42 protein-coding genes and 2 pseudogenes (2 of these 44 only partly in view) are annotated in these 57671 nt (G+C 35.8%); 17 read left to right on the top strand and 27 right to left on the bottom strand.

All coding sequences use genetic code 11. The features are described 5' to 3' along the window. Positions 1-499: the 3' portion of an energy-coupling factor ABC transporter ATP-binding protein gene (locus tag MOK21_RS09795; protein ID WP_249073745.1), read on the top strand. Its footprint begins 338 nt before the window's first position; the window shows 499 of its 837 coding nt (coding positions 339-837); its start codon lies beyond the left edge, outside the window; the stop codon is at positions 497-499. 262 nt (positions 500-761) lie between these two features. Next, positions 762-4247: a S8 family peptidase gene (locus MOK21_RS09790; protein ID WP_249073744.1), complete on the top strand. Its 3486-nt coding sequence runs from the start codon at positions 762-764 to the stop codon at positions 4245-4247. Between the two features lie 196 nt (positions 4248-4443). On the opposite strand, the gene MOK21_RS09785 is transcribed toward MOK21_RS09790, so the two are convergent. Next, positions 4444-4884 (bottom strand): GNAT family N-acetyltransferase, encoded by a 441-nt coding sequence (locus MOK21_RS09785; RefSeq protein WP_249073743.1) that lies wholly within the window; start codon positions 4882-4884, stop codon positions 4444-4446. Positions 4885-4997: 113 nt separating this feature from the next. Then, positions 4998-6095 (bottom strand): glycosyltransferase family 4 protein, encoded by a 1098-nt coding sequence (locus tag MOK21_RS09780; protein ID WP_249073742.1) that lies wholly within the window; start codon positions 6093-6095, stop codon positions 4998-5000. Between the two features lie 269 nt (positions 6096-6364). Here MOK21_RS09780 and MOK21_RS09775 point away from each other — a divergent pair, with 269 nt between their 5' ends. The 3 genes from MOK21_RS09775 to MOK21_RS09765 are packed head-to-tail and all read left to right on the top strand — an operon-like array spanning position 6365 to position 8862. Continuing rightward, a complete protein-coding gene (locus MOK21_RS09775; protein ID WP_249073741.1) occupies positions 6365-6964 on the top strand; it encodes a glycosyltransferase family 2 protein in 600 nt (199 codons plus the stop codon). Between the two features lie 21 nt (positions 6965-6985). Next, complete coding sequence (locus MOK21_RS09770; protein WP_249073740.1) at positions 6986-8014, top strand: polysaccharide biosynthesis protein; 1029 nt, start codon at positions 6986-6988, stop codon at positions 8012-8014. Next, positions 8011-8862: an SDR family oxidoreductase gene (locus tag MOK21_RS09765; RefSeq protein WP_249073739.1), complete on the top strand. Its 852-nt coding sequence runs from the start codon at positions 8011-8013 to the stop codon at positions 8860-8862. The genes MOK21_RS09770 and MOK21_RS09765 overlap by 4 nt, the downstream gene beginning before the upstream one ends. Before the next feature lie 310 nt (positions 8863-9172). Here MOK21_RS09765 and MOK21_RS09760 read toward each other — a convergent pair whose 3' ends face one another. From MOK21_RS09760 to MOK21_RS09730, 7 genes are all read right to left on the bottom strand, one after another. Then, positions 9173-10546: an MFS transporter gene (locus tag MOK21_RS09760; protein ID WP_249073738.1), complete on the bottom strand. Its 1374-nt coding sequence runs from the start codon at positions 10544-10546 to the stop codon at positions 9173-9175. Between the two features lie 64 nt (positions 10547-10610). Further along, entirely contained in the window at positions 10611-11894 is a 1284-nt protein-coding gene (locus tag MOK21_RS09755) for a (Fe-S)-binding protein (RefSeq protein WP_249073737.1), read from the bottom strand. Next, the gene (locus MOK21_RS09750) at positions 11887-13299 is read right to left on the bottom strand and encodes an FAD-binding oxidoreductase (RefSeq protein ID WP_249073736.1); all 1413 of its coding nucleotides are present in this window, start codon (positions 13297-13299) and stop codon (positions 11887-11889) included. The genes MOK21_RS09755 and MOK21_RS09750 overlap by 8 nt, the downstream gene beginning before the upstream one ends. 133 nt (positions 13300-13432) lie before the next feature. Next, positions 13433-14125, bottom strand: a complete 693-nt coding sequence (locus tag MOK21_RS09745; protein ID WP_249073735.1) for a FadR/GntR family transcriptional regulator — start codon at positions 14123-14125, stop codon at positions 13433-13435. A 472-nt stretch (positions 14126-14597) separates the two neighbouring features. After that, positions 14598-15710: a DUF4261 domain-containing protein gene (locus MOK21_RS09740; RefSeq protein ID WP_249073734.1), complete on the bottom strand. Its 1113-nt coding sequence runs from the start codon at positions 15708-15710 to the stop codon at positions 14598-14600. A gap of 486 nt (positions 15711-16196) precedes the next feature. Then, positions 16197-17546, bottom strand: a complete 1350-nt coding sequence (brnQ, locus tag MOK21_RS09735; protein ID WP_249073733.1) for a branched-chain amino acid transport system II carrier protein — start codon at positions 17544-17546, stop codon at positions 16197-16199. A gap of 28 nt (positions 17547-17574) precedes the next feature. Continuing rightward, on the bottom strand, positions 17575-18555 hold the full coding sequence (locus tag MOK21_RS09730) for a proline racemase family protein (RefSeq protein WP_249073732.1): 981 nt from the start codon (positions 18553-18555) through the stop codon (positions 17575-17577). Positions 18556-18893: 338 nt separating this feature from the next. Here MOK21_RS09730 and MOK21_RS09725 point away from each other — a divergent pair, with 338 nt between their 5' ends. Further along, positions 18894-19868, top strand: coding sequence for a proline dehydrogenase family protein (locus tag MOK21_RS09725; RefSeq protein WP_249073731.1), 975 nt, complete (start codon positions 18894-18896; stop codon positions 19866-19868). 50 nt (positions 19869-19918) lie between these two features. On the opposite strand, the gene MOK21_RS09720 is transcribed toward MOK21_RS09725, so the two are convergent. Further along, the gene (locus MOK21_RS09720; protein WP_249073730.1) at positions 19919-21250 is read right to left on the bottom strand and encodes an AAA-type ATPase lid domain-containing protein; all 1332 of its coding nucleotides are present in this window, start codon (positions 21248-21250) and stop codon (positions 19919-19921) included. Positions 21251-21435: 185 nt separating this feature from the next. Here MOK21_RS09720 and pruA point away from each other — a divergent pair, with 185 nt between their 5' ends. Then, entirely contained in the window at positions 21436-22980 is a 1545-nt protein-coding gene (gene pruA / locus MOK21_RS09715; RefSeq protein WP_249073729.1) for an L-glutamate gamma-semialdehyde dehydrogenase, read from the top strand. A gap of 337 nt (positions 22981-23317) precedes the next feature. Here pruA and MOK21_RS09710 read toward each other — a convergent pair whose 3' ends face one another. After that, positions 23318-23764, bottom strand: a complete 447-nt coding sequence (locus tag MOK21_RS09710; RefSeq protein ID WP_249073728.1) for a YfmQ family protein — start codon at positions 23762-23764, stop codon at positions 23318-23320. Between the two features lie 171 nt (positions 23765-23935). Next, positions 23936-25366: a MocR-like pyridoxine biosynthesis transcription factor PdxR gene (gene pdxR, locus MOK21_RS09705; RefSeq protein ID WP_249073727.1), complete on the bottom strand. Its 1431-nt coding sequence runs from the start codon at positions 25364-25366 to the stop codon at positions 23936-23938. A gap of 579 nt (positions 25367-25945) precedes the next feature. Here pdxR and MOK21_RS09700 point away from each other — a divergent pair. The 3 genes and pseudogenes from MOK21_RS09700 (at position 25946) to MOK21_RS09690 (ending at position 27653) form a co-directional block, all read left to right on the top strand. Then, on the top strand, positions 25946-26554 hold the full coding sequence (locus MOK21_RS09700) for a transglutaminase-like domain-containing protein (protein ID WP_249073726.1): 609 nt from the start codon (positions 25946-25948) through the stop codon (positions 26552-26554). Between the two features lie 184 nt (positions 26555-26738). Next, positions 26739-26938, top strand: a pseudogene (locus tag MOK21_RS09695) (hypothetical protein); the annotation flags it as partial. Positions 26939-27119: 181 nt separating this feature from the next. Continuing rightward, positions 27120-27653, top strand: a complete 534-nt coding sequence (locus MOK21_RS09690; RefSeq protein WP_132358150.1) for a hypothetical protein — start codon at positions 27120-27122, stop codon at positions 27651-27653. Between the two features lie 202 nt (positions 27654-27855). On the opposite strand, the gene MOK21_RS09685 is transcribed toward MOK21_RS09690, so the two are convergent. The 3 genes from MOK21_RS09685 to MOK21_RS09675 form a co-directional block, all read right to left on the bottom strand. Continuing rightward, on the bottom strand, positions 27856-28647 hold the full coding sequence (locus tag MOK21_RS09685) for a putative hydro-lyase (protein WP_249073725.1): 792 nt from the start codon (positions 28645-28647) through the stop codon (positions 27856-27858). 65 nt (positions 28648-28712) lie between these two features. Then, positions 28713-29930: an NRAMP family divalent metal transporter gene (locus MOK21_RS09680; RefSeq protein ID WP_249074090.1), complete on the bottom strand. Its 1218-nt coding sequence runs from the start codon at positions 29928-29930 to the stop codon at positions 28713-28715. A gap of 40 nt (positions 29931-29970) precedes the next feature. Beyond that, positions 29971-30735, bottom strand: coding sequence for a LamB/YcsF family protein (locus MOK21_RS09675; protein ID WP_249073724.1), 765 nt, complete (start codon positions 30733-30735; stop codon positions 29971-29973). A 276-nt stretch (positions 30736-31011) separates the two neighbouring features. On the opposite strand from MOK21_RS09675, the gene pxpB reads away from it, so the two are divergent. Further along, positions 31012-31752: a 5-oxoprolinase subunit PxpB gene (gene pxpB / locus MOK21_RS09670; RefSeq protein WP_249073723.1), complete on the top strand. Its 741-nt coding sequence runs from the start codon at positions 31012-31014 to the stop codon at positions 31750-31752. Then, the gene (locus tag MOK21_RS09665; protein WP_249073722.1) at positions 31743-32732 is read left to right on the top strand and encodes a 5-oxoprolinase subunit C family protein; all 990 of its coding nucleotides are present in this window, start codon (positions 31743-31745) and stop codon (positions 32730-32732) included. The genes pxpB and MOK21_RS09665 overlap by 10 nt, the downstream gene beginning before the upstream one ends. A 267-nt stretch (positions 32733-32999) precedes the next feature. On the opposite strand, the gene MOK21_RS09660 is transcribed toward MOK21_RS09665, so the two are convergent. From MOK21_RS09660 to MOK21_RS09610, 10 genes are all read right to left on the bottom strand, one after another. After that, on the bottom strand, positions 33000-33758 hold the full coding sequence (locus tag MOK21_RS09660) for an IclR family transcriptional regulator (RefSeq protein WP_249073721.1): 759 nt from the start codon (positions 33756-33758) through the stop codon (positions 33000-33002). 194 nt (positions 33759-33952) lie between these two features. Then, positions 33953-35224 (bottom strand): MFS transporter, encoded by a 1272-nt coding sequence (locus MOK21_RS09655; RefSeq protein ID WP_249073720.1) that lies wholly within the window; start codon positions 35222-35224, stop codon positions 33953-33955. Between the two features lie 378 nt (positions 35225-35602). Beyond that, positions 35603-36748, bottom strand: coding sequence for an alanine dehydrogenase (gene ald, locus MOK21_RS09650; RefSeq protein WP_249073719.1), 1146 nt, complete (start codon positions 36746-36748; stop codon positions 35603-35605). A 140-nt stretch (positions 36749-36888) separates the two neighbouring features. Then, entirely contained in the window at positions 36889-38199 is a 1311-nt protein-coding gene (locus MOK21_RS09645) for an aminotransferase family protein (RefSeq protein ID WP_249073718.1), read from the bottom strand. A gap of 158 nt (positions 38200-38357) precedes the next feature. Further along, positions 38358-39611 carry an ArgE/DapE family deacylase gene (locus tag MOK21_RS09640; protein WP_249073717.1) on the bottom strand — a complete coding sequence of 418 codons (1254 nt, stop codon included), beginning with the start codon at positions 39609-39611 and terminating at the stop codon, positions 38358-38360. Between the two features lie 72 nt (positions 39612-39683). Further along, a complete protein-coding gene (locus MOK21_RS09635; protein ID WP_249073716.1) occupies positions 39684-41072 on the bottom strand; it encodes an APC family permease in 1389 nt (462 codons plus the stop codon). A 13-nt stretch (positions 41073-41085) separates the two neighbouring features. Beyond that, entirely contained in the window at positions 41086-44139 is a 3054-nt protein-coding gene (locus tag MOK21_RS23880) for an amino acid permease (RefSeq protein ID WP_308221904.1), read from the bottom strand. A 157-nt stretch (positions 44140-44296) separates the two neighbouring features. Next, positions 44297-44953: a GNAT family N-acetyltransferase gene (locus MOK21_RS09620; protein WP_249073715.1), complete on the bottom strand. Its 657-nt coding sequence runs from the start codon at positions 44951-44953 to the stop codon at positions 44297-44299. A gap of 566 nt (positions 44954-45519) precedes the next feature. Next, the gene (locus tag MOK21_RS09615) at positions 45520-46941 is read right to left on the bottom strand and encodes an NAD-dependent succinate-semialdehyde dehydrogenase (protein ID WP_249073714.1); all 1422 of its coding nucleotides are present in this window, start codon (positions 46939-46941) and stop codon (positions 45520-45522) included. A 60-nt stretch (positions 46942-47001) separates the two neighbouring features. After that, positions 47002-48378, bottom strand: coding sequence for an aminotransferase family protein (locus MOK21_RS09610; protein ID WP_249073713.1), 1377 nt, complete (start codon positions 48376-48378; stop codon positions 47002-47004). Positions 48379-48518: 140 nt separating this feature from the next. On the opposite strand from MOK21_RS09610, the gene MOK21_RS09605 reads away from it, so the two are divergent. The 5 genes from MOK21_RS09605 (at position 48519) to MOK21_RS09585 (ending at position 55988) form a co-directional block, all read left to right on the top strand. Further along, a complete protein-coding gene (locus MOK21_RS09605) occupies positions 48519-49430 on the top strand; it encodes a LysR family transcriptional regulator (RefSeq protein ID WP_249073712.1) in 912 nt (303 codons plus the stop codon). A 963-nt stretch (positions 49431-50393) separates the two neighbouring features. Then, entirely contained in the window at positions 50394-51098 is a 705-nt protein-coding gene (locus tag MOK21_RS09600; RefSeq protein WP_249073711.1) for a response regulator transcription factor, read from the top strand. Between the two features lie 3 nt (positions 51099-51101). After that, positions 51102-52520, top strand: coding sequence for a sensor histidine kinase (locus MOK21_RS09595; protein ID WP_249073710.1), 1419 nt, complete (start codon positions 51102-51104; stop codon positions 52518-52520). Between the two features lie 190 nt (positions 52521-52710). Next, positions 52711-53463, top strand: a complete 753-nt coding sequence (locus tag MOK21_RS09590) for an ABC transporter ATP-binding protein (protein WP_249073709.1) — start codon at positions 52711-52713, stop codon at positions 53461-53463. Then, entirely contained in the window at positions 53460-55988 is a 2529-nt protein-coding gene (locus tag MOK21_RS09585; protein WP_249073708.1) for an ABC transporter permease, read from the top strand. Before MOK21_RS09590 ends, MOK21_RS09585 begins: the two co-directional genes overlap by 4 nt. A 109-nt stretch (positions 55989-56097) precedes the next feature. Here the strand turns inward: MOK21_RS09585 and MOK21_RS09580 are convergent. Continuing rightward, a pseudogene (locus MOK21_RS09580) lies at positions 56098-56367 on the bottom strand (MFS transporter); the annotation flags it as partial. Between the two features lie 31 nt (positions 56368-56398). After that, on the bottom strand, positions 56399-57671 hold the 3' portion of the coding sequence (locus MOK21_RS09575; RefSeq protein ID WP_249073707.1) for a histidine--tRNA ligase. 8 nt of this gene lie beyond the right edge of the window; the window shows 1273 of its 1281 coding nt (coding positions 9-1281); its start codon lies off the right edge, out of view; the stop codon is at positions 56399-56401.

Genomic DNA, 57671 nt, shown 5'->3' with positions numbered 1-57671 from the left:
GACAACCGAAAAAATTGAAGAAAAAATGGCATGGGCTGTCGCTCAAACTGAAGTCGAAGCACTACTAAATAAACCAATCCATTTTTTGAGTGTTGGACAGAAAAAACGTGTCGCTATGGCAGGAGTTCTGGCAATGGAACCATCCATTTTATTATTAGATGAACCGACAGCTGGACTTGATAATTATTTCAGTGCTCAAGTTTTACACTATTTAGCCTCGTTAGAGAACGGTGAAAGAACAATTTTACTAGCTACTCATGATATCCCATTAGCCTATGAATGGGCAGATCAAATAATCGTGATGGAAGCTGGGAGAATTATTTATAATGGAGATCCAGTCGACATGTTTTTTCAAGAGGATTTGCTTGAAAGAGCTCATCTTGAACGCCCTTGGGTTTTCGAAATGGCCCTTGCCCTACAAAATAAAGAACTATTTGAGAAAAACATCAAAATGCCTCGTTCGAAGGAAGATTTACACAGACTTATTGAACAGCTGTAAGGCAATTTGACCAACGCCAATTGTGCCAAACCACTCCCCTACTCTCATCTCACAAATCAAGTAGGAATGGTTCCAGCAGACTATATATATTTATGTGCTGTTTTTAGTTCTAATCGTAATAGCACTTTTACAAAAATTTATTATGGAAAAATATAGAATGGTTCTTTTGGAAAAATATACGCTATTTACGAAACTTTTCTATTACTCATTCGTAATAGTATAGATGGCTCAAATAATGAACACACCCAAGGAGGAAAAACAGTTGAAGAATTGGAAAATGAAATCATTCGCTATAGTAGCTTCTGCAGCACTAATGGTTCCTGCTACTTCAGCCTTTGCCGAAACACCGCAAAAAACAGCAAAGAACCAAGAGTTAGTGAAATTAGCTAGTAACAAGGACCAAGCATTCAAGAATCAAAAGGAATGGATTAATAAAGATACTATTATCGTAAAACATTCCGGTCTTGATAAAAATGTGCACAAAAAAATTGGCTCAAAAGTGATTCGATCTATTCCTTCATTAGGTTACGATGTTATCCAACTTAACAAAGGAACAAGTTTAGAAAAAGCAGTTTCATATTATGCTAAACAAAAAGGGGTTAAAAGTGTATCTCCAAGCTATGTTTATCATTCCTTTGGCACACTAGAAGATCCGAAGAAAAAAGATATGTATCACTTAAACTTACTTCAAATTGATAAAGCACTAGAATTGGCAGGTAACAATGAGGTAAAAGTGGCAGTTATTGATTCTGGTGTGGATTTTAAACATCCAGATTTAAAATCTCAAGTACTTCCATCCTATAATGCAGCAGCCCCTGCCAATACTCCTATTCCTAGTGAGCACGGAACACATGTAGCAGGAATTATTGGTGCAGCAAAAGATAATGGCATCGGAGGACATGGGATTAATCCTAACGCTAAGCTTCTTCCAATTGATGTATTCAACGGAAAAGATGGTATATATGATTTCGACATTGCACAAGGAATCCTTTACGCGATCGAGCAAGGCGCTGATGTGATCAATATGAGCCTTGGTGGTTACGGAGAATCTCCTTTAATGCAGGAAGCAGTTCAAAAAGCAATTGAAAAAGGCGTTACCATTGTAGCAGCTGCGGGAAATGAATCGACAGATCAATACTCCTTCCCTGCTTCTTACGAAGGCGTTATTAGTGTAGGTTCTACGAATGATAGAAACAAACTATCAAGTTACTCTAACTTTGGTCCATCGGTTGATCTAGTAGCTCCAGGTGAAGAGATTTATAGTACAGTTCACGATCAGAAAGGATCATCCTATGTAAAATATAGTGGAACATCGATGGCATCTCCTGTTGTTGCTGGTGTAGCATCCCTATTAAAATCAAAACATCCGGATTTAAAACCTTATGAAATAGAAGCAATTCTAGAAATGACTGCAAAGGATTTAGGGGACAAGGGCTATGATCTTACTTACGGAAATGGCCTTGTAGATCCTGTGAAAGCATTACAGTTTAATATTAAAAATCTACCTAAACAGTATTCAGAAACAAAAGAAGAGCGTCTGAAAAACGCAAAAGTCCTTAAAAAGGATATATTTAATACTGAAAAAGGTGCATTTAAGCAACCTGACGAAATAAACTGGTACAAAGTTGATTTAGAAGCAGATGAGTACGCTCAACTGACATTAAAAGGTGCAAACAAATATGACTATGCATTTGATTTGTATTTCTACCCTGAAGGTAACAACGAAGAAGTAGAACCAATAAACATCAATGATGTTCGTGTAGGCAAGCAAGAAGGATACCTATATAAAGCAGATCAAAAAGGAACCCTTCTTATTGGCGTGAAGGATCATAATGGTAGCTATAGTTTAAAAGGCGAATCTAACTACACTTTCACAGCCCAAACGACTAATAAATTACCTATTGATTCATTAGATATGGATCATATGGATACTATTGAAAAATTCCCCTTCAGTACAGCTGGGAAAAACTATACCCTACTTTCTGAAGATCATCTAGGTGACAAAGATTATTTTACATTTTCAGTGAAAGAACCAACGACATTGAAATTTGATTTAACTGGTATTCCAGGTGTTACAGCATCTATGGAGCTATATCTAAAAGAAGATATGGTTAATGATGAAGTCGATGATGAAGAATTCGATGAGGCCTATCCAATCCGCACATCTTATGGCACGGATAAAGGCGAAGGAGTAAACTTAGTTGTCGATGCTGTGCCTGGTGAAGAGTATGTAATAAGTGTATCTAATACAAATAGTAGCACTTTTTCACTTGATATGTTCTTTAGCGGGGGTATTAATACCGAAGAAACTATTAGTGAATCAATCATTCCATACACATTAAAAGGTGAAGTGGTTACCCTTCCAAAAGATGAAGACGGCCTTTCATTTAATGGAGAAACGCAAGAAATCAATGTACAAAAGGATGTTTTACCTTTAACTGAATATAATACTAAAAAACGTAATCAACTAAATGATTTCATGAATATCTTCATGAATCCAGGTGCTATGGAATTACCGGAAAACGTGGACCAAATTATGGACCAAGCGATTCGTTTTGATATTGGTCAGGATCAAAAGGCATACTTCCAAACAGAAGATGATGAAGATTACTTCACATTTACAGCTAAAGAAGATGCGGTATACGGTTTCAAAATTCAAAAAGGTATGAACCAATCACCAGCTGGTACGATATTTGAATACGATGAGGAAACAAATGCATTAAACCCAGTTACTTCTTTAACGAATGACATGGGGATACTTGGTCTACTTTTTGGATCAACAAGTGATCCAAACGATGCGAAGACAGTTGCATTGAAAAAGGACAAAACTTACGTTGTAAAAGTAATGAATCTTGGTGACCGTTCCGCTGAGCCATATACACTTAAAACAAGTAAAATGGCCGCTGTTCCAGAGGAGGATAATCGAAATAATAATTCACCAATAGCTGCTAAAACAATTCGACCTGGTATCACTTACAAAGATCACCTTATCTATCAAGATGATACTGATTTCTACTATTATAAACAAAAGGGCAAAGATGAGGTAATGAGTCTTCTTGTTTCATCTGTACCATTTACGAAAGAACAGCTAGATCAATTACCTAAAGAACTTCAACATGACTTAAAGTTTTCAGGCTCTATTATAGAAGATACAAATGGTAATATGGAAATTGATCCAAAAGAAATGGCCACAGAAATTCCATTTGGACAAGGTGAGGACCTTCTTCAAATACTGCTTGGTCTTGGCGGGACAACAGATCTAAATACTTCTTTTAAAGCAAAAAAAGATCACGGTTACTTTATTGTTCTTAACGGCAGTAATGTTGGACAACTATCAATCCAACCATATAATTTAACTTTGGTTGATCATAAAAATGTAGATGAAGATGCAGATTCCAAGTTAGTTAACGGTATACCGACAAAACCAAACGCACTTAAGAAAAAAGACGGTAAATGGGTTGCGACTCAATATCTAAATGCTGGTGTTCCATTTGGAGATAAGGACTATTTTGTATTTACAAACGACAGCAAACGCAATGTATTCTTCTCTCTTCAAACAGAGAAAGCACTAGATGGTGTCATCCGTATTATTGATGCAAAAGGTAAAACAGTCGAAACGTTAGATCTTTACGGAGCAGGAGATGCTGAGGTAGGTACAGTCGAACTGGATAAAGGAACTTACTATATTGAAGTGAGTGAATATTACGGTAAAGCTAGTACTCAACCTTATACACTCGAAGTAAAATAAGACATCCTTGGACTGAAAATTAGTAGAAAAATAGAATTTTCGGTTGAAGAGAATGTAGAAAGACTGAGGCTGGGACAAAACTGGCCAAAACTTTAAAAAGCGCAAGAAATCAATTTTTGATTTCTCGCGCTTTTTTGATGTGAAATTTTTATCCTTTAGCTATAACGTTTAAATGACTACTTCTAGATCATCTTTTCTAGCTAAAATATTTAACATAGTTACTATATTGATCCTGCATCATTTCAAGCTTTTCATATAGCTTCCGCGCATTCACATTATCAGGTGCCGTTTGTAGTGTTACATAACGAGCATACTGCTGCTCACAATATTGAAATACCTTTTCCATTAATGCCTTCCCCACCCCTTGGCCTCTAGCATCTTCGGTTACATATAGATCATTCAATATATATGCGCGCTGCAGTGCAATGGACGAAAATGTTGGATATAATTGTGCAAATCCGATTGCTTTGTTCTTTTCCACAACTATAAAAATAATAGATTCTTGTAAGGCCATTCGTAGTTGTAAAAATGCCTTGGCACTGCTTACATCTGATTCAATCCCATAGAACTGGCGATATTCATCGAAAAGTATTGTTAGCTCCTCTAGTTCCTTCATTGTTGCCTGAAGTATTTCCATCTTATTCTCCCCTTGTGTCTGCCCTTGATTGTCAAAATATGAATCTAACTTTATTATAAAGAAAAAAGTAGAACAAAGGAAAGAATACCATCTTTTTCGAGCAAAAATACGCCTTAACTCGGTTTTCCCTCTAAATACATCGCCACTTTTTGCACAATCTGCTTCCAATTTAATTCCGCTCTTGCGAATGCTTGGAGGTGTTCGCAAGTATCAGCCAATAAAGCTTCCTGGTTTGTTACTTGCTGCAATGTCCGTCCAACACTTTGCCAATCATGTGTCGGATGTATTGTTCCGTAGCGTTGATGATGAGTAATATCTGAAGCCCCATCTACATCGGTCGTCACAATATAACAACCATTTTTCGCTGCTTCAGCAAAGACATGAGCATAGCATTCTACTAAGGAAGTTAGGCAAAAAATTTTAGCCTTTCTATATTCCTCCTCCAATCGCACCTTATCATAAATCGGTCCCAAAATTTTGACATTCGCTGCAAATGGACTTCCATCAAGTACGTTCAACAGCTCCTGTCTAAACGCCTCTGACATTGGACCTATTAAACGAAACTCCCAATCTGAAAGTTGTGCTGCTAAAAATGCTTTTACTGCTAATAGAATTTGTTTTTCAGGAGCATCCAAACGACCAACCGTTACGATTCTATTTTCTTTCTCTTTAAATGAAACAGGGACTGTTTGGAACATTTCATAAAAGCCGTTAGGAATATGTTTAATATCCAAATTCGAAAATTCATGAATTGCATTTTGAATGGATTCACATTCAGAGGATAATACATCACAAAGTTGGAGTAACTCCAAAAAATAAGGATACGTTTTTAATCGATTTAACCAAAACCGATTAACATCTAGTTTCATATAAATTTTTCCATTCGGGTTAAATTTTTTATACGTTTTTAATATCGATAAATACGATGGGTATGGCCCTATTGCAAATGCAATATCGATGTCCTTTGCATGCTCTATTAAATAGCTATTCATATTTGCAACATAGTCATCCTCAAACGGGATATGTTGAAATGTGACAGCAGGAAAGGTTTGTTTCAATAATTCTTCATTCATTTCAGTTGCTAAAATACTAACATCATAGCCTAAATATTCACCTAACAAAATAGGCACTAGGCACAAATCCTTGAAAAGATGTGCGTCGGAGAGCTTATACGATTCCACACTACATATGAAGGCTATCTTTTTTGACATAATATCCCCCTCTTTTAAATGAAACGTTTTATTAAATTATGATTTCTTGTTCAATAATGTGAAAAGATTAGTATAAGTACCATTAACACACTAGTAAAATTGCCTTTCTCTCTTATCAATAACTAACAAATGTCAGCAATTGCCTACAGAACAACTCTTTCAACGCATATAGTAATAATGAATCCTTTATGTCAATCAAAGTAACCGTATAGACTTTATAAAACTCCTGCTAAACACTTCTACTAATAATAAAAGAATCGAGGTTTTACATGAAAATTAGCTTTTTATCACCAGCCTACAATAGTGACGAGTGGATATTGACAATGTTAGAAAGTATTCCTAAAGAATACGCCTATGAAATTATCGTGTGCGATGATGGCTCTACCGACAATACATTAGCCATATTAAAGGACTATCAAAAAAACTGTCCTGCCTTAAAAATTATTACTCACCCAACTAATTTAGGTGCTAGTGTAGCCTATAATCGATGTATCGCAGAAGCTACTGGTGATTACGTAGCTATCATTGATAGTGATGATCACTACTTACCCGCTATTCGAAACGTCTTAGCTCAAGTAGATGGTCAGTTTGATATTTACTATTACAACATGTTAATAAAGGACGGCTATGCATTTATAAAGGATGAATCAAACCAATACACATTACCTGGACAATTTAAAATTATCCGAAGAAGTTTTATAGGTGATGCAACCTTTACTGTAAGGAAAGATATTGCCGGGGATTGGGATTTTAATTGTGCTTTAATGGATAAAAATCCGACAAGTAAATATACAAATGAATTGGCATACTGGTATAACTTCCCTAGGGAAAATTCTGAATACGATTTACATCGAAGAGGATTAAAATGATTCATTACTTGAGGTGTGACAATGTTTAAAGATAAAGTTCTTCTCATTACAGGGGGTACTGGCTCTTTTGGTAATGCAGTATTAAAGAGATTTTTGAATACAGACATTAAGGAAATACGCATCTTTTCAAGAGATGAGAAAAAGCAAGATGATATGCGTAAACTCTATCAACATCCGAAAATTAAATTTTATATTGGTGATGTACGTGACATTCAAAGCATTCACAATGTAATGTATGATGTCGATTTTGTTTTTCACGCTGCCGCTCTTAAGCAGGTCCCCTCTTGCGAATTTTTTCCAATAGAAGCCGTTAAGACGAACATTCTAGGTACTGATAATGTTTTAACTGCGGCTATTCAAGCAAGTGTTAAAAAAATTATTTGCCTATCTACTGATAAGGCTGCATATCCAGTAAATGCAATGGGCATTTCGAAGGCAATGATGGAAAAAACGTTTATTGCTAAGTCAAGAATGGTTAATCCAGATAAAACATTGATTTGCGGGACACGATACGGAAATGTCATGGCTTCACGAGGCTCTGTTATCCCTTTATTTATCGAACAAATTAAAGCTGGCAAGCCTTTAACGATTACAGATCCAAAAATGACACGCTTTATGATGAGTCTTGATGAGGCAGTAGAATTAGTTTTATATGCCTTCTCACACGCTGACAACGGGGACATTATGGTACAAAAATCCCCCTCTGCACATATCGAGGATTTAGCACAGGCTTTACTAGAAGTTTTTCAAGCTAAAAATAAGATACAAACAATCGGAACACGACATGGCGAAAAGATGTACGAAGTATTATTAACAAAAGAAGAAGCTGCAAAGGCCATTGATGTGGGGAATTTTTATAGAATCCCTGCAGATAACCGAGATTTAAATTATGGAAAATATCTTGATGAGGGCTCTCCTAAAATTACGTTAACCGACGAATACAACTCTACTAATACGAAAATACTGTCCGTCGCTGAAATAAAAGAAAAATTATTAAAGCTTCCTCTCATTCAAGAAGAATTACAAAATTGGACAGGAGGAAAACCTTGAAATTTTTAGTACTTGGAGCTACTGGAATGGCAGGCCACACAATTTCACTCTATTTGTACGCCCAAGGACATGAGGTAACAACCTATTCACGAACTGCCTTTTCATGCGGCAATAATATTACGGGAGATATTACAGAAACAAGTTTTTTAAAGGCACTTTTATTCGATCACGAATATGATGCTGTAGTCAATTGCATCGGTGTGTTAAATGACGCTTGTGAAACGGACCGCGAAAAAAGCGTATATCTCAATAGTTATTTGCCTCACGCCATAGAAACTTTATTAAAAAACAGTAACACCAAGCTTATTCATTTGAGTACAGATTGTGTATTCTCAGGAAAAGCAGCCCCCTATCATGAAAAAAGCCTTCGCGACGGGGAAACCTTTTACGATCGTTCGAAGGGACTAGGAGAAATCGAAAGCCCACAACATCTGACATTTCGTAACTCTATCATCGGCCCTGATCTGAAGGAGGATGGCATTGGCCTTTTTAATTGGTTTATGAAGCAGCACGATACTATTCACGGCTATACCGGTGCAATATGGACCGGGGTTACGACCCTAACGTTAGCAAAAGCAATTGAACGTGCAGCAATTGAAGGAACAACTGGCCTCTACCACCTCGTCAACAATAGCAGTATTTCAAAATTTGAGCTGCTGAAATTATTCAATACGCATTTCAAGGAAAATAAAGTAACAATCCAACCATATCCCCTCGTAAACATTGATAAAACACTAGTCAACACTCGAAAAGACTTTTCATTTACTGTTCCTAGCTATGAAGACATGATCCTTGAGATGAAAAACTGGATATGGCAACATAAAGATTTATACCCCCATTATTTTTAAATGGAGGTTCAAGTTGCTAAAGAGAAAGTACGGAGACCATGCAGAATGGCCACGAGCTATAGAAAGAACGTATAGTCAGTCATACCTTGATTAACTAAATCATAGCACCGTCATTTAATTCAAGTGGAGCACCGTCTTTTTTGAAAATAGCTGAAATTCGGTTGTACGTCAAAAGTGGCAAAATCGCATTAAAACGACGGAAATTTCCATTTCTATTTCTATTGAACTCTTTAGTAGGATGAAGAAAGACTAAAAAAACAGCTTGTTGGATTTTAATAATCACAAGCTGTTTTAATAATTTAATAGTTATTTATGAGAAAATATTAACACTATCTTCTTTTACATTCCTTTTAACTTTTTCTGTTTCTTTTACTTTATTTTTATCCCCTTTTTTCTCAACGTCTTTTAAGAAAATAATCATGATAGAACTAATTAATAATAATGTACTTAAAAAATATAATCCGACCGTCGTTGTATTAAATGTATCTTTTAAATACCCCATCATATATGGTCCAACAAAACCACCTAAGTTACCAAATGAGTTAATCATGGCAATACTTACCGCAAGTAAAGACGGCGCCAATAACAACTGTGGATAAGTCCAGAATGGTCCTTTGAAACTATACATTCCTGTTAAAGCAAATGTAATCAATACCATAGATAAAACAGGATATGCACTAAATACCCCTGCACCAGCTAGCGTAATAGCAGCAATCAATAAAGGGAAAGCAGAGTGGAACTTTCTTTCTTTCGTACGATCTGAGTTACGTGACCATAAAATCATCACAATTGTCGCTACGATATAAGGCACCATAGCAATAAATCCAACTTGTGTATTTGATAAGTCATCTGAGAATCCTTTAATAATTTGCGGCATCCAATAACCTACGCCCAAACTTCCTGTCAAATAAACAAAGTAAATAATTGATAAATACCATACACGCCAATTTTTAAATGCTGCAAAATGACCATCTTGTTTTACAGCTTTACTTTGCTTTACATTTTTCTCATTTTCAATTGTCTTCGTTAACCAAAGCTTTTCATCATCATTTAACCATTTTGCATCCATTGGCTTGTCTGTTAATAATTTAAATGCAATAAATCCACAAAGAATAGCTGGAAATGCCTCTAAAATAAACATCCAACGCCATCCTTCAAAACCTAAGAAATAGAAATTATCCATAATAAGAGTTGATAGCGGTGCTCCTATGATATATGAAACTGGAATGGCCACTGAGAAAATAGCAATGGCAGAGGCTTGTTCCTTACCTCTGAACCAATAGGTTAGATACAAAATAATTCCAGGGAAAAATCCCGCTTCTGCAACCCCTAGCAAGAATCGAATAATATATAATTGCACTTCAGTTTGTGCAAAAGCCGTACAGCCCGAAATGATACCCCATGTAATCAAAATACGCGCAATCCAAATACGTGCGCCAAACTTCTCCATTAAAATATTACTTGGAATTTCAAATACAAAATATCCTATGAAGAAAATTCCTGTTGCTAAACCGAAAACCTGGCTTGTTAAACCTAAATCTGCATTCATTTCTAAAGCAGCATAACCTATATTTGCCCGGTCTAAGTATGCTAAAATGTAACATAAAATCAAGAACGGCAAAATACGTATAGATACTTTTTTCATTAATTTACGCTCGTCAACTTGTGGTAAATTATTTTCCATAAACTATATCCCCCACTTACCTATTTTCTATATTTAAGCCCCTTTGTGAGAAGCAAAATACCAATTATATATGGATATCACATGCATCAGCTAGAACTTCTACTAGATGATAAACTTCTACTTTGTCATTCATTTTTTCACGTTCAATACCAAGCTTCATTTGCAAATGACAGCCCGGATTCGATGTAATAATCCATGCTTTTTCTTGATGTAGTGTATTTTTTACATGAAGCATCTTTTTATCTAAAATCGCCATTGATGCTTCATAATTTATAAAATTATAAATTCCAGCTGAGCCACAGCACATATCTTTTTCAAGTAATGGTACATATGAAATACCCGGAATTTTCTGAATTAATTCAACAGGCGGTGTAACACATTTTTGAACATTTGTCATATGACATGAAGGTTGATAGGTGACAAGCTGCGAAAACGATTTTTCAAATGGTAATTCTACTTGATTTAAAAGGACACTTATATCGACAACTTTTTCAGCAAAGGCCTTTGCACGTTCTGCCCATTTACTATCATTTTTCAATAAAACATCATATTCAATGAGCATTGCTCCACAACCACCAATACTATTAACTATATAATCAAATTGATATTTTTCAAAAATTTCAATATTATGCTTCGCTAACTGTATGGTTAAATCATGTTCACCGCTATGATTATGCAATGCTCCACAACAACCTTGCTTTGGAACTACACTTACATCACAATGAGCCATCTGCAATAATTTAATACTTAACGTATTAATTTTTTTAAACATCGTATCCATTACACAACCTGTAAAAAATCCTACATTAAACTTTTTAATTTGCTTAGATTCATAAAATGATTGTCTTTTGTGACGTTCTACTTCTGGTAATATGTTTTCAAACGCTTTCATTTTTTCTGGAAATACATTCAATATATTTGATTTACGAACTACTTTTTGTACTCCTGTTTTTTGATAAAGACTTAACCCGACTTCGCCAATTTTTAGTATTTTTTTATTTGGAATGATATGTTCAAACAACATATACTTAATAAGTTTTTGACGTTTTTTCATTCTCTCTTCATTATAAGTCACTAAACTTGCAACAGCCGATTCTAAGATCGTGCCATATGGAACATTGGAAGGACACGCTGTTTCACAAGCCCTACACCCAAGACAAAGCTCAATACCTTGTTCCATATCTTCATAAGAAATTTTCCCTTCAGCAGCCATTTTCACTAAATTAATACGGCCACGTGGTGAGTGTTTCTCTTTTTTAAAGGTAATATAAGTTGGACAAGCAGGTAGACAATAGCCGCATTGTACACAGCTAAGCGTTTCTTTATAAGCAAGTTCTTGTTTAACCATTTGTTAACGAAAATTTTTGCCCTTTTTCAGCAAAAATCTTTCCTGGATTTAAAATATTATTTGGATCCCATGCTTGTTTAATTCGTTTCATCATATCTACCCCTACCTCACCTAGTTCCATTTCTAAAAATGGTGCCTTTAATGTACCTATTCCATGCTCACCAGAAAGTGTTCCACCAAGTTCGATGGCTGCTTCAAAAATTTCTGTTACCGCTTTTTCTACCCGTTTCATTTCCTCCAAATCATTTGCATCTGCAATAATATTTGGATGTAAATTCCCATCACCAGCATGACCGAAAATAACTAGCTCAACGTCGTATTTTTGACGAATTTCTTTTAATCGCGTAAACATCTCTGGAATTTTACTTCTCGGAACCGTTGCATCTTCTGAAATTTTTGTCGGTTTATTACGAACAATTGCTGGTGACACTAGCTTACGTGCCTTCCATAAAGCAAGAGCTTGCTCTTCTGTGTTAGCAATTTCTACTTTTCGAGCGTTATACTTTGTACATACTTTTCTAACAACTTCAATTTCTTGTTCAATTGCTACTGGATGCCCATCTAGTTCTATTAAAATCATAGCCTCTACATCTATTGGTAGCCCTGTCGGTTGATATTCTTCAACAGCTTGAATAGACGCTTGATCCATAATTTCTAATTTAGCAGGTATAATGCCTGCACTTAAAATATTAGAAATACTATGCCCAGAATCTATCAAATTGTCAAATAATGCCATTAATGTAACTGTGGCCTGTGGTTTCGGATAAAGTCGTAGCGTTGCTTCTGTTATGACAGCAAGTGTACCTTCTGATCCAACAATCAAATTCGTCACATCGTAACCGGTTACATTTTTAATCGTTTTTCCACCTGTACGCATTACATTTCCCTCAGGCGTTACGACTTCTAAGCCTACTACATAGTCTTTCGTCACTCCATACTTCAACCCTTTAGGTCCTCCGGAATTTTCCGCAAGATTACCACCAATCGTAGCAATATTCATACTACTTGGATCTGGTGGATAAATTAAGCCATGTTTGAGTGCGGCATCATTAATTTGCTTCGCTGTAACACCTGGTGAAACTACCACAAGCATATCCTCTGGAAAAACTTCTAATTTCGATATCCATTGAGAACAATCTAAAACAATACCGCCTTGTACAGGTAAAGGTCCACCACTCAAACTCGTTGATTGCCCTCTTGGATACACTGGCACTTTATAATGATTCGCTATTTTCATAATATTTACTACTTCATCAGTTGTTAAAGCTTGTACAGCGATATCAGGCATATACGAACCAAAAGAGGCATCATATGAATAACTTACTAAATCTGCTGGATCTCTCATAACTCGTTCTGCGTCTAAAATAACTTTTCTAATTTCACTTTCTACTTTCTGTAGCTCCATTTAATTCCTCTCTCTTCTATTAGTAATATGAGCTCTTTTCAATTAAGCCTGAAAACTAATCACTTCATGAAAGCCGTAAAGGACTTCAAAAATAATTTTTTGTTTACATTTATAAAACACATTCAATACTGTGTTATTTCAAGGATTCCAATTTATTACGGGCATTTGTTAAATGTAAAATCATCGCACTACTTGCCGCGCGTGCATCTTTTCTCTCAATTGCTTCTACAATTTTTCTATGCTCTTCTAATACTTCATTACGCTTTTTTTCTAACCCTAAGTTTTTTGATAAAGAAAATTGTAGCGCCTTTATATACAGTTCTGAGAGATTATTTTGTGTATCTATAAAAAATTGATTGTGAGAAGCTTGCATAATTAATTTATGAAAAGCAAAATCAATTTGTTGCCCCGTCTCATAATCACATTTATAAACCTCTTCAAATTGTTGAACTGCTTCTTTTAAAGCTTCTACTTCTTCTTCTGTACGACGTTCAGCTGCCAAACTTGCTGCACTGGACTCAATATGTATACGAAACTCTAATAAATCAAGAATTTCCTCTAAAGAAATGACTTCAAAGCGAATTGGCTCTAACATATCTGATAAATTGACCGAATTAATACGACTTCTCCCACCCTGTTTACCGGAAATGATACCAGATACCTCCAGAACCTTTAAAGCTTCTCGAATAGGTGCCCTACTTACACCAAAATGTGTAACTAAATCATGTTCACTTGGCATTAAAGACCCGACAGATAATTCATCATTTTTTATCATTTCTAATAATTCTTCCAACACCTGATTTGAAATACTTTTACGTTCAATCATCATATAACCCTCTTTCTAATACATCGATACACTCGAGTTGTTAACTTGTAATACAAGTATACAAATTATTACCTTATTTTTCTACATCTTTTTATGAATTTTCTTAATTTTTTTACTTCACTTTTAATGACAAAGGATTCACTTCGGCTAATTGTATGCGAATAGTTACACTTAACATTTTTGCAGCATTGTGAAAAAACAAACTAGAAGTCTGTAGAAACAATTTCATTTTTCTATCCTTTTTAACGTGTTTCAAAAAGGAAAAAGCACTTCAAACCCTTGTTACCAAAGATTTGAGGTGCTTTTCAATTGTTTTAAACGTTTTCGCTGGGACATTGGCATTACTCGGATTGTTGAAGTTTAGGTGTATAATTCACGGACATACAATATGTATGTATTCAAATGCCTCGTACAAAATATTTTTGATATTGCAGCAAAAAAAACACCTGCTACGGTGTCTTTTGGCACGAGACTAATAGTTGATTTTGAGCGTATCCCCATCGACATAAACTCCCTTGGAACGGGAAATCGGCAACTTTTGCTCTGCTGAAAAGCCGATCGTTTCTCCATCCCTTAAAGTGACGTTCTCTTCTACTATATATCCAGAAATAGCAATCAAAAAATCACGCAGCTCGGCAGGAGATGCTTGGCTGTCCAAGATTTCAATTTCATCCTTGCCAAAGGCTTTTAGCCCATAAGTATATCCATCTACCCCGGTTTCCGTTCCGACCAGGCCGAAATAAACCAGATTCAGTAAAGGAAACATGTCGTCATTCTTCATGACTTCAGCCATATCTAGAAAAAGTTCAGGCTGATATACGGTGCCGCCTGTATAGATCCCTATTGCATTAGGAAGCTTCAAACAACTAGCCGCCAGCTTAGTGTAAAGCTTGCCACTGTCCAGCGGAGAGCCCGAGCGAGTAATTGCCGCCAGAATGATTTGAGCTACATGCGTTTGAGTAACCTCCACGGCTTCCTTCCATATGTAGTTTCCCTGTGCATAATGCTCAGCTTCACCATCTGGGACGGGAGCATCGACAAAACTAACCGCTAACATGCAGTCGTCCACTTCAAAGACTAAAGTGCCTTCCTTATCCTCATCCTCTGCCGACGAGCAGGAGATGTTCCAATCACTCAAAAGATTGGCCTTGATCTGATCAATGTCACATTCTCCAGTGTTAAGCAGAACAAACCCATTAAAAATACCAGATCCATCGTCTTGGGTTTCCGTCTCGTCCTCCATAGATTGCGTAGCTTCATAATCTGCAGCCTGTTGCATCCAGTATTCTCGGATCATTTCTACCATCTTTACAGCTTCTTGCTCTGCGGTCGCAGGGTCATATGGTTGCATTTCGCTAAATATATGGCCGCAATGCTCGGTGTCAGACGGGTCCTCATAGCCCCCACATACGCCAAGGAGCCATTTTCCGAGCATTGTTTGTTTATACTTGAATATGTAATAGTGCATATCATATAAATCAAACTCTCCTGCAATTTCTATTTTCCTCGGTTGTTGCCCAAGTTCGCGTTCATCTGCAAGCCAATCAATCATAGATTGCATTGCTGCTTGTTGTTGAGCCGTCATTAATTTCTCCCCTTTATGAATGTATGATTCTACAATTATACTACCAACTTTTAGGAAGATGAATAATGCATCGATAATTTCCCTAAAAATTAGTAGATTACTTCTATTTTTGTTTCTCTTCCATCCGGGGCTTTGGGCCGACTAATGTCTTTTATGCGAAAGCGAAGCGGCAGCAACAACAGTACGATGTTAAATTCTTAGCCTGCGTTTCCCCTCTAAAAGGGAGCTTAAATCAAATCTATAGTTCTTGACATTGAAGTAAAGCTCTAGTTAGTTAAATAGGTATTATTCATTACGTTTAATTAGTTTAGTTTTAGTGAAAACACCTGCAACGATTGTGACATTCTACCAAACGATATAAGAAGATGAAAAACAATTAAAGAACCTGTTCCTTCTAAACGATTCCAATTAAAAATGTGCCTTTTTAAGTAAAAAGGCACATTCAACAACTTTTTAAATGCAATTATTATAATACTATCGTTTCACTTAATTGGATACACTATTACTACTTTGTACAACATTTTTATTGCTAAAAAGATAGCCAATAATAGCACCTAACAGACCTGTAATAAGCCAACCTGCACCTGATGTGAATAATGGAATAAAGGCAAATGTAGAGTTAATTTGTTCTACCAAAATATTAGCATCCTTTAATGCATCTAATACTGCTATAAAAGCAGTACCTATCATCGTTCCTACATATACGCTTTGTGCTCCCCCAAACCATTTCTCTGTAAAAATAAGGATGATTAAAGTAATAGCAATTGGATATAAAAGCATTAATACTGGTGAAGCCATCGATAAAATCTTTGTTAAACCAAAGTTTGTAAATACAACACCTAGTAAGGAGAAAATAATTAACCACTTTTTATATGAAATACTTGGCATAATGCGGCCAAAATATTCAGCAGTGGCAGCTAAACAAGCGACGTTTGTTGTAATTCCTGTTAAGAAAATTACGATTCCAATTAAATAAATTCCGATTTGACCAAATAAAGTTTTCGCCGCTAAGGCTATAAGCTCTCCTCCATTTGATACATAACCAACAGAACCTACACTCGAAACGCCAATCCAAGCCATAGATACCTGTAAAGCAACTAAACCAACAACCGTAATAATCCCTGCTTGAAAAAATACTTTGGAAACGTCTTTTTGTGTCTTCAAATTCAACGATTCAATTGATTTAATAAAAATTCCACCAAAAACGAAGGCAGCAAGTACATCCATTGTGTAATAGCCTTGTGTAAAGCCCTTTAAAAAAGCAGCCATCGTTGTTTCATAGCCAGCCGACTCTACAGGTGCTTGTGCAGAACCCATTGGTGTAATAATTGACTTTGTCACAATAATAACTAAAAGCACTGTAAAAATAGGTGTCGCAATTTTCCCTAAACGTTCGACAAGCTTAGATGTTTCCCAAGATAAATAAATTGTCAAAGCGATAAAAGCAACTGAAAAAAGGAGTAAAAATAATGTATGGTTCGCATCACTTGGGAACAATTGTTTTAATGCAATTTCATATACAACCGATGTTGTACGTGGAATCACATAGAACGGTCCTAATGCAAGGAATAGTAAAATAGAAAAAGCCACTGCAAACTTTGGCGAAACGCGATTCGCTAAACTTTCTACTGTACCGCCACCTTTATTTAATGCAACGATTGCTAAAAGAACTAAGCCCACCCCTGTAATTAAGAAGCCTGCCATTGCAATTGGCGTATTGTTTCCTGCCTGCTGCCCTACAATCGGTGCAAAGATAACATTTCCTGCACCTAAAAACATAGCAAACAACATGAATCCAATGACTAGAATTTGAACAAAGGATACCTTATTACTCATATAACCGCCCCTTTTCCTGTTATTTTATTTAAACAACAAAACCTTCTGGATAAATATCTTTATTTTGAAGTATGAATTTATGCTCCCCAGTAATCCAAGCTGCACCGCGAATAGCTGGAATGATTGCCTCATAATCTCCCACATTCGTTTTGCCTAAAATTCTGCCTGTAAACTGTGAACCAATAATACTTTCTTGAATAATCGTATCTCCTTCTTCCAATGAAAGCGTTGCCATTTTTGCGCATGTACCTGTTCCACAAGGAGAGCGGTCAATTTGTTCATTCCCAAAGACAACAACATTTTTATAGTGGCTATTTGTAATTTTTTCTGAAATCTCTACTAAGTCAACGGACTTGATGGCGTCAATCGACGGATGTTGAATATCGATGTTAGCATTGACATAATCCCTTATTTTTTTGGCGTACTTTAATATTTCTTGTTTATTTTGTAAATCTATTACTATCTTTAACTCGCTTGCATTTACTATAGCGAAAAAACTTCCTCCGAAAGCAATATCAAGCTGAACTGTACCTAGCTCATTCAAATCAATTTTTAAATCCTTATGTAGTACAAAGGCAGGTACATTTTTAAATTCAACTGCTTCAACTTCATCACCGTTATAATAAACAGAGCATTCCACAATACCTGATGGTGTATCCACTAATACTTTATCTTTCTTTTCAATAAGCCCTTTATTAATACACATAGTGACTGTACCAATAGTTCCATGCCCGCACATATTCAAATAAGCACCACTATCCATGAAAATAACGCCAATATCACACTGTTGATTAATAGGCTCAACTAGAATAGATCCAAACATATCTTTGTGCCCACGAGGTTCATTCATTAGTAACATTCGTAAATGATCATAATTTTCCTTTACGAAATTTTTCTTTTCCATCATTGTTTTGCCAACAATTTTTGGAAACCCATCCACAACAATACGTGTTGCCTCCCCTACAGTATGTGTATCAATTGTTTTGATTTCATACTTATAACTACTCATATAATTCCCTCCCCAAAAATCAAAAAATATTTTAAAAAAATAATAAAATATACAAAATAGTAAATTTAGGAAATTCTATTTTAAAAATTATTCACCCCTTTTAGAATTTTCTAATAAATCTATACATCACAACATAAAGCATAATCACTCGTTTGAAAAGTTTTTTTTCGTCAAAAAATTATTTTTTACTTATTTTCAAGTCTGTAGAAATTCAATAAACACAATAACCCACGACCCGAAAACACTCTGTAAAATAATTTTTTGAAATTTTACAGTTTTCTTTTTTTAGTGTTATAATCGCCAAGAAATTTAAATTCATTGTTTTAGGAGGATTTTATATGGCATTACGTGACTTTTTTATTTACTTATCAGAGAACCAAATGCTTAATGGTGCAGCTCAAAGATATGGTTTACGAATGGGCGCACAAAGCGTTGTAGCAGGCACAACAATTCCAGAGGTCGTTCAAACAATTAAAGAATTAAACAAAGCAAACATTTCTTGTACAGTAGATAATCTTGGCGAATTTGTCTTTGAGAAACCTGCAGCAACAGCAGCGAAACAAAATATTTTAGCCGTGATACAAGCTATCCATGATGAACAATTGGATGCACATATTTCCCTTAAGCCTTCACAGCTAGGTCAAGATATTGATATCGATTTTTGCTATGAAAATTTAAGAGAAATCTTGGCACTTGCACATAAGTACGATATATTTGTAAATTTCGATATGGAAAACTATGCACGCCTTCATAGCTCATTTGACTTACTAGAAAAGCTACACCAAGAGTACGATAATGTGGGTACGGTTATTCAAGCTTACTTCTTTGAGTCAGAGGAAAATATTGAGAAATACAAAAACTTCCGTCTCCGAATCGTAAAAGGGGCTTACAAGGAAGATGATCGAGTTGCTTATCAATCAAAAGATGATATTGACCGCAATTATTTAAAACTAATCGAGCAACATTTGCTAAACGGTAAGTTCACATCCATTGCAACACATGACCACCATGTAATAAATCATGTGAAGAAATTTGTTAAAAAGCATAATATTCCGAATGATAAGTTTGAATTCCAAATGTTGTATGGCTTCCGAAAAGATATGCAATATGAATTAGCGAAAGAAGGCTATAACTTCTGTACATATTTACCTTTCGGTAGTGATTGGTACGGTTATTTCATGAGACGTCTAGCAGAACGCCCTCAAAATCTAACACTTGTCACAAAACAAGTATTTACTAAAAAAACAAATACAGTAATTGGTCTAGGTGTTACAGCCTTTGCCCTTGGTCGTCTATCTAAAAAGGTCAAATAATTCAACACTTAAACTCTTCTACACTTAAACTCAATGAAAAAGCGAAAACATCATGAATTAATGTTTTCGCTCTTTTTATTGAGTTTATAGTTTTTCACACGATACTGTAAACTTTGTCGCCGTATACCTAATGTAGCCGCAGTTTTTGAGATATTGCCTTGGTGAAAATCTAATGCTTTTGAAATATAATACTCTTCCACCTCTTTCATATAGACATCAAGTGGTCGAATATCATTTGGATTTTTAATAATAAATAAATCCGCATTCTCTTCCACCCCATCATAAATCTGCTGGATTTTCCACCTAAAGTAAGCTGGTAGCATATGTAAATCCACTACAGTTTCATTAGTCAAAAGGGAGGAAATTTCATCAAGTAACACTTCTAACTCCTTTAAATTTCCAGGCCAATCATATTTCAAAAAAATCTCTTTGACTTCTTCCGATAACCCCTGAATGGATGAGCCAAAGCTATCACGATGGCGATGGAAGTAATCATCAATAAACGGCATGATATCTTCTTTTCTCTCTCGTAATGGGGGTACATAAATCGTAATCCCTGAAAACAATCGATATAACTCCCTAGATAACATTTGTTCTTGAATTAAATCAATCGGGTCTTTGCCCACACTAGCAATCAGCATATGCTGATGATGCGAATGGTTGTTAAACAATTCTACAATTTTTTGTTGCGCAGCTAAAGATAGATACTCAATCCGTTCTGCGAAGAACGTAATACTTTCTTTTCCAGCAATGTTTTTTTCAAACTGCTTTAAAATGGTGTTTTCATCTCTGCGGCAAATTAATGTAATAAACAAATCGTTTTGCACTCTTAAATCATGATGAATGCCCTCAGCAATCATATCAATTCCGGTACCCGACTCCCCTATTAACACAGCAGGCATCCGACTCAATGCCACAATTTTTGCTTTTTCAATAACATCTCGCATCACTTCTGATACTGCGGTAATAATTTCAAAAGTCAGCGGAGCACCATATCTTCTTAATGGCTGGTACATCATATATTCAAGCTGTGTAATATCTCGTGCAAATTCGACAGCTCCTATTAAAGCTCCTTCATAGTGCAATGGATAAATATTACTAATATAGGTGACTTCTTGATTTTTTTTATTCCAATACGTTTTTTTTACATTAGGTATTGGCGATTCAGAGCTTAAAACTTTATAAATATCACGTTTCTCTGATTCAAAATCAATAATTTCGTATGCTCGTCTCTTCTCAAATTCGTCTTCATCCACGCCTTCTAATTCTCGCATTTTTTTATTATAGATGAGCAATTTTCCCTCTGTATCCACAACACAAATGCCCATATCCCCTTTTTCAATAACGTATTTATAAATATTTAATAAAATATGATTTTCCATCTTGTCCTCCTATATACGCCTATCCCTCCCAATATTTTAACATTTTGCATGAATGGTAGACATGCAAATTGAAAAATTCCGAAAATTATTGTTGATTAATGCCAAATTATATTGCATTATAGAATTAATAAAATTCTAAATAGTGCATAATCATTTTGCACTTATGCTCACAGGGGGAAATTATTTTGATTACATATAAACACGAACCATTCACAGATTTCTCGAAACAAGAAAACAAAGATGCATACGTAGCAGGCTTACAAACTGTTGAAGGCTATTTAGGTCAAGACTACCCGCTAATCATTGGTGGTCAACGCATCACAACAGAAGAGAAAATCATTTCGTACAATCCAGCGAAGAAAACAGAAGTGATTGGTCGCGTATCAAAAGCTACACGTGACTTAGCTGAAAAAGCAATGCAAGTGGCAGATGAAACATTCAAAACATGGAAAAAAGTAGATCCAGCGATTCGCGCAGACGTATTATTCAAAGCAGCAGCAATTATCCGTCGCCGAAAATTCGAATTCTCAGCTTTATTAACAAAAGAAGCAGGTAAACCATGGAATGAGGCAGATGCAGATACAGCAGAAGCAATCGACTTCATGGAATACTACGGTCGTCAAATGTTACGCATTAAAGATGGGCATCCAGTAGAAAGTCGCCCAGGTGAATATAACCGTTATGACTATATTCCATTAGGTGTAGGTATCGTTATCTCTCCTTGGAACTTCCCATTCGCAATAATGGCGGGTACAACAGTAGCAGCACTAGTTACAGGGAACACAGTTTTATTAAAACCAGCTTCTACAACACCCGTTGTAGCCTATAAGTTTATCGAAGTATTAGAAGAAGCAGGATTACCAGCAGGTGCAGTCAATTATGTACCAGGTAGCGGTACAGAAATCGGGGACTACTTAGTAGACCACCCACGTACACGCTTCATCAGCTTCACAGGTTCACGTGATGTTGGTTTACGTATTAACCAACGTGCTTCTGTATTAAACGATGGTCAAATTTGGATTAAACGTGTTATCGCTGAAATGGGTGGTAAAGATACTATCGTAGTTGATAAAGAAGCTGATCTTGAATTAGCTGCTCAATCCATTGTGAAATCAGCATTCGGCTTCTCTGGTCAAAAATGTTCTGCATGTTCTCGTGCTATTATCGTTGAAGATGTCTATGACACAGTTGTTAATCGTGTCATTGAGCTTACTAACACGTTAACAGTCGGTGACCCAACAGACCCAACAAACTTCATGGCAACGGTAATCGATGCAGCTGCATTCAACAAAATTACAGAGTACATTGAAATCGGAAAAAGCGAAGGTCGTCTTGTTGCAGGTGGTACGGCAGATGATTCAGTAGGTTACTTCGTCAACCCAACAGTATTTGCAGACGTAGACCCATCTGCACGCATTATGAAAGAGGAGATCTTTGGTCCAGTTGTAGCAATCAGCAAAGCAAAAGACTTCGACGAAGCAATTGCAATTGCAAACGATACAGAATACGGTTTAACGGGTGCAGTGATCACAAACAACCGCTTGAACTTAGAAAAAGCACGTGAAGACTTCCACGTTGGAAACCTTTACTTCAACCGTGGCTGTACAGGTGCAATTGTAGGTTACCAACCATTCGGTGGCTTCAATATGTCAGGTACAGATTCAAAAGCAGGTGGCCCTGACTACCTACAACTTCACATGCAAGCAAAAACAACTTCTGAGTTACTCTAAAACATAGAAATTTATAACTTAAATAAAGGCATGTTTAATTTATTGGAAAATGCTATTGAGATAGATTAATATAAACCCGAAGCGATACTAAAGCTTCGGGTTTTATATTAATAGTAGAAACAGGTAAAAAAACACTTGTAGCTGACGCTTTGCTTTCATACGAAAACATTTTTAACTGCCGTTTCACTAGCAATATCCCTGATTTTTTGGTCATAAAAAAATCATCCATTCAATTAAATTGGAGAATAATCCCTGCACTATTTTCACGTAATTTTTATGGTAATAAAAAAGGGATTCTACGTCAGTGATGAATCCCTTTTTTTCGAAAACCTTCTATTCAATGGTTTGGATTTATAGTTAAAATGGAGAAATTTTGTAGATTTTCAGAACTAACACTATATGAAACAACCTTCTCCTTGTATTTCTTGACTACATCAACGTGATTGTCGTACCTAAAAACAAAGAAATCAACCTCTTTTTTACCTCTTTTGACGTTCATGACAAATGGGGTAACATTAGTCTCTGGTTGTAAAAATAATTTTTCATTACCTGGAAATATATAGTGTTTTTTCAAAAAGGAAGCTTTATTAAAATAGTCTGTAAATCTAATTTTTTCATCCTCTTCTAAATTATCTCCATTAAATGTTACCGTAACATCTTTTGCATCAAGCTTTTTATGAAGTTCAAATTTACTTACCCCCCATGCCACAGCTATACTGGGAGGGCTCATTAACAATTTAATAATAGATCCAATCACTAGCGTAACAATCATACCCGTTGTCATATCTTATCATCTCTTTCAGTAGGCTTTATAGATGATTTATCATCCACTCCCAATGATAAGGGATTTATATTTTTTATAACCATCCAATTCGATGTTTTTTTGACCATCCATTTATCTTCGGGATCACTATTTTAAAACATCGAACCTACCAAATTTTAGTCAACCGATTGTTTATAAACTATTAAGAGCTTCTGCAAACCTTTTGATTCCTTCATCTATTGAATCTTCATCTTCCTTGGCGAAAGTAAAACGAACAAAGCCATCTTTGGATCCAAGTGTAGAACCAGGAACATAAATGACGCCTCTTTTAATGGATTCTTCAAGCAATTGGGTTTCATTATAGTTTTTAAGTATTTTACACCATATATGAATACCACCTTGAGGAATAGAATATTCCACTAAATCTTTTAAATAAGCATCTAGGCTTTTTACAATTTTATCTCTCCTTTTTTGTAATTCCTTTATTAAACTTTTTATATGAATATGAAAATTTTCTGATTTTAAAAAATCATTCGCTATCCATTGTGTATAGCTAGAATGACCGAAGTCGATTTGTTGTTTTGCATCGGATAATCTTTCAATCACCGATGTTGGGCCTATAATCCACCCTATTCTTAATCCAGATGCAACAATTTTGGACAAAGAACTAATGTATAAGACGTTGCCATTCCTATCCATTGATTTAAGGGTAGCGATTTTTTCTCCTGAAAAAGCAGTTAAACTATAAGGATCATCTTCTACTATTGGAATTCCAAGCTTTGAGGATATATCTAAAATCGCTTCTTTTTTCTTTTTATTCAATAAGGATCCCGTTGGATTTTGAAAATATGGATTTAAAAAAATCATTTTAATTCGATGTTTTTTATATAATGACTGCAAATCTTCTGGGTTTATGCCATCCTTATCAACAGGAAGGTAATGCACTTGTATACCCACCGATTTGAAAATTGGAAGATTATAATTGTAAGAAGGATCTTCTATTGCTATTGCATCTCCAGGCTTTAACAAACATTGTACAATTAAATGTAATGCTTGTTGCGCTCCTGATGTTATCAGTATTGAAGAAGGATTAGATTCGATTCCCCGACTTTTTTTTACGTGTTTTGCAATGGTAGTTCTAAAGATTTCATTCCCCTGCGGGTGATCATATCCTAGGCTTCCAATAAAAGAACGTGTTGACGTTATCTCGCTTAAAAACCTTTTTGGGAAAAGTTCTTCTGACAATTCACCGGAAGCTAAATTTATTAATTTATGTTCAACTGCTTCTTTTCTTATTTTTTGCGTGACAGGTTGACTAGGTAAAAAAGAACCCGCCTCAATATACCTATTCCAGCTAGGAATCCGTTTTTTTGTTAAACCCCATATATCCTTACTAATGGTAGTACCACTTCCTCTATTTCTTTCAATTAGCCCCATTGATTCTAATTCGTCATATGCATTCACGACAGTACTTCTGTTTACATTTAGAGCACTAGCTAAATATCTCTCTGATGGCAATGGTTTATCAGGTGGAAATGTACCATCTGCAATTCCCTTTTCAATATATTCTGCGAGTTGTTTATAGATAGCTTTTTTCGCATGTCTATCAGGCTTCCAATCCATAAATACACACCTCATTATTTCCTTCAAACTTACGCGCTTTCTTCTTTTAGCAATGTTATTCCTGATAAAAAATTATATATTAATATTATTTCATTTGTAATTAACCATCCTCTTCATTGTTATTTTAGCCATCCACTAAAAAAAACAATCCTCATTTTCTATTTTATAACCAATGTTACAATGTGCGTGAATTAAACCCCCATTTCATAAACTACATTCCTCTACTATTCTATTGATGAACTATCATCAAGGAAGTTCTAGTGTGATGAATACATACAAAAAGGCTAGATGCTCCGTGCCGTTAAATCATCTCGTTTTTCTTCATGCTTTCTAAGCAGTAATATCTATTAAACTTGTCACGACACGTATTTCTTTACCCCCAAGATCTTGAATCGAACGACACTGCGGCGTTTTTTTGTGGTATTCCACAAGTAAGTCCTTTTTTATTAAGGCTGTTTTCTTAAAGATCGTTGCTATTCAACAAAGGTTAGTAGAAAAAAATATATACGAACCATCTCACTTTATCGTATATTAATACTTAACAATTAATAAAAATTCAATCGAGAGGGTTGGTGGTTTATGGGGTTTGTATTTGAATCTGAAAATTTAGGGGATTATTTACTTGAGTTAGATGTGGTTGATTATTCAAATTCAATAATTAAAGAAAAAATTGAAGAACTATTTAACTCTACTCAAACAGAAATTGAAAAAGCAAAAATTGCTTTTGAATTTGTTCGTGATGAAATATCACATTCTTGGGATATTCAAGGAAAAAAAGTTACTTGTCACGCATCAGATGTATTGAAGTATAAACAAGGTATTTGCTATGCAAAATCAAATCTTTTGGCAGCACTATTACGTTCGCAAGGAATTCCAACAGGTTTTTGTTATCAGCGTTTAATGTTGTTTGATACCCCAGAAAAAGGATATTCGATTCACGCTTTGAATGCTGTTTATTTTCAGTCTTATAAGAAGTGGATACGATTAGATGCTCGTGGAAACAAAACTGGTGTTAATGCTCAATTTTCATTAGATGAAGAAAAATTAGCTTTTTCAATTAATAAGGAACTTAACGAAGAGGATTATTCTATTATTTTTGCAAAACCAAACCATAAAACCATTGCTGTATTAAAAGAGCATACCGATGCATTGGAAATGTATAAACATTATTTACCTGAAAATATATAGTTATTTTAGTTTAAGAATGATTTACTAAAGACCAAGTTCATCTACAAAATGTGTAGAATGGACTGGTCTTAATGTATTTGCAACAATCTATACGAAAGGCTGTTTTCGTATAGATTGTTGCTCTCTTCAAAATACTGAATGTGGTTGATTATAATGCATTTGCAGGAGGCGTTCAATAATATGTAAAGGATGGATGGAACGATTTCAGGGCGTTGGTACGTATTATTTGGATAGTACTGGTATCGTTGGCTTGAGTTACATAAAAACTTGGCATTTGAAAATCGGGTAGAGCAAATGCTTATTTTAACTTGTCAAAAATCTAACTATTTCACAATTGAAGCAATAAGAAAAGGCAAAGAGCACCATTTATCAGATGCTTTTTAAGCGGATTCAGTAGTTTACTGTTATTCAATTAGCGAAGAAAAAGAGGTTTTCACTGAATTAATATGGTAAATTTGATAAAAGGTGGAATTATTTTATTGTTTCTCCTTATAATATAATATACAATATTTAAGCGTGTGTTTTTATACTAGATTTTTTGTAAGTAAAAGTGTGGGGTGGTTAATTGAATTTTATTACTTGGTCAATTATTGCAGCAGAAATTGGTTTTTGGATTGTTATAATACTCGGTCTAACTTTACGTTATGTATATAACTTTAAAAAAATGGGATCGTTCTTTTTACTTCTAACACCCGTGATTGATTTGTTTCTGTTAATCGTAACTGCTATAGATCTATTAAAGGGTGGAAATGCAACTACGTCTCACGCAATTGCTGCTATCTATTTAGGTGTGTCGATTGCTTTTGGAAAGAGTATCGTTCGTTGGGCTGATGAAAGGTTCTTATACTACATAAAAAAAGAGGGAACAAAACCTGAAAAAAAGACTGGTTTCGCATATGCTCGTAATTCTTTGAAAGGGTCTTTTCAGCATTTATTCGCATATATCATCGGAGCAGGATTTTTATTAATATTGATATACTTAGTAAATGATGCGGACCGTAGCTCTAAACTTTTTGAAACACTAAAAGTATGGTCTTTAGTACTGGGAATTGATTTTATCATATCTATTTCATATTTCATTTGGCCACGAGGAAAATAGTTATTTTACATAGAAGTAAGTAAAATATTTTAAAAATAATGAATGTTTTTTCTTCAATCACGAAATATCAAACCGAAAAGACAGATTTATCCTACACACATTTTGTAGATTAAATCTGTCTTTAACAGCAACAATCTTTGAGAAAACAGCCATACGAAAACAGCCTTTATGAAGAAAATTAATAAATGTCTCCGAACATACCTTAAAGTATACTCAAGCTTGTTTCCTTTATATCAGTGATTAGCATATGCCCCGGTGCATGGGTAATTACAATAGAAGGTTTACTTTCCATTGCTACTGCCTGAGGGGTTACGCCACAAGCCCAAAATACAGGTACTTCCCCTGACTTAATGGACACGGCATCACCGAAATCTGGTTTTGAAATATCCGTAATCCCTATTTGTTCTGGATGACCAATATGAATGGGTGCACCGTGTACATTTGGAAAGCGCGAAGTAATTTGGATGGCACGAATCGCATCCTCTGGTGTCATAGGGCGCATACTGACAACAGTTGGTCCTTTAAACACACCTGCCTTTTCACAAGCGATATTTGTTTTATACATTGGTACATTACAGTTTTCTTGAATATGTCTTATTGGAATACCTGCTTCAAGAAGAGGTGTTTCAAATGTGAAGCTACACCCTATTAAAAAGCCTACCATATCCTCTTCCCAATAATCTGTAATATCTAATACTTCTTCCGTTAAAATACCATCCCGATAAATACGATATTTCGGAATGTCCTTGCGAATATCTGCATTTTTAGCAATTTTTGAAGGTATAAATGATCCAGGTTCAGTCACGTCTAATAATGGGCATGGCTTTGGATTTCGCTGACAAAATAGGAGAAAATCAAAGGCGTGCTCCTTCTTCAAAATTACTAAATTTGCTTGTGTAAACCCAATCGACATGCCAGAAGTTGGTCCAGAAATTTCTTGATTGCGAATACGTTGACGGATTTCATTCGGCTCTAAAGTACTATATGTTGTCATCATCCATTCACTCCTTAGAAATTAACCATCCATGAAAAGTTGCTCATGGATGGCTGGTTATTAGATTAACTAAAAATTTTTGGAATTTGTTCAATTAATGTAATGATGCTGAGATATCCCATAAGAACAACTACAATGGCTCCCGTTACAGTTAACCAACGAGGATGCTTATATGTACCAACAATTTCTTTTTTGTGTGCAGCAACTAATATAATGCCAAGTGCTAATGGTAAAATCAGTGCATTTAATGCACCTACCAAAATTAACACATTAACAGGCTTCCCAACCAAGGCAAAGGTTGTTGTTGAAATGACGATAAAGGCTATAATCACCCAATTATGATATTTCTCAATGCTAGGGTGGAATGTACGAATAAATGAAACGGATGTATAAGCTGCACCTACAACAGAAGTAATCGCTGCAGCCCACATAATCATACCAAACATGCGATAACCAATATTACCCGCAGCTAGTTGGAAAACAGAGGCAGGGGGATTGGCAGGATCAATGACTAAACCTTTTGAAACAACGCCAAGCACCGCTAAAAATAAAGCAATACGCATTACGCCAGTGATCAAAATCCCTGTCACAGAGCTTTTTGTTACTTCGGGCAAAGATTCTTGCCCTTTAATACCAGCATCCAAAAGGCGGTGACCACCAGCAAAAGTAATGTAACCTCCAACCGATCCACCAACCAAAGTTACAATCGCAAACCAGCTAATTTCTTTAGGCCAAACGGTATTCACAATCGCTTCTCCTACAGGTGGTGACGTTTTAAAAGCAACGAATAACATGAGTAAAATCATGACACCGCCAGCAATTTGCGCAACCTTGTCCATTGCCTTTCCTGCTTCTTTATAGATAAATATAAAAATAGCAAAAAGTGCACTTAATATGGCACCCATAATTGGTTCTACGCCAAGCATTGCATTTAACCCTAATCCAGCTCCAGCAACGTTCCCAATATTAAATGCTAAACCTCCTATAACAATCATAATTGCAAGGAGAACACCTAATCCAGGTAACACCTTATTGGCAATTTCTTGCCCTCGCAAGCCAGAAACAGCAATGATTCGCCAAACGTTTACCTGTGCGACAATATCTAGAATTAATGAAATTAAAATGACAAATCCAAAACTAGCCGCTAATTGCTGTGTAAATACTGTCGTTTGTGTTAAAAAACCCGGTCCGATAGATGAGGTAGCCATTAAAAAGGCTGCTCCTATTAACACACTTTTACTTGCTGTTTTCTTAACAAAGGCACCTTTTTTCTCTTGCTCGATTGCTGCTTCACTAACTTCCTTTTCTTTTGCTACCATTGGCTTACCCCTCCTTGATTGCACGAACTGATATTTGTTGCTCTGCTAATCTTGAATGAATATATTTTGCAAACTCTACAGCATGTTCCCCGTCCCCATGAATACAAATAGTATTTGCCCGTAATGGGACATCAATTTTCTGTTGGGACAGAACACTTCCCTCTTTCACCATTCTCACAACCTGACTCACTGCCTGTTCCTTATCGGTAATCAATGCATCCGGTTGTTTACGAGATGTTAAAGAACCATCCTTCTGATAGGTACGATCTGCAAACACTTCATGGGCTGTTTGAAGCCCTACTTTTTCTCCAGCTTTTGTTAATTCACTACCTGAGAGACCAAATAACACAAGTGAAGGTGACATATCATAAATAGCTTGTGCGATTGCCTCAGCAATCGCTGGATTTTTAGCAGCCATATTATAAAGTGCTCCATGTGGCTTAACATGCTGCATGGTTTCATTGTAGGTCGTTAGAAAACCTTGCAATGCTCCAACTTGATAAATAACCATATCATAAGCTTCCTGTGGTGTGATGTTCATCTCACGTCGTCCAAAGCCATTTAAATCCGGTAATCCTGGATGTGCCCCGATCTTCACACCATTGGCAATGGCTAACTTAACTGTCTCTCGCATGACTGTTGGGTCTCCAGCATGGAATCCACAAGCAATATTAGCAGAGGTTACATATTGTAAGATTTCTTCTTGCTCTCCAAGTCGATAACGACCAAAACTTTCCCCTAAATCACAGTTTAAATCAACTCGAAACATCTTCTTCCCCCATTTTCTTCTAACTAAAGTAGTTATACTGAATACATTTACCAACATTTGTACCGATATTCGGAACTTAAGTTTTGAAATTTAAAAAAATATTAACATATTTTATTGTCACTGAAAAGTGTGAATTTAAAATTTTGAGAAAGAATATTTTTTTTAAAATTTTCATTTAAATCAAACTTGTTTTCGTTTATTGTTGAAATATAATATTAAATAATCCGTTATTTAAAACTTGCATACCGAATTACGAAACTTCAGGAGATGGTTTTTATGATGAATTTAAAAGAGAATGTACAGATAAGACCTTTGAGTGATTCTGCACTAGTCATACATGTAGGTGAAGGAATCAGTGAGGCAATTCATTACAAAGTGAAATATATATTAAATGTATTAGAGAGAAATCCATTTGAAGGATTCATCGAGGCTGTGCCTGCCTATAATAATGTGACAGTTTATTACAATCCTATTGAAGTATACTTTTCAAATGTAGAAAAAGGAGGCGAAATGCCTTACGAAAAGGTGAAAGCAATAATTCTTTCTTTACTGAACCAATCTCATATAGTTGAAACAACGAAGGCGCGTGTCGTAAAAATCCCTGTAGTATATGGTGGCGAAATGGGACCAGATCTAGAATTTGTAGCCTCCTATCATGGGATAACACCTAATGAAGTCATTAAAATTCACTCTTCTGTTGAATATCTTGTTTACATGATAGGCTTTGCTCCAGGTTTTCCGTTTATGGGCGGAATGGACAGACAAATAGCAACGCCTCGTAAAGAAACTCCACGGTTATCGATTACTCCGGGATCTGTTGGAATTGCGGGAAATCAAACAGGGATTTACCCATTAGAAACTCCAGGTGGATGGCAAATCATCGGCCGAACACCTTCACGTTTGTTTCAACCTGAACTATCTCCTCCAACCTTATTACAACCGGGTGATCGAATTCAGTTTGTACCAATTTCGTTGGAAGAATATAAGAGCGAATGGGAGATGGAAACATGGGCATAAAAGTACTACATCCAGGTGTGCTGGCAACTATTCAAGACCTAGGAAGATATGGACTACAAAAGTTTGGTGTTATCGTCGGAGGAGCAATGGATTCAATGTCCTTGCGAATTGCGAATTTACTTGTTGGCAATTCGGAAGGAGAAGGCGCTCTTGAGGTGACACTTTATGGAACAACCCTTTTATTTGAAACGGATGAACTGATCGCAATTACAGGTGGTAATTTACAACCTACAATAGACGGCAAAGAAGCACCAATGTGGCGACCACTTTTCATTCAAAAAGGCTCTGTTTTAAAATTTAATACTGGGATTAGTGGTTGCCGAGCTTACGTATCGTTTAGTGGGGGCATTCAAGTGCCCAATGTGATGGGCAGTAAAAGCACCTATTTACGTGCTGGAATTGGAGGATTTCAAGGAAGAAAATTGCTGAAGAATGATGTCTTTGAATTAGATAGACGATCAGCGTTAGGAGAGGATCTTTTTAAACAATTAAAAAAAGAACCGACACATCTTTCTTGGTCAGCTGATTACACATCCTTTGTTGCATTTAAAAAAACGCAAACAATCCGCTTCATAAGAGGCTCTGAATATCAGCATTTCGATGAAGAGAGTTTAAAAAAATTCCTGTCAACACCTTACACCATCACTACACACGCAGATCGAATGGGCTATCGATTAGAAGGAGAGGCTATTCAGTTAAAAGAGCCATTTGAATTATTATCCGAAGGGGTTACATTTGGAACGATTCAAGTCCCCCCCAATGGGCAACCTATTATTTTAATGGCAGATCGTCAAACAACTGGTGGGTATCCTAAAATAGGTCAAGTCATTTCTGCTGATTTACCCTCATTAGCACAAATGCAAGCAAATGGTCGCGTCCATTTTAAAGAGGTCACTCTTGAAGAAGCTCAATTAGCATTAATACGTCAAGAAAAAAAACGGCATGAATTAGCATTTGGGCTCCGTTTAAAAAGGGTGTAGCATATTTAGATAAAAATATTTCCTAAAAATTAGGCTTTTCATCAAACCGTGTGGTTGATTTCCGTTCCGACTGGGCGCTTTGTTGCTGTCGCTTCGCTTTCGCACAGAGCAGAGCTTCCTGGGGGCGTCCAGTCTCCACTACAATCAACTAAAATACCGTGCATATATTTTTAAAAATGTCATCCACAACTTTTGGTGATGATCCATAAATTATCAACTCCAACGCAAAATGGGTAATCTCAAATGACTTTTGAGACTACCCATTTTTTAAAGCTGTTCATACCCCAATTGTTTAGAAATCTCTGCGGTAGCTTTCTTTAGTTTCTCGACGAAGATTTCAACGTTTTTTCCTTGATAATTGGTTTCTAATCCCGCAATACTCATTGCTGCAACGACTTCTCCTTTATGATCGTAAATCGGTGCTGCAACAGCAGATGTATAATTTTCTAATTCTGAATGGCTGATTGTATAACCAAGTTCTCTAGCCTGCACAATCGTTTCAAAAAGTCTTTCCTTTTCTGTAATCGTCCCCATTGCAAATGATTTAAGTTCTACTGAATCGAGATATTCCTTTATGTCTGCATCCGGTAAAAAGGATAATATAGCACGCGGGCATGCCCCTGCATAAAGAGGACTTTTTCTACCAATTGCTGTGTAGAGTCGAACTTTTTGCTTCGTATCTATTTTCTCGATATAAACAGCATCATCACCATCACGAACGATTAAATTAATGGCTTCTTTTACATCATTATGTAACGCATTCATAATTGGATCAGCGATTTTCCGCACATCTAGGCGTGTTGATACTAGATGTCCAAATTTAAGGAAGAGAATACCTAACCTATATTTTGTATCCGTTCCCTTTTCTAAAAATTCCATTTCCTCAAAAGATTTCAACATGCGGAAAGCGGTGGTTTTAGGGATTCCTGATAACTCAATGACTTCTTGAAATGACAGTTCAGTATGATCGATAAATAAATTTAAAATATCCATTGAACGGACGACCGTTTTATTATTATTTGTCAATTTAAGTTTTCTCCCCCTTCTATACAAGGTTTAATCTAATCATAATTTTTCTTTTCTTCATTACTAATTATACCTAACATCTTACTATTTTGATATACCTTGTAAATCAGGTAGTAAAAACAGGAGCAGAGAATGGTGGCTTTCCTTCCATACTCTTTACCCCTGCTTTTATTGTTATTCTTATTTCGATTCCCTCATGCGGATATTCTTTTTTGTCCTACTCTCTGACGTTTTTCCTTCAATAACATCACGCCAATCAAACCAACGATGGAGAAAATAACCGGCGTGATGAAACCATAGTAATATCCATCAAATAGATTTCCTGAAGTTGATTGAAAATGATCCAATATATAGCCAAAAATGATGGGTAGCAATACAGCACTTAAAAAGCCGCCCGTATTGGCAATCCCTGAAACAATTCCAGATTCTTTCAGATTAAAAGATTGACGTACAGCTGCAAAGGTTAATGCACTTGCCCCATATCCAAAGCCAATGATAAAGAAAATAATTATTAGAAAGACAAAGGAAGGATGCCCATTACATAAAAGGAAAGAAATCCACCCTAATAGAACAATGATTTGAACAACAATATACGGTCTTTTAATTGTTTCAAGCCGACTTGAAATCCAACTAGCTAGAGGTGCTCCAATCAGTGCCCCGATAAGACCAATCATAATCAGCTGGCTGGCATCTGAACGCGTCATTTCATACATATCCATCCCGTATGGAACTGCCCACGAACTGATAAACCCTACATAACCGCCGACTACCCCAAAATGGCAAAAGAATAGAGCCCATGCTTGCGGATTTGAAAATATTCTTCGTAGCAAAACAGATGTTTTTTCACGTTGCACTTCTGCTACATCCGCTACTGGTTCATCTCCCAAAATTTGTTTTGGTTTTTTTACAAGTACAACATAAAGGAGAATGCCACATAAACATAATAGTAGTCCTACTGAGAAAAATGTTACCCTCCATCCAAATAAGAGTATCCATGTGGAGAAAGGTACTGTCGCCAATAAGAAACCAAGACTTCCTGTCATGCCCGCTAGGCCAATTAATCGAACAAATTCTTTTGGTTGAAACCATTGGGCCAAAATTAACACCATGTTAACCCATATGGTTGCATCCCCAACCCCAGTTAGTATTCTGGCAAAAAACAGGACGAATTCATGTGTACCAAAACTATAAATAATTGTACCTAAACCTGTAAGAGAAGCCCCGATAATTAGGAAAAAATTTGGCCCAAATCGATCCGCTAAAATCCCCATCGGAATTTGCAAACTCGTGTAGACAAAAAATTGAATACTCGTCAATAACCCAATCGTTGATGCTGTTACATTAAAATCTCGCATCAACTGGTCTGTAATCAGTCCTGGGGCGGTTCGTTGACTCGCCATTAATAAATAAGTAAATAATACAGAAACAAATACAACCCATCTATATCTGCTATTTTGTTTGTCCAATGATTTCTACTCCTAATAGTTTTTACTTTATATATATGAATTACCGGTAACGTTAAAAACCTGCTTTTAAAAGTAGTTTTATGATTGGAATTTGGCTGAACATGCTTTTAGTTCTCAATGTTCAATATAAAGCTTACATTCTTTTTGAAGTTGAACACGTCTCCCTACACTTTTATTAACCTACTTTTTTTGGAACTACAATACCCATGCCATCGGAGAAGTACTTATTGTTGAATGAATTTGCAAATTATAGTTTTATAAAGAACTACAATCTGCAGGCATTCATGTTAAATAGAAAAGAAGGTGAAAGCTTGGTAGATTACGTTCTCTACCAAATTTCACCTTCTTTTCATTTCAAATAACATTATTTCTCTTATTCTATTTAACTGCTAACGCCGAAGTTGTTTCTGCTGCTAATTCTACTTGTAGATCCGTATATGGTAATCCATGTGCTTCAGCTACCGCTTTATATACTATTTTTCCATTTACTACGTTTATCCCCTTCGCTAAAACAGGATTATCTAAAGCAGCTTGGCGATAGCCTTTATTAGCTATTTGCAAACCGTATGGAACAGTTACATTTGACAAGCCCATTGTTGAAGTACGCGCGCAAGCACCTGGCATATTCGCAACTGCGTAATGCACAACACCGTATACTTCATAAGTAGGATTACTATGAGTAGTAATTCGATCAATTGTCTCAATAGAACCCCCTTGATCTACCGCTACATCCACTACAACAGAACCCTTTTGCATCGTTTGAATCATTTCTTTTGAAACTAATTGTGGTGCACGTGAACCTGGAATGAGCACAGCACCAATTAACAAATCAGCTGTTTTCACTGCTTCAGCGATATTGTAGGTATTTGATGCAAGTGTACGAACACGTCCTTGGAACATATCATCTATTTGACTTAAGCGTGTAATATTAACGTCTAAAATTGTTACGTTTGCACCTAATCCTACTGCCATTTTCGCAGCATTCGTCCCGACAACTCCAGCACCTATAATCACTACATTTCCAGGTGCAACCCCAGGAATACCACCTAAGAGAACTCCTTTTCCCCCTTTGGAATTTTCTAAAAACTGTGCACCAATTTGTACAGACATTCGGCCTGCAACTTCACTCATTGGCGTTAACAACGGTAAGGCACCTGAATCTAATTGAATTGTTTCATAAGCAATTCCAGTAACTTTACTTTCAAGCAAAGCTTTCGTTAATTCTGGCTCTGGAGCTAAATGTAGGTATGTGTAGAGAATTAAATTCTCTTTAAAATATTTGTACTCCTCCTGAATCGGCTCCTTCACTTTAATCACCATATCAACATCCCAAACTTCCTTAGTCGATTTAGTAATTTGAGCGCCTACATCTAAATAATCTTGGTCTGTAAATCCACTACCTAGCCCTGCACTCGATTCAATTATTACTTCATGACCACCTTTTTTGTAAGCCACAACACCCGCTGGAGTAATTCCTACTCGATTTTCATTATTTTTTATTTCTTTAGGTACACCAATTATCATTATATTTCCTCCTACCTATTTTTTTAGTTTTGATTTATAACTACAAGTTTCACTTCTGTCATTTCCTCAATTGCATACTTCAGCCATTCTCTTCCCATATCACTTTAATTTCCCCTCATTAAATTACCTCACCTTTCGTATTACAACTTATTTACCAATACCTGATTCTCTACTTCTTGAATCGCCTTTTCTAGAATATCTAATAAATCCCTTAACTCCTTTTGGCTTATTGATAATGGTGGTGAAAATACAACAATATCTTGAGCATCTAGTACAACAGAGCGACATATTAATCCCAACTTTGCTGCCTCTGTCACTATTTGCGGAGCCAGGAGTCTTCCTTCATAAGAGATCTCTATACCTGCCATTAAACCTAATCCTCTTACATCAACAATAAATGGATACTTCGCTTGTAATACTTTTAACCCTGCTAATAGCTCTTGACCACGAATTTCTGCATTTGCTACTAAATTATCTTTCTCTATAATTTCAATATTTTTCAGTCCAACTGCACAGGCCATTGGATGACCACTATACGTGTATCCATGCAATATAGTTCCTTCTGATAACTCAGAAAATTCTTGGTGTATTTTCTCTGAGATCATTACACCACCTAATTGTGCATATCCACTAGTAACACCTTTTGCAAAGCACATCATATCCGGTACCACATTAAAATGTTCCATCGCAAAGAACTTACCCGTCCTACCAAATCCTGTGATAACTTCATCAGTTATCATCAAAATACCATACTCATTGCAAATTTCACGAATTTCTTTGAAATAATTTTCCGGTGCAACATGCACCCCACCTGCACCTTGTACTGGCTCGGTGATGAAAGCAGCTATTGTTTCTGGACCTTCAGTTTCAATCAAATCACGTAAAGCCTGAATGGAGAAATGATCTACGAATAGAAAATCTGGTGCATTAGAATTTGTAAAATCACGAAATCCTTTTAAACCCGTCGCACTTGTAGCACCGATTGCCACCCCGTGATAAGATCTCGATCTTGAGATAATTTTTTTTCGAGAAGTTTCCCCTTTTAATATCCAATAATGACGAGCCAATTTATAGGCGCTATCATTGGATTCTGAACCACCGGACGTAAAAAATGTAGTATTTAAATCACCTGGTGCTAATTCTGCTAACTTTTTTGCTAATAGAATAGCAGGCTCATTACTAAACGTTGCAAAACAAGAACTGAAGGCTAATTTATCCATTTGTTCCTTCGCTACTTCACCAAGTTCTGTTCTACCATGTCCGATATTCACATTCCAAAGTGAAGACATACCATCAATAACTTTTTTACCTGTAATATCATACAGATAAACACCTTTTCCTTCTGTAAAAATAAATGCCGGACCGTTTTCTGTCTTTACTGGTGAAGTAGGGTGTAGAAAATGCTTTTGGTCTAACACTTTAAGTTCTTCAACAGAATAATTTCTTTTCATAAAAATACATCCTCTCTTTTAAATGTTTTTAAGCAATAAGCTTGCCAACTACTAAAATGTGATTTACTTACATTTCGGAAATAAATTATTTTAATTTTCAATTAATTTAGAATACAAGAATTGTTTCATCGATTTAATTGATAAGAGAGAAACGTTGATTAACTCTCGCTCCACTTAATAATATAATTTGCCAAAACATTAGTTACTTCTACTACGCTATCTAAATGAACACATTCATCTGGTCCATGCATATTTTCTCCAATTGGCCCAAAGCACAATCCTTGTTTTCCGTAATACTGAGTAAATCGTGCATCATTTCCTCCAGCTCTTCCAACCATTATTATTTTATGTCCCATAACATCTTCTGCATTTTCGATGAATAATTTTACAAAAGGGTTCTCAGGATCTTGGTACCATGGCTCTGTTGACCATCCAAACCACTCTATAACAGGTGGATTTTTATCCATCCACTCATCGCCTAAGACAGAGTTCATAATCGTGTCTTGTACTAGTTGCTTAATTTCTTCGCGAGTTTCCCCTGGGATAAAACCAATTCTTCCTTCGAGGATCGCTTCCCCTGGAACTGTCGATACCCAGTCCCCAGCTTTTAGTACACCTAAATTTAAGTGAACGGACTGTCCAGACCCCTTTTCAAATAAATCAAACTTAACATTTTTAGCACGCCATTCACTTAATTCATCTAGCGCACTAAGGATTTTCATCATTTTTGAAATAGCATTGATGCCTTCATGCGCTAAACCAGCATGCGCTGTTCTTCCCTTTACGTACACTCGAAAATACATAATCCCCCCATGACTTATTGTCATATTCAAATTATGTGGCTCTGTCGAAATGTACCCATCTGTTACGAAGCCTTCCTCCAAACATGCTAAAGCTCCGCCTCCACCACCAGCTTCTTCTTCTATTACTGAATGTAGCTGAACATCTCCAGCAATTGGATAACCTAAATCAATTAATGTTTTCAATGCGAACCAATTTGAAATAAGTCCTGCTTTCATATCGGCAGAGCCTCGACCGTATAACTTGTTTCCAATAATATCTCCACTCCATGGGTCCATCGTCCAGTTTGAATAAGGTTCTGGAGAAACAACATCTACATGCCCATGAATCGTTAATGATTTACCATTGGAGACACCTTTATGTATTCCAATAATATTTTTTCGGTCTTCAAACGGAATACCTGAATCAATAAACGCTTCATGAGCTGAAACCTTCTCATATTTTGGTTCAATCTCATGCAAAATCAAGTTAAGTTCTTCATATTTTTTTTTCATGTATAATTGCATCTCTTGTTCATTACCAACAACGCTTTTTATACGTACGACATCTTGAATTGTTTTAAATAATTCTTCTTTATTTTCTTCTATATAAAGTCGAATTTTTTCTTTCAAAGCAATCACTCCTTTATTTACTTCTTGTGTCATTAAAAAGAGGAAGATTATCGATTCTCATCCTCTATATAGTTAATTCAAGACTTTAATCTTATCTTCATTAAAAATCTCTTTATCTAATGACTCCAAGTCATCAATAGAGTCCATGCTTCCAAGTTCTTTTTTAAAGAATCTTGTTATAAACAGCATGTAAATGGTTCCGATTATAAGCCAAACGATTCCACCTATAAATGCATCAACGTGTAAATGATACCAAAGAACTCCAGTAGCTAATGCTCCTAAAGAGGGCATAATTAAGTACTTAAAGGTTTCACTGCCTGATCTCCTTTTTTCACGAATATAGAAATGAACAATAACAGATAGATTAACGAATGTGAATGCAATTAATGCCCCAAAGTTAATGACTGAAGCAATTAATTCTAAATTTGGTCCTATTGCAAATAATGATACGATTCCCGTCAAAACAATCGTAAAAACAGGCGTTCTAAATTTAGGGTGTAAGTATCCGAAAGTTTTTTTAGGAAGTACACCATTTCTGCCCATAACAAATAGCAAACGAGATGCACTTGCATGAGATGCAAGTCCTGAAGCTACAGTAGCAGCGAAAGCTCCAGCAATGAAAAGTAGTTGGAATAGCTTCCCTCCTACATATAAACCAATTTCCGGCAATGTATCATCTACATTTTCGAACACAGAAACATCCGGGAATAATGCTTGTGTAAAATAAGAAGCAATAAAGAAAATACCCCCACCGATTAAAACAGTTAGTAGGATTGCTCTAGGAACTGTTGATGTATCCTTTGCTTCTTCCGTATACATTGTTATTGCGTCGAAACCGATAAACGAGAAAGCTACTACTGTTGCCCCAGTTAAAACGGCCATTAATTTCACATTTTCATGTGATAGTGGATGAATCGTGAATAATGTACCATTTCCCATACCGTGATAAAGTTGTACAGAAGCAAGTATTATGAAGATACTTATTAAACAAATCGTGAAAACAACGAGTATAAAGTTTAAGCTGGATGTTGATTCCATACTATAAGCATTAATTGCAGTAACTACAATGACATAAGCAAAAACCCAAATCCAAACAGGTACATTCGGAAACAGAGATTCCATATATATTCGAATAATTAATGCATTAACTAAAGGTAATAATAAATAATCTAATAACGATGCCCAACCTACGAGGAATCCTAGGTGAGACCCCATTGTTTCCCGGGTGTATGTATATGCTGAACCAGCAGCCGGGAATACCTGTACCATCTTTCCATAACTAATCGCTGTCAATACCATTACTAACAAGGCGACAAAATACGCCATTGGTACTACACCATTTGTTAATTTTGATACAATTCCAAACGTATCAAAGATCACTGTAGGCGTCATATATCCTAATCCCAGTGCAACAATTGACCAAACACCTAATGACCTTTTGAGCGTAGTGTTATCTGTCATTCATCCATCCCCTTTACATATTTTTAGCTGTTTCATTAAACTGCGACGAATCAATCTGATCTGGATTGAGCACTGGTGGTTTATGCTTAAGACCTTTTGTCATAAATAATAAATAAATAACACCAATTCCTAACCAAACACTACCAAGAGCAATCGAATAAACGTCTAGGTTGAAAAGCAAACAAGTTGTAAGTACTGCTCCGATTAATGGAAAAATCAAATAGAAGATAATCCCCTTTAAGGAGCGTTCTTTTCGCTTACCGAAATATAAAAAAACAACAGATAGATTCACAGCAGTAAATGCAAGTAGGGCGCCAAAATTAATGAAAGACGCGACAATGGTTAGACTTAAAAACAATGCAGATAATGATAAAAGACCAATTAATAAAATATTGTTAACCGGGGTTCTCGTTCTTTTATTTATTTTCCCAAAAAATTTTTTAGGTAATTGTCCATCTCTTCCCATTGCGTATAATACACGTGCAGCACTTGCTTGAGATGCGGACGCGGAACCAAATACAACCACTGCAGTTTTTGCTAGGAATGCTGCTTGTAAGGCATTCCCGCCTACTAGGAAAACAATTTCATAGGAAGCAGAATCAGCATCTTTAAAACTCGTATAATCTGGCCAAACATTATGTGCAAAATAAGATACGATTACAAAACATAATCCACCAATTATTGTTACTAAAGATATTGCACGTGGTATGTTTTTCTCCGGATTTTTTACTTCTTCTGAAAAAGTAGAAACTGCATCAAAACCGAGGAAAGAGAAACATAGTAGTGCAGCACCAGCAACTATATACTTAAATGACTCCTCGGTATTAATAAAGGGATCAAGGTTAAATAAAATGCCAGTCCCGGTTCCAGTTACTATTGATTTAACTGATAAAATGCAAAAGACAGCTATAAATAATACCGATAAGCCTATTACTATCATGTTGATATTTGCGCTTAACTTTACACCTTTAACATTTACAAATGTCACAAGAACTATTAATGTAAGTATCCAAACATATTGTGGAACTTCAGGTATAGCAGCTGAGAAGAAAATACCAAATAGTAAAAAGTTAACCATTGGGATCAAGAGATAGTCCATTAAAATTGCCCATCCCACTAAGAAACCAACATGAGAATTAATAGCTTTTTGCGCATAGGTATAGGCAGATCCCGCAATGGGGTACGCTTTTGCCATTTGACCATAACTATGAGCCGTAAACATCATCACAATTAATGCAAGTACATACGATCCAGCGACCATACCATGAGATATTTTAGAGGCTATACCGTATGTGCTAAACACTGTAGTTAAAGCCATAAAGGCCATCCCAGTAACAACAACAGACGTTAAAGAAAGTGATCTAGACAAATTAACTGGATGTTTTATTTTTCTCACTCCTCGAATAGTAATAAAAAATTCTCGGTAAAATGAACAATTAACTAAAATAGTAGGATGGTAGACTGATTCACGATAAACAACTTCGCCATCCATAATTGTTAACAAAACTTTCGTTTGCAAAATTTCTTTATTTTCTACTTCAAAGAGGTTTTTATCTAATACAATAATATCTGCTAATTTTCCAACTTCTAATGTACCCAAATCTTTTTCTCTGAATGTGCTGTATGCTGAACCTTTTGTATACGCTTTCAACGCTTCTGCGAGTGTTATCTGCTCTTGACTATTCCACTCATAATCACCAGTAAAGTCTAATCTCGTAATCGCATGGAAAATTTCTTTAAAAGGATCTAATGTTGTTATTGGATAGTCTGTACCAAAAGCAATATAGTCGACTGCGTCGTATAACGTTTTACATAAATACGTATAAGGGTCTTTTTCTTTACCGACACGCAATGTATGACTTTCTTTTGGCATCAATGCTAGATGAGAAGGCTGTACAGATGGAACAACCCCCAATTCTTTAAATCTCTTAATATCTGTCGGATGAATCACTTCAATATGCTCTAGCGCATGTCGTGAATCTCTCACACCATTATCCATCCTTGCTGCTTCAAATATATCTAGAGCAAGCCTAACTGCGCCATCACCAATTGTATGGAAGCGAATTTGAAATCCTTCTTTGTCCGCTTTTGTCACCCAGTTTTTGATCGTTTCTACAGGAAAAGCAGTACTCCCACGTGTTATAGGTTTGTCTAAGTAAGGATCTAACATGTATGCGGTATGTCCAGTTACAACGCCATCAATAAACTGCTTAAGTCCTGCAAGCTGTAATTTTTCGGAATTGTACTTTTCACGCAAGCTTATCGCTCTATCTATATCATCATTTAACTCAGGGTAAAGATGAATTCGAGTCGTAAGTTTTCCAGCTTCATCATATGCCTTATACATATCGAAACTATTTAACTTATCAAAACTACTTGCAAACAAATCATTTACTGATGTAATGCCTAATTGAGCTGATTTTTTTAAGAACTCTTCAAACAATTCTTCTTTCCGTTTATCCGGAAATGCAAGAGCAATATCCACAACTAAATTCATTGCTGTTTCAAGAAGAATTCCTGTCATTTCATTATTTTCATCTTTTTGGATCGTACCATTAGGAGGGTCTTCAGTTTCATTTGTAACCCTAGCATTTTCAAGTGCTAAACTATTAACCCACGCATAATGACCTTCTGCGTGGAAAAGAATAATTGGGCGGTTAGGAATTACTTTGTCTAAAGAAAAACGTGTCGGCAAGCATTTCTCTTCCCAATTTGTATGATCCCATCCATAGCCTATAATCCATTCATCAGCATGCACTTTTTCCGAGAATTGCTTTACTAAACTAGCAACTTCTTCTTCCGAATGAGCATCCGATAAATTGATACTTGCATGCGAGAAAAGACTACCAAACATCAGATGAAGGTGCGCATCATGAAATCCTGGCATAATGAGTTGGTTGCCATAATGATATTCCTTCGTGTCTATACCTATAAATGGTTTTATTTCCTCCATCGAACCTACCGCAATAATTTTGTTACCTTTAATCGCAATAGCAGCTGGCTTTGCTTCATTTTCTAAACCTGTAAATACTGCTTCACTCGAAATAACTTTATCAGCGATAACCATTGATAACTCCTCTCTTTACCTAAGATTTACCTCTAATGGAACACTTATAACAATAAATTGAAAGCGCTTACACAACTAAGGAAGTTAAATAATCGCAATAAACAATGGGCATCCTCTGTTCGCCTATTAAAATAGGCGAACATAATGGACAAAAGACTCATACTAATTTAAGCTTGTAAACTGGATTTTTCCATTCCAAAAGTGTTGCATATTCTAATGACTCAACATCCCCAGGTAAATAGCCTGGCATTACTTTATTTAATACGTATCCGTTTTTCATTTGGAATGTTAATACAGGATCATATATTTTCCCTTTCATTACCTCTAGTGCATACTCATCTGCACTCATCTGCTCAGCATATTTATAGTAAAAAGGTATACGACCACCTACTAAGATACTTTCTAAGTTAAGTTTCTCACATATTCTTTTTCTGCCATCATACAAATGACGTCCCAATTGTAACCCTCTAAAATCTTCATGTACTCCAATTTCAATACCATATAGGTTTCTACCCTTAGGGTTATGATTTCGAATAAATCCTAAATCACAGATTTGAAAATATGAGTGACTATCTCCGTAATCTTCAAAATTTACAATTAGACTTAAAGCGGTTCCTACAATTTTACCGTTATATTCTAGACAAATTTGACCTTCTGGAAACAACTCAATCTGACTTTCAAAATGCTCATATTTTAATGCCATATCAGGTCCAAAACACTTCATAGAAAGTGCGGCAACTTCAGCAAGATCCTCTTTTAAAATATTGCGGACAACTATTTCTTGTCCATTATTTTTTAAATGTACTTGAGACATAATAAATCCTCCCTCTTATTTTATTGAAATTAAATTAAAGTTTTAGGTGTATTGATTAACTAATTTTATCTAATTCTAATGAAAGAAAAGGTTGATTTTCGCTACGGCTACTCGCTTTCCTGCGGGCGGGAGTCGAGTAGCCCTTCGCTACAATCTATAAAATCGGCATTATTTATATGGTAAATTTTATTAGGAAGCTGAGGAATAAGGGTGAAATTATTCAATAAACTCCTAATCAACACGCCTGTTAAAGTTCATTACTTTATTAATTGTGTAGATTTAATCCACATCCTTTATAAACTAAGCATGGGGAAAGTAATCTTTGGGAAAATGCAGAAAAGTCTACCACAATATGCACTTGATTTAATGTAAATCTTATGCCATGTAAGCACATGGGACGAAAGGCGGCGACTCCTTGGGGATTAGCGAACAACTTGAGACCCCGCAAGAGCGTTAGCGACGAGGAGACTCAAGGTTCGCCCCCAGGAAAGCGTCCGCCTGTAGTGGAATGTGCTGTCAAGTACAGACTTTGATATAGAGCCCCTAGATTAGTAACAATTTTTTAATTACTTTAAAAAGATCGATACAAACTTCTTCTCCAAGTACTCCTCAAGTCCGTACCAACCGCCTTCTTTCCCCATTCCACTTTCCTTCATACCACCAAACGGAGCTTGTACAACCACTGGGGCTGGATCATTAATACCAACAATTCCGAACTCTAAAGCACGCATCATTCGTAAGCCTCGACCAATGTCTCGCGTATAACAATAAGCTGCAAGACCATATTCAGGATGGTTTGCTCTTTCAACTACCTCTTCTTCCGTCTTAAATGTATAAATTGGTGCAACTGGTCCAAATGTTTCTTCTGTTGTAATCTTCATATTATCGCTTGCATATTGAATAACTGTGGGCTCAAAGAAGTAACCGCTTCCATTATTTAATGTAAATACATTACCACCCGCAATTACTTTACCATCATGTTTCACAGCGTCTTCTACTTGACTTTTCACTTTTTCAAGAGCCGCTTTATTAATTACTGGACCGACATTTACGCCATCTTCCAATCCATTTCCTACAACTAATTTAGATACCTTTTCAGCTAACTTTCCTGAGAATTCATCAGCTACAGTTTCCGCTACGTAAATCCGGTTGGTGCTGATGCAAGTTTGACCTGAGTTAATAAACTTAGACACTAAGATACCATTAACTGCTGCGTCGATATCAGCATCCTCAAACACAATATACGGTGCGTGTCCACCAAGCTCCATTGATATTTTCTTCACTGTATCAGACGAATCACGGATTAGCTTTTTCCCCACACGCGTCGAGCCAGTAAATGTGATTTTACGAACGTCTGGGTTACTCGTCATCTCGTTTCCAATTTCTTCAGCTGGACCAATTACCAGGTTTGCAACTCCAGCAGGTAGTCCAACTTCATGAAAGCATTCAAATACTTTTATCGCCGAAAGAGGCGTTAAGTCAGCCGGTTTTAAAACAATCGTACAACCTGCAGCAAGTGCAGGTGCAATTTTTCTTGTAATCATCGATAACGGGAAATTCCATGGTGTTATAGCTGCACATACTCCAACAGGTTCACGAATTACCATTAAGTGTTTATTAGCTGCAGATGCAGGAATTGTTTCCCCATAAATTCTCTTAGCTTCCTCCGCATACCATTCCAGATAGCCGATCGCACCTGCTACTTCACGAGTAGCATCTGGTAAAGGCTTACCATTTTCAAGTGTAATTGTTTCAGCTAATTCTTTTGTTTTTTCTTTCATCAATTGAACCACTTGAAACAGGTAGTTGCTGCGCTCATTTCCAGTTGTCTTACCCCAGAATTCAAATGCCCTCTTCGCACTTTCAATTGCTTCTTTAGTTTCAGTTTTACCACCTGTAGCAACAGTTCTAATTATTTCTCCTGTCGCAGGATTTGTTACATCTAATTTATTTCCTGTATCTCGCCATTCACCATTTATATAAAGCACTAGAGAACCTCCCTTTTTTAACTATAACCACCACTACTCAACTTACTTTATAGGAATAGTTTAGTTGCGTGTATTTTTAAAAGCAGTAATCGAATCGTCTATAATTTGAATCATTTTTTCAATTTCTTCTTTGTTAATAATAAGAGGTGGTGCAATTGCTACAATTTGGTTATTGGCTCCAAGCGCTCTTAATATTAATTGGCGTTCGAAACATGCGTCAACTACCGCATTTGCTGGGAAAACAGTTGGATCAAACAATTTTCCACTTGTTGGATCTTCGTAAAGTTCAAATGCAGCCAACAGACCAATAGCTCTGCAATTTGTTACAATACTATGTTTTTCAGCTAAGTAGTCTAAGCCTTTTTTAAGTTCTTTTTCCATGTCGTCTACGTGGTCAATAATATTATCACGCTCTAGTATTTCAATATTTTTCAGTCCAATCGCACAAGCAGTCGGATGGCCACTATATGTGAAACCATGTGGGATAACAGCATCAAAGTTTGCAATTGTTTCTCTAATTTCATCATTAATCATGACCCCGCCAAGTTGCGAATAACCGCTCGTAATTCCTTTTGCAATTGACATCATATCAGGGACAACATTCCAGTTGTTTACACCAAACATTTTCCCCGTACGACCGAATCCACAAATAACTTCATCTGCCATGAAAAGGATATTGTGCTCGTCACAGATGTTACGAACTGCTTCTAAGTAACCTTCTGGTGGAATATTAACTCCACCCGCACCTTGCACAGGTTCAATAATAATTCCGGCAATCGTCTCCGCACCTTCTCTTTCAATTGTTCCAAGAATTGAATCTGCAAAGTTTGGATCATTCTTATCACCTAACTCACAGTTTAGTAGGTGGGCTGTTGCACGAATAACTCCGTCTATATTTGATGATGCGAACTTGTGGTATGCTGCAAGACCAGTAGCTGTTTGCGCTCCTATTGTTACACCATGGTAAGCATTCGTTAGCGCAATAATCTTTCTTTTTTCTGATTTCCCTTTAAGCTCCCAGTAGAAACGAGCTAATTTAATCGCTGTGTCATTTGATTCTGACCCACCAGAAGTGTAGAATACACTATTTAAATCTCCTGGTGCTAACTCAGCTAATTTTTCAGCAAGTAGAATGGATGGTTCATTTGAGAATCCTTTAAATGATGATGCATACGCGAGAGTAGATAATTGACTATTACCAGCATCTGCAAGTTCTTGATTCCCATGTCCTAAGTTCACGTTCCAAAGCATTGACATTCCGTCGATGTATTCCACATCATCCGTACTTGTAACTGTAACGCCTTTACCTTTAACAAAGATAATAGGCGGTCCATTGTCAATTAAAGCCTTCGGATTTGTAGCTGGATGTAGCAAGTGCTTTTTGTCCAGTTTAGCTAACTCTACAGTTTTTGATTGTTGAGTAATTTTAGTTGTCATTGATAAAACCTCCATTAAATCCAATTTTTGAACTATTCTTAATTATGAAAATAGTATATCTTTACATTTTTATAATGTAAATTATAATATTTATATGACTTCCATATATTTTATGAATACTAAAAGGAGGAGTTATCAAAATGAACCTTCATCGTTTACATTGTTTTATTACAGTAGTTGAGGAAGGAAGCATTACAAAAGCTGCTACTGCACTGCAAATGACTCAACCCCCCTTAAGTATTTTAATTAGAAAATTTGAACAAGAATTAAATGTCACTTTGTTTAATCGTTTAGGTAGGTCTCTTGAATTAACACCAAGTGGAGTATTTTTATATGAAAAAGGAAAAGAATTACTTGATTTATCTGAGAATACGGAGAAGAAATTAGTCGAGTTTCATGAAGGAATTAGAGGTACTGTGAAATTGGGTTGTACTACTTCAGCAAATCTATTTATTTTGCCAAATGTCTTAAAAAAAATTCAAACGGAAACTCCTAACATAGTTACACATGTTCGCGAGGGTAATACATCATATATTTTAGAAGAACTAAGAAGTCATAAAATAGATATTGGAATTGTCCGAACTTCAGTGAGAGCGGAGGACATCCATACTTCAACACTATTAACAGAACCTTTACTTTTAGCTCTTCCACCTAACCATCATCTATGTGAAAAAGATTCTATTGATATTGCAGACTTGAAAAACGAACGATTTCTTTTAAATACAACATCTTATGGATCAGGTGTTGCTGATGATGTGATCGAGGCATGCCAAAAAAGTGGATTTATGCCTAATGTCGTATACTGGGGGACAGAAACATTACCAACACTTATGATGGTAATGAAAGGCGCAGGAATTTGTTTTGTACCTAGTTGTTTCAAGCTACTTAATTCTCCTGATTTACCAGTACTTAGACCACTAGCAAATCCAGTGTTACAAACAAAACTTAATATAATTACACTTAAGGATCGTTACATGACATCAATTTCCAAACGATTTCTTGCGATTACCGAAGAGGTTGCAGAGAAAATGACAAGCATTTTCAATGATTAATGTGATTGAAATAATGGCGTTCAAATTGAAATATTCGGTAGATAATGCGTAATAAGTCAAAATTACCACCTACTAAAGTAGGTGGATTTTGTCATGAATGTCAATGACTCAAGTCTTTTTTATCTAAGGCTGAAGCCCTTCTCAAAGCTCTTGTGCTCAAGCATACTGAACATGGACTAAACTCATTGTTCAATACATAAAACATCATTCTCATCATCATTATCAATAACTCACTATGTTTAAATCAGTAAAAGAATTGTCATTAAAAATAGCAGAAACAGAGGTGTTAGGATATTCAACTAACATAAAATCCCCCACTTCAATTTTGAATGAAATAATCACCATTAAATCCCGATAACTCTATAATATAAAGTAGTTATCTTCTTTTGGTCAGTTTGTACTTTAGTAATATCTTTATCGACTTTCTTTTCTGTAGCAGGCTTATTTTATCAGATATAGTCTTTTTGTTGATTTCCCGCCCACCGTTCACCGATCCTCTTTTTGAAACAACTTCCTCTTCAAATATATTTGTATACATTCTTGATTTCCGTGATCATCCCCATTATGTTAGGTCCCAGTTCAAGTTCAAGTACTTTATATTAATTAAAATACCCAATGTATACAACAAACGGTACAATATATTCACATTATTCACCAATACAATTCCCTCATTTGTTTATATTTACAATATAATAGAAATCATACTAGTGATGAGAAATAACAAGGAGGCATTTATATGAAAGCACCATTCGCAATCCAAGGTACCTTACCTATTCTAGTAGCCTAATCCTAAATTAATTGGCGAACACTGTATTCTAATTGGAGTATGCCTACTATAGAATCTGCAACAATGGGTGGCAAAGTCTTTTGGGACACATTAGAATTTTATGAAGGTTCTCATTTACAAAAAAACAAAGTACCAAGCCATTGTAGGCTTTTAAATAATTAAAAGAGGTGATTAAAATGCCTTTTAGGAATATTTTAATTGTTGATGATCATATAGAAATTATTCAATTGATGACTGATTTTCTAGAGTTGGAAAATTACATAGTTTATAGTGCTCAAAATGCTGAAGAGGCAGAAACACTGTTACGTCAGATGACAATAGATTGTATTATTTTAGACGTTATGCTGCCTGGGATTGATGGCTTTACACTCTGCAAGAGAATCCGAAAAGAATCCGAAGTTCCTATTTTATTTTTAAGTGCCAATCACCAAACCGATACGGATAAAATAAGAGGTCTTATGCTAGGAGCTGATGATTATATTGTCAAAACGGCAAGTCCAAGTGAAATTGTTGCAAGGGTCAAGGCAGTTGAAAGAAGAATAGCTATACATTCTCGGAAAGCTATAGATGTGCAGAGGGTTTTATCTATTGATCAACTTGAATTAAATCTAGACACAAGGTCAGTGAAAGTAGCCAATCAAGAAGTAGAGCTAACGACAATCGAGTTTGATTTATTATATTTTTTTATGGAAAATGAAGGAATCGTGCTAACGTATGAGCAAATTATAGATAGAATATGGAATGATGATGTAACTGGATTTCATAGTGTGCGAGTCCATGTTGCAAAATTAAGAGAGAAGCTAGCCCCTTTTGATACAGTTCCCGAGATAAAAACAATTAGATCTGTTGGTTACCAGTTGCATAAAGGAATGAGAGGATAAAAGATGCCAAAGATTAGTTTTAAGGCGTTTATTGCGTTGAGCCTAATCGTTATTGTTTTCACGCCAATCCTTTTAGCGAAAACAGTTACACGCCTAACGGATGTGTATTCGTCCAAAGAAAATCAAATATTCGATTTGGATTTGTGGGTGCAGGACAATATAGTGAATACATATAAGACACAGTTCGATAAGGAAGAATGGAAAAGTCAATTAATAAAGAAAGCCGAAGAAGATAATATTGATCTGCTAATTATTTTTGCAGATGATGGGTTGCTCTACACTGAAGGAATGCAGGAACCTAAAAATACTCTACCTCTTAAAGGTGATCAAGCCCTTTCAGAAAATCTCGATGAAAAATCTAATTTATATCTAGTTCAATCTAATTTATATCCAGTTCATTATAATGTTTATTCAGCTGATGATTCGTTTATTGCAACGGTATATATTAGCTTTCCTCCGATACCTGCAGAAGAACAACTTAAAAGTACGAACTATGACTTTGTCTTTTACATTGGTGCATTTTCTCTGGTCTCGATACTCTATATAGTGTTTCTGCAAGTAAATTTAATGAAGCCATTGCGTGCTATTAATAAATCTTCACAGCTTATATCGAATGGAACATATAGCATAGATTTGCCAGGTTCCAACATTAAAGAAATGAACTATGCGACTCAAGCCTTTATTGAAATGGCTAAAAATCTCAAATTATCGAAAGAGAATAACGAAAGATTAGAAGATGAAAGAAAACTCTTTGTGTCTTCCATTGTTCATGATTTAAGGACACCTATTTTTTCATTGAGAGGTTATTTGGAAGGATTAATAAAGGGACTTTTTAAAAATGAACAAAAGAAAACGCAATATTTAGAGATGAGCATGAAACAAGCAAATCATCTGAATGAATTGGTCACGTCTTTGGCAAATTATTCAAATATTGAAGGACAAATTAAACTCGAAGAAATAACAGTATTTCAAGTTAATGATCTGGTACACGATTTAAAGCAGATGTTGTATATTAACCTTTCAGAGAAAAAACTTACGCTAGAAGTAAATAATCGAACGAGTCACCCCATTGCTGGTGATTATATGTTGCTAAAAAGAGCATTTGAAAACGTGCTTATCAATGGTATTCGCCATAGTCCAACAACAGAGAAAATAGAAGTATTCATTAGAGAAAGGGATAGTTTTATAGAAACGATTATTTTAGATAATGGAAAAGGGTTTGCTGAAAAGGATCTTGAACACATATTTAAACCTTTATATAAAGGAGAAGAAGAAAAGTTTAGCGGAGGCCAAAGTATGGGCTTAGGTCTAACTATTGCGCAAGTTATTATTCAGAAGCATCATGGAACAATCCAAGCTGCAAATGATGAGGATAAAGGGGCAAAGATTGTTATAAAAATACCTAAAAATATTATCGAATAAAATAATCAGAAAACATAAAAACGAAGGAAGCTATCTCCTTCGTTTTTTAGTATGGATTGTTATAATTTTCAAGGTTATAACCGTTTTATAAAATGATGATATTTCTTGATAAAACCTTGATAATAGATCGATAGAAAATTGATTTACCTTGGCTATAATTCTTACGAGAATAAGAAGGAGGAGATTAAAAATGTCAGTTCTTAGTGTGAGAGGACTTTCTAAGATTTATGGCCAAGGTCAAAGTCAAGTAAAGGCATTAAATCATATTGAATTAGAGATTGAAAAAGGCGAATTTGTCGCCATAATGGGAACAAGTGGTTCTGGAAAATCGACCCTTTTAAATATGATATCTGGGCTAGATACTTATGATCAAGGAGAAGTTCTGATAAGCGGTGAAAATATAAAGGGATATTCAGATTACGAATTGACTCGTTTACGCAGAGAAAAAATAGGGTTTATTTTTCAATTATTTAATTTAATCCCCGTGTTGTCTGTTATTGAGAATGTTACACTCCCTGCAATGTTAACAGTGGAGAACAAAAAAGAATTAGAAAAAAAAGCTACTGACTTGTTAAATTTAGTTGGTCTAGGTTCTTATATACAATCTAAACCTAATCTATTATCTGGCGGTCAACAGCAAAGAGTAGCGATAGTGAGAGCACTTATAAATGACCCAGAATTAATTCTAGCAGATGAACCTACTGGTAGCCTTGATTCAAAAACCTCTAAAGCCATGATGAGTATTCTACGTAACTTCTGTGATGAACTGGGACATACATTAATTGTAGTAACACATGATGCAAATGTAGCCGCTTATGCTAATAGAGTTATTTTCATGCATGACGGTATAATCTGCGATACGCTAAATTTAAAAAACTCAAACTTGATGGATCATGAAGTAGTTAGAATCATTGCATCTAAGATTGAGGAATTAAGCTTATGAGATTATTAATAAAAGCAGCTATTAATTCAATATTCAACCATAAGGCCAGAAACGCATTCTTAGTTTTAGGTATTTCTCTAGGTGTTGCTCTACTTGTAATTGTACAAATATTATTAGCTAGTTTACAAGAATCAAATGAACAGACAATTAAAGATCTGCATGGTGATTTTGACATTGTAGTTGGTTATCAAGATAGTCATAAGTCACTTACTAAATCAGAGATTGATACGATCGAGAGGATAGAAGGAGTGGAGAAAATAAGTCCCTTCCTATACCCATACTTAAACAAAGAAGATAAGTATGATATGTGGAGCGAACCAACATACATTGGTTTTAACAATGATGAGCTGGCTTATGAATATCCGTTTGTATCAATAAAATCGGGTCATTTCCCTAAAGCGGAAGAAGCTTTAATTTCTCCCACATACGCTAAATTAAATAACTTGCAAATTGGTTCGGTTATAGAAATGAATTTTCCACCACAAGGGAAAAGAGAGGTTACGGTATCAGGAATTAGTGAGGAGCATGAAGCCTTAACAAATATGGTCATTCTCGACTTTCATTGGCTTCAAGAAGTTACTTTAAACGATGGAATAACAACCGCATTGATTATTAAGTTAGATGATATTAAAAAGAAATCGGATGTTGTTCAAGAATTGAGAGAGCTTAACCAAGATTTTTTTATTGATAATCGATTAGAGATTGATAATGAACGTAATAATATTGGAGGCCTTGGACCATTTGTTAAAGGGCTTAATATAGCCATTTATCTTGTGAGTGCATTAATACTTATTAGCACTATGAGAATGTCCGTTCAGGAAAAGCAGAAGGAACTTGCAACTCTACGTCTATTAGGTTTTGGGAAAAAACACATTATGTTTTTAGTATTAATTGAAACGATGATAGTAGGTTTAGTGTCTTTGGCAGTAGGAATTATAATTGGTATTCTAATCCCCCACCTTACACTTGATGTATTTTTAAGACTTATGGATCTTCCAAATACCGGCATTATATTACCATACCAAGATATACTATTTAGTTTAGGGATTTTTACAGTAGTTATTTTTTTATCTTCACTTATTCCGAGCTATATAGCAAGTCTTTCTCCACCACTTGTTGTTTATAGAGGTGTGAAAAATACTCAAGGTATTACTAAAAGGTATTTCATATTTAGCTTGTTGTATGCAGTATTCATAACTATATTATTTGCCTTAAACCAATGGCATTGGCAATCAAAGTTTATGTATGTTATTAACGCAGTTTCGTTTATAGCATTGATATTTATTACGATTCCTCTCATGTTTGTTTTATTTGAGAAAGGAGTAAGTCTGTTAGATCGAAAATTAAAAGTTAGAGCAGAAGCTTTATTAGCTACAAAAAATTTACTAAGACAATTAAGCAGAAATGTACAAATCTCCACTATTTTCACTTTAGGGGTAGTCATCTCTATTATTGGAATGATGGTATTAACAAGTGTTAAAGCAAACACAATTGAAACAATTATGGATACTTACCCAAATGACTTAAAACTAGTGTCTGTAGGCTCAGAAATAGAAAAGGGATTTCCGTTTTCATTCTATGACCTTGTTAGTGAGAATCCTAATATAGAGGCTCATTTTTACACAAATGAGATGCTATTTGAATCGATAAATCTACCTTTAAAACAAGGTACTCAAAATGAAGTGATACTTGCTATTAGCGGGACTGATTTACAATACAGCTTAGATAGAAATGAGGTTAAGAAAAAGGATGGAATTAATCTCGAGGAAGAGTTGAATCCAAATGGCGTTATGATAACAGAAAATACTTCTAAGAAATTAGGATATCATTTAGGAGATGTAATAGAAGCTAATTTCTTTGAAAATACAGATGGAGTTAATAAGAAAGAATTTATTGTAGAAGGTATTATAACTAACTCAAAGCACATGAGTGACGATTACAAAATATTCACTACTAAAAAAAATATGGAGGATATGTTTCAGATTCATACTCTTCATAGCGTAGAGATGAATATAGTATCAGATGTAGCCCAGCAAGAAACAATGGAAGATGTTCAATCACTGATCCAACAACCGCAGTTTGCTAATACTATTTTATACAATAGAGCGGAAGAATTGAATGACCTGGAAGAACAGTTGTTGCAACGCTTTTTCATTTTATTTCTAGCTGTAGGATTAATCATTATGTTTACTATCATTGGGTTAATGAATAGTACAGCCAGTAATATTAAGGAAAGAATTCAGGAATTAAGTATGCTACGTGTACTTGGTTATACAAAGAAACGGTTATTTTCGTTGCTATTGCTTGAAGGGGCACTTTTAACTGGAACAGTTGGAATATTTGCAGTTGGGTTATCAACGATTTCCTCATACTGTTTACTTGAAAGTTTAAATGCTACAACATTTCCGTCAATGCCTTTACTTCTGGGAAGTATAATTGTTCTTTCTCCATTAATAGGTATGGGAGCAGTTTTATTTCCCACTCTATGGGCAACGAGGCAAGATGTGATGAAGGGATTACGCTAGAATGTTTAGCTTTTTATAACAGTTGTATCTAAGCTTAAGAAATAAGAAAGATGGAGGATGACTTTTCCTCCACTTTCTTGGATACGATGATTCCATCAGCAACGTTTCTAAGACTTCCTGTCATGCCCGCCAGGCCAATTAATCGAACAAATTCTTTTAGTTGAAACCATTGGACCAAAATTAGCACCATGTTAACCCATATGGTTGCATCCCCTACCCCAGTTAGTATTCAAGCAAAAAACAGGACGAATTCATGTGTACCAAAACTATAAATAATTGTACCTAAACCTGTAAGAGTCGCCCCAATAATTAGAAAAAAATTTGGCCCATATCGATCCGCTAAAATCCCCATCGGAACTTGCAAACTCGTGTAGACAATGCTTTTAAAAGTAGTTTAAAGCGGCATTTCATTATTTATCAAACACAAAACTAAATAGCTGTTCTTCTCCACTATTCATATCTTTCATTTTATAACGATTCGCAGATACTTCATTCTCGCCAAGTACAATTGTCTTTTGGATATCCTCCCGATTGGCTTTATCCATTGCTTTCCGGACTTTTTTACCACTTAGCTCAACCTCTACTCGATTGCCCTCGTTACGTAGTGCTGCAGCCAAAACAAGTGCCTCTTTTTCTGTTCTAATTGGAATGATGTAAATATCAATATCTGATGTTCGCTTCTCTGCTTTCCCTGTTAGCTCAAATGCAGTATAGATCACATCTAACCCAAATGAAATCCCCACTGTTGCATAGGAATGATTTGTTCCAAGTAGTCCACCAATCGCATTATCATAGCGTCCACCGCTGCCGATGCTTGATTTAATCATACCATCAGCTAAAAAAATTTCGTAAATCGTACCTGTGTAAATTTCAAGCCCACGAGCTAAAAACGGATTAAACACACATTGTTTTTCAATGCCTAATGCGCATAAATAGCCGGCTAGTTCTGTTAATTCTTGTAGCCCTTGTCTAACAAATTCATTTTTAGAAACAAACGATTTAAAGTACCCCAGTGTTGGCTTTGCATCTAAAAATTGCACTATGTCCTGCAAAGACTTTTCGAAAAGCCCTAGCTCCATCAATTCCTTCTCTAACGTTGCTCGTTCAATCTTTTCCATTTTATCTAAAATCAAAATGACCCGATTCATCTGTGCTTCCTGCACTTCGAACATTTGTAGTAAGCCATACAAAAGCTTGCGGTTATTGTACTGAATCATAACTGTTATATCTAGCTTCTGAAAAGCATCGACTGCCATCATCATAAGCTCTGCTTCCGCTGCCTGCGATTCTACCCCTACAATATCAACATCACATTGCGTAAATTCACGGAAACGCCCCGCTTTTATCGGACCATCACGAAAAACCTTCCCTATTTCGTAACGCTTAAATGGCATAGGAATCGTCGGATTCATTGCGACCACTTTCGCAAATGGAATCGTTAAATCATAGCGTAATGCTAGGTCCCTTTCTCCACGATCCGTTAGCGTATAGATCTCCTGTAAAATTTCTGCGCCCCCCGCATATTTCGAAGCCATTAAATCTGTATAGTTAAGAATCGGCGTCTCAAGCGGTTTGCACCCATACGCGATAAATGTATCTTCAAGCGTTCTCCGAATTTTACGACGAAGTACCTCCTGCTCTGGTAAATAATCTAACGTTCCTCGTACATTTTGATAATCCATT

It is taken from the genome of Lysinibacillus sp. BPa_S21 (genome assembly GCF_023337795.1).
Lineage (GTDB): Bacteria > Bacillota > Bacilli > Bacillales_A > Planococcaceae > Lysinibacillus.
The sequence above is the reverse complement of the archived record's forward strand: the minus strand, read 5'-3'. Positions and strand labels throughout refer to the sequence as shown.

What these genes read in the sequence shown, in the direction of transcription:
- MOK21_RS09685 (WP_249073725.1), bottom strand. Translation starts at nt 28,647, where the DNA reads ATGACAACATATAGTACTTTAGAGCCGAATGAAATCCGTCAACGTATT.
- MOK21_RS09745 (WP_249073735.1), bottom strand. Translation starts at nt 14,125, where the DNA reads ATGATTGAACGTAAAAGTATTTCAAATCAGGTGTTGGAAGAATTATTA.
- MOK21_RS09645 (WP_249073718.1), bottom strand. Translation starts at nt 38,199, where the DNA reads ATGAAAAGAAATTATTCTGTTGAAGAACTTAAAGTGTTAGACCAAAAG.
- MOK21_RS23880 (WP_308221904.1), bottom strand. Translation starts at nt 44,139, where the DNA reads ATGGTTATCGCTGATAAAGTTATTTCGAGTGAAGCAGTATTTACAGGT.
- MOK21_RS09750 (WP_249073736.1), bottom strand. Translation starts at nt 13,299, where the DNA reads ATGGAGCTACAGAAAGTAGAAAGTGAAATTAGAAAAGTTATTTTAGAC.
- MOK21_RS09770 (WP_249073740.1), top strand. Translation starts at nt 6,986, where the DNA reads ATGTTTAAAGATAAAGTTCTTCTCATTACAGGGGGTACTGGCTCTTTT.
- MOK21_RS09755 (WP_249073737.1), bottom strand. Translation starts at nt 11,894, where the DNA reads ATGGTTAAACAAGAACTTGCTTATAAAGAAACGCTTAGCTGTGTACAA.
- MOK21_RS09760 (WP_249073738.1), bottom strand. Translation starts at nt 10,546, where the DNA reads ATGGAAAATAATTTACCACAAGTTGACGAGCGTAAATTAATGAAAAAA.
- MOK21_RS09600 (WP_249073711.1), top strand. Translation starts at nt 50,394, where the DNA reads ATGCCTTTTAGGAATATTTTAATTGTTGATGATCATATAGAAATTATT.
- pdxR (WP_249073727.1), bottom strand. Translation starts at nt 25,366, where the DNA reads ATGGATTGGAAGCCTGATAGACATGCGAAAAAAGCTATCTATAAACAA.
- ald (WP_249073719.1), bottom strand. Translation starts at nt 36,748, where the DNA reads ATGATAATTGGTGTACCTAAAGAAATAAAAAATAATGAAAATCGAGTA.
- MOK21_RS09675 (WP_249073724.1), bottom strand. Translation starts at nt 30,735, where the DNA reads ATGTTTCGAGTTGATTTAAACTGTGATTTAGGGGAAAGTTTTGGTCGT.
- MOK21_RS09785 (WP_249073743.1), bottom strand. Translation starts at nt 4,884, where the DNA reads ATGGAAATACTTCAGGCAACAATGAAGGAACTAGAGGAGCTAACAATA.
- MOK21_RS09665 (WP_249073722.1), top strand. Translation starts at nt 31,743, where the DNA reads ATGGGCATAAAAGTACTACATCCAGGTGTGCTGGCAACTATTCAAGAC.
- MOK21_RS09585 (WP_249073708.1), top strand. Translation starts at nt 53,460, where the DNA reads ATGAGATTATTAATAAAAGCAGCTATTAATTCAATATTCAACCATAAG.
- MOK21_RS09720 (WP_249073730.1), bottom strand. Translation starts at nt 21,250, where the DNA reads ATGGAAAATCATATTTTATTAAATATTTATAAATACGTTATTGAAAAA.
- MOK21_RS09730 (WP_249073732.1), bottom strand. Translation starts at nt 18,555, where the DNA reads ATGAGTAGTTATAAGTATGAAATCAAAACAATTGATACACATACTGTA.
- MOK21_RS09775 (WP_249073741.1), top strand. Translation starts at nt 6,365, where the DNA reads ATGAAAATTAGCTTTTTATCACCAGCCTACAATAGTGACGAGTGGATA.
- pxpB (WP_249073723.1), top strand. Translation starts at nt 31,012, where the DNA reads ATGATGAATTTAAAAGAGAATGTACAGATAAGACCTTTGAGTGATTCT.
- MOK21_RS09740 (WP_249073734.1), bottom strand. Translation starts at nt 15,710, where the DNA reads ATGACGGCTCAACAACAAGCAGCAATGCAATCTATGATTGATTGGCTT.
- brnQ (WP_249073733.1), bottom strand. Translation starts at nt 17,546, where the DNA reads ATGAGTAATAAGGTATCCTTTGTTCAAATTCTAGTCATTGGATTCATG.
- MOK21_RS09590 (WP_249073709.1), top strand. Translation starts at nt 52,711, where the DNA reads ATGTCAGTTCTTAGTGTGAGAGGACTTTCTAAGATTTATGGCCAAGGT.
- MOK21_RS09700 (WP_249073726.1), top strand. Translation starts at nt 25,946, where the DNA reads ATGGGGTTTGTATTTGAATCTGAAAATTTAGGGGATTATTTACTTGAG.
- MOK21_RS09710 (WP_249073728.1), bottom strand. Translation starts at nt 23,764, where the DNA reads ATGACAACGGGTATGATTGTTACGCTAGTGATTGGATCTATTATTAAA.
- MOK21_RS09780 (WP_249073742.1), bottom strand. Translation starts at nt 6,095, where the DNA reads ATGTCAAAAAAGATAGCCTTCATATGTAGTGTGGAATCGTATAAGCTC.
- MOK21_RS09595 (WP_249073710.1), top strand. Translation starts at nt 51,102, where the DNA reads ATGCCAAAGATTAGTTTTAAGGCGTTTATTGCGTTGAGCCTAATCGTT.
- MOK21_RS09610 (WP_249073713.1), bottom strand. Translation starts at nt 48,378, where the DNA reads ATGACAACTAAAATTACTCAACAATCAAAAACTGTAGAGTTAGCTAAA.
- MOK21_RS09725 (WP_249073731.1), top strand. Translation starts at nt 18,894, where the DNA reads ATGGCATTACGTGACTTTTTTATTTACTTATCAGAGAACCAAATGCTT.
- MOK21_RS09605 (WP_249073712.1), top strand. Translation starts at nt 48,519, where the DNA reads ATGAACCTTCATCGTTTACATTGTTTTATTACAGTAGTTGAGGAAGGA.
- MOK21_RS09620 (WP_249073715.1), bottom strand. Translation starts at nt 44,953, where the DNA reads ATGTCTCAAGTACATTTAAAAAATAATGGACAAGAAATAGTTGTCCGC.
- MOK21_RS09635 (WP_249073716.1), bottom strand. Translation starts at nt 41,072, where the DNA reads ATGACAGATAACACTACGCTCAAAAGGTCATTAGGTGTTTGGTCAATT.